Annotated in this window: 42 protein-coding genes and 4 pseudogenes (1 of these 46 running past the window's edge); 19 read left to right on the top strand and 27 right to left on the bottom strand. The window is 44.2% G+C overall.

Going from position 1 to position 57671, the window contains the following annotated elements; all coding sequences use genetic code 11:
- From AACU28_RS00250 to AACU28_RS00215, 8 genes are all read left to right on the top strand, one after another.
- A protein-coding gene (locus AACU28_RS00250; protein WP_121602074.1) for a methyl-accepting chemotaxis protein crosses the window boundary here: on the top strand, nt 1-1666 show its 3' portion. It extends 353 nt beyond the left edge of the window; only the last 1666 of its 2019 coding nucleotides appear in the window; the start codon falls outside the window, past its left edge; it ends in the stop codon at nt 1664-1666.
- Between the two features lie 446 nt (nt 1667-2112).
- Nucleotides 2113-3120, top strand: a complete 1008-nt coding sequence (locus tag AACU28_RS00245) for a LacI family DNA-binding transcriptional regulator (RefSeq protein ID WP_009846150.1) — start codon at nt 2113-2115, stop codon at nt 3118-3120.
- A gap of 18 nt (nt 3121-3138) precedes the next feature.
- Nucleotides 3139-4386, top strand: a complete 1248-nt coding sequence (locus AACU28_RS00240; RefSeq protein ID WP_017083012.1) for an ABC transporter substrate-binding protein — start codon at nt 3139-3141, stop codon at nt 4384-4386.
- Between the two features lie 66 nt (nt 4387-4452).
- Nucleotides 4453-5439, top strand: coding sequence for a carbohydrate ABC transporter permease (locus AACU28_RS00235; RefSeq protein WP_009846152.1), 987 nt, complete (start codon nt 4453-4455; stop codon nt 5437-5439).
- Between the two features lie 46 nt (nt 5440-5485).
- Entirely contained in the window at nt 5486-6334 is an 849-nt protein-coding gene (locus tag AACU28_RS00230; protein WP_017077012.1) for a carbohydrate ABC transporter permease, read from the top strand.
- Between the two features lie 17 nt (nt 6335-6351).
- Entirely contained in the window at nt 6352-7701 is a 1350-nt protein-coding gene (locus tag AACU28_RS00225; RefSeq protein ID WP_121602073.1) for a GH1 family beta-glucosidase, read from the top strand.
- The gene (locus AACU28_RS00220; RefSeq protein ID WP_009846155.1) at nt 7701-8792 is read left to right on the top strand and encodes an ABC transporter ATP-binding protein; all 1092 of its coding nucleotides are present in this window, start codon (nt 7701-7703) and stop codon (nt 8790-8792) included. The genes AACU28_RS00225 and AACU28_RS00220 overlap by 1 nt, the downstream gene beginning before the upstream one ends.
- Nucleotides 8793-8949: 157 nt before the next feature.
- Nucleotides 8950-11364 (top strand): GH36-type glycosyl hydrolase domain-containing protein, encoded by a 2415-nt coding sequence (locus tag AACU28_RS00215; protein ID WP_121602072.1) that lies wholly within the window; start codon nt 8950-8952, stop codon nt 11362-11364.
- A gap of 129 nt (nt 11365-11493) precedes the next feature.
- Here the strand turns inward: AACU28_RS00215 and AACU28_RS00210 are convergent, their stop codons facing one another.
- Nucleotides 11494-12441 carry an aldose 1-epimerase gene (locus AACU28_RS00210; protein ID WP_121602071.1) on the bottom strand — a complete coding sequence of 316 codons (948 nt, stop codon included), beginning with the start codon at nt 12439-12441 and terminating at the stop codon, nt 11494-11496.
- A 64-nt stretch (nt 12442-12505) separates the two neighbouring features.
- On the opposite strand from AACU28_RS00210, the gene AACU28_RS00205 reads away from it, so the two are divergent.
- The 3 genes from AACU28_RS00205 (at nt 12506) to AACU28_RS00195 (ending at nt 17574) form a co-directional block, all read left to right on the top strand.
- Nucleotides 12506-15604, top strand: coding sequence for a GH116 family glycosyl hydrolase (locus AACU28_RS00205; protein WP_121602767.1), 3099 nt, complete (start codon nt 12506-12508; stop codon nt 15602-15604).
- A 96-nt stretch (nt 15605-15700) separates the two neighbouring features.
- A complete protein-coding gene (locus tag AACU28_RS00200; protein ID WP_004732795.1) occupies nt 15701-16714 on the top strand; it encodes a LacI family DNA-binding transcriptional regulator in 1014 nt (337 codons plus the stop codon).
- 389 nt (nt 16715-17103) lie between these two features.
- Nucleotides 17104-17574, top strand: coding sequence for a GNAT family N-acetyltransferase (locus AACU28_RS00195; RefSeq protein WP_121602070.1), 471 nt, complete (start codon nt 17104-17106; stop codon nt 17572-17574).
- Nucleotides 17575-17757: 183 nt separating this feature from the next.
- Here AACU28_RS00195 and AACU28_RS00190 read toward each other — a convergent pair whose 3' ends face one another.
- From AACU28_RS00190 to AACU28_RS00180, 3 genes are all read right to left on the bottom strand, one after another.
- Nucleotides 17758-18129, bottom strand: coding sequence for a hypothetical protein (locus AACU28_RS00190; protein ID WP_121602069.1), 372 nt, complete (start codon nt 18127-18129; stop codon nt 17758-17760).
- Between the two features lie 55 nt (nt 18130-18184).
- The gene (locus AACU28_RS00185) at nt 18185-18859 is read right to left on the bottom strand and encodes a tetratricopeptide repeat protein (protein ID WP_121602068.1); all 675 of its coding nucleotides are present in this window, start codon (nt 18857-18859) and stop codon (nt 18185-18187) included.
- A 243-nt stretch (nt 18860-19102) separates the two neighbouring features.
- Complete coding sequence (locus AACU28_RS00180) at nt 19103-19579, bottom strand: HEPN domain-containing protein (RefSeq protein WP_121602067.1); 477 nt, start codon at nt 19577-19579, stop codon at nt 19103-19105.
- 717 nt (nt 19580-20296) lie between these two features.
- Here AACU28_RS00180 and AACU28_RS00175 point away from each other — a divergent pair.
- Both AACU28_RS00175 and AACU28_RS00170 read left to right on the top strand, forming a co-directional pair.
- Nucleotides 20297-20956: a hypothetical protein gene (locus tag AACU28_RS00175; protein ID WP_121602066.1), complete on the top strand. Its 660-nt coding sequence runs from the start codon at nt 20297-20299 to the stop codon at nt 20954-20956.
- A 99-nt stretch (nt 20957-21055) separates the two neighbouring features.
- Nucleotides 21056-21784: a hypothetical protein gene (locus tag AACU28_RS00170; protein WP_121602065.1), complete on the top strand. Its 729-nt coding sequence runs from the start codon at nt 21056-21058 to the stop codon at nt 21782-21784.
- Between the two features lie 745 nt (nt 21785-22529).
- Here the strand turns inward: AACU28_RS00170 and hxpB are convergent.
- From hxpB to AACU28_RS00155, 3 genes are all read right to left on the bottom strand, one after another.
- Nucleotides 22530-23189, bottom strand: a complete 660-nt coding sequence (gene hxpB, locus AACU28_RS00165; RefSeq protein ID WP_121602064.1) for a hexitol phosphatase HxpB — start codon at nt 23187-23189, stop codon at nt 22530-22532.
- A gap of 683 nt (nt 23190-23872) precedes the next feature.
- Nucleotides 23873-25501 carry an ABC transporter ATP-binding protein gene (locus AACU28_RS00160; RefSeq protein WP_121602063.1) on the bottom strand — a complete coding sequence of 543 codons (1629 nt, stop codon included), beginning with the start codon at nt 25499-25501 and terminating at the stop codon, nt 23873-23875.
- A 12-nt stretch (nt 25502-25513) separates the two neighbouring features.
- Entirely contained in the window at nt 25514-26008 is a 495-nt protein-coding gene (locus AACU28_RS00155) for a hypothetical protein (RefSeq protein ID WP_102569103.1), read from the bottom strand.
- 240 nt (nt 26009-26248) lie between these two features.
- Here AACU28_RS00155 and AACU28_RS00150 point away from each other — a divergent pair, with 240 nt between their 5' ends.
- Entirely contained in the window at nt 26249-28609 is a 2361-nt protein-coding gene (locus AACU28_RS00150) for a Lon protease family protein (protein ID WP_017083022.1), read from the top strand.
- A gap of 186 nt (nt 28610-28795) precedes the next feature.
- Here AACU28_RS00150 and AACU28_RS00145 read toward each other — a convergent pair whose 3' ends face one another.
- A complete protein-coding gene (locus tag AACU28_RS00145; RefSeq protein ID WP_004732802.1) occupies nt 28796-29542 on the bottom strand; it encodes a flagellar brake protein in 747 nt (248 codons plus the stop codon).
- Nucleotides 29543-29816: 274 nt separating this feature from the next.
- On the opposite strand from AACU28_RS00145, the gene AACU28_RS00140 reads away from it, so the two are divergent.
- Together AACU28_RS00140 and AACU28_RS00135 are read left to right on the top strand one after the other, a co-directional pair.
- A complete protein-coding gene (locus AACU28_RS00140) occupies nt 29817-30101 on the top strand; it encodes a GNAT family N-acetyltransferase (RefSeq protein ID WP_065607935.1) in 285 nt (94 codons plus the stop codon).
- 11 nt (nt 30102-30112) lie between these two features.
- A complete protein-coding gene (locus AACU28_RS00135) occupies nt 30113-31273 on the top strand; it encodes a phosphotransferase (protein WP_102450534.1) in 1161 nt (386 codons plus the stop codon).
- Nucleotides 31274-31355: 82 nt separating this feature from the next.
- On the opposite strand, the gene dsbD is transcribed toward AACU28_RS00135, so the two are convergent.
- From dsbD to AACU28_RS24545, 18 genes and pseudogenes are all read right to left on the bottom strand, one after another.
- Entirely contained in the window at nt 31356-33152 is a 1797-nt protein-coding gene (gene dsbD, locus AACU28_RS00130; RefSeq protein WP_121602062.1) for a protein-disulfide reductase DsbD, read from the bottom strand.
- Entirely contained in the window at nt 33149-34072 is a 924-nt protein-coding gene (locus tag AACU28_RS00125) for an FAD:protein FMN transferase (protein WP_121602061.1), read from the bottom strand. The genes dsbD and AACU28_RS00125 overlap by 4 nt, the downstream gene beginning before the upstream one ends.
- The gene (locus AACU28_RS00120) at nt 34062-35288 is read right to left on the bottom strand and encodes a DUF3570 domain-containing protein (protein WP_102500750.1); all 1227 of its coding nucleotides are present in this window, start codon (nt 35286-35288) and stop codon (nt 34062-34064) included. Before AACU28_RS00120 ends, AACU28_RS00125 begins: the two co-directional genes overlap by 11 nt.
- 49 nt (nt 35289-35337) lie before the next feature.
- Nucleotides 35338-35838: a DUF4266 domain-containing protein gene (locus AACU28_RS00115; protein WP_102500749.1), complete on the bottom strand. Its 501-nt coding sequence runs from the start codon at nt 35836-35838 to the stop codon at nt 35338-35340.
- Nucleotides 35838-36302 carry a TlpA family protein disulfide reductase gene (locus AACU28_RS00110; protein WP_102344489.1) on the bottom strand — a complete coding sequence of 155 codons (465 nt, stop codon included), beginning with the start codon at nt 36300-36302 and terminating at the stop codon, nt 35838-35840. Before AACU28_RS00110 ends, AACU28_RS00115 begins: the two co-directional genes overlap by 1 nt.
- An 84-nt stretch (nt 36303-36386) precedes the next feature.
- Complete coding sequence (locus AACU28_RS00105; RefSeq protein WP_102500748.1) at nt 36387-37601, bottom strand: hypothetical protein; 1215 nt, start codon at nt 37599-37601, stop codon at nt 36387-36389.
- Nucleotides 37594-38154 carry a tight adherence pilus pseudopilin TadF gene (tadF, locus tag AACU28_RS00100; protein WP_017083030.1) on the bottom strand — a complete coding sequence of 187 codons (561 nt, stop codon included), beginning with the start codon at nt 38152-38154 and terminating at the stop codon, nt 37594-37596. Before tadF ends, AACU28_RS00105 begins: the two co-directional genes overlap by 8 nt.
- Nucleotides 38141-38587 (bottom strand): TadE/TadG family type IV pilus assembly protein, encoded by a 447-nt coding sequence (locus tag AACU28_RS00095; protein ID WP_102500747.1) that lies wholly within the window; start codon nt 38585-38587, stop codon nt 38141-38143. The genes tadF and AACU28_RS00095 overlap by 14 nt, the downstream gene beginning before the upstream one ends.
- Nucleotides 38587-39327 (bottom strand): tetratricopeptide repeat protein, encoded by a 741-nt coding sequence (locus tag AACU28_RS00090; protein WP_121602060.1) that lies wholly within the window; start codon nt 39325-39327, stop codon nt 38587-38589. Before AACU28_RS00090 ends, AACU28_RS00095 begins: the two co-directional genes overlap by 1 nt.
- Nucleotides 39324-40175 (bottom strand): type II secretion system F family protein, encoded by an 852-nt coding sequence (locus tag AACU28_RS00085; protein WP_076647364.1) that lies wholly within the window; start codon nt 40173-40175, stop codon nt 39324-39326. The genes AACU28_RS00090 and AACU28_RS00085 overlap by 4 nt, the downstream gene beginning before the upstream one ends.
- Nucleotides 40172-41086 carry a type II secretion system F family protein gene (locus tag AACU28_RS00080; RefSeq protein WP_076647360.1) on the bottom strand — a complete coding sequence of 305 codons (915 nt, stop codon included), beginning with the start codon at nt 41084-41086 and terminating at the stop codon, nt 40172-40174. The genes AACU28_RS00085 and AACU28_RS00080 overlap by 4 nt, the downstream gene beginning before the upstream one ends.
- Nucleotides 41086-42429 carry a CpaF family protein gene (locus tag AACU28_RS00075; protein WP_076647357.1) on the bottom strand — a complete coding sequence of 448 codons (1344 nt, stop codon included), beginning with the start codon at nt 42427-42429 and terminating at the stop codon, nt 41086-41088. The genes AACU28_RS00080 and AACU28_RS00075 overlap by 1 nt, the downstream gene beginning before the upstream one ends.
- Nucleotides 42429-43589, bottom strand: a complete 1161-nt coding sequence (locus AACU28_RS00070) for an AAA family ATPase (RefSeq protein ID WP_102548128.1) — start codon at nt 43587-43589, stop codon at nt 42429-42431. The genes AACU28_RS00075 and AACU28_RS00070 overlap by 1 nt, the downstream gene beginning before the upstream one ends.
- The gene (locus tag AACU28_RS00065; protein WP_102534004.1) at nt 43586-44209 is read right to left on the bottom strand and encodes a CpaD family pilus assembly lipoprotein; all 624 of its coding nucleotides are present in this window, start codon (nt 44207-44209) and stop codon (nt 43586-43588) included. Before AACU28_RS00065 ends, AACU28_RS00070 begins: the two co-directional genes overlap by 4 nt.
- Before the next feature lie 7 nt (nt 44210-44216).
- A complete protein-coding gene (locus tag AACU28_RS00060; protein ID WP_121602059.1) occupies nt 44217-45611 on the bottom strand; it encodes a type II and III secretion system protein family protein in 1395 nt (464 codons plus the stop codon).
- Nucleotides 45604-46485, bottom strand: a complete 882-nt coding sequence (gene cpaB / locus AACU28_RS00055) for a Flp pilus assembly protein CpaB (RefSeq protein ID WP_121602058.1) — start codon at nt 46483-46485, stop codon at nt 45604-45606. Before cpaB ends, AACU28_RS00060 begins: the two co-directional genes overlap by 8 nt.
- Before the next feature lie 30 nt (nt 46486-46515).
- On the bottom strand, nt 46516-46695 hold the full coding sequence (locus AACU28_RS00050; RefSeq protein WP_102548127.1) for a Flp family type IVb pilin: 180 nt from the start codon (nt 46693-46695) through the stop codon (nt 46516-46518).
- A 64-nt stretch (nt 46696-46759) separates the two neighbouring features.
- A pseudogene (locus AACU28_RS24545) lies at nt 46760-51612 on the bottom strand (DUF1566 domain-containing protein).
- A gap of 242 nt (nt 51613-51854) precedes the next feature.
- On the opposite strand from AACU28_RS24545, the pseudogene AACU28_RS00020 reads away from it, so the two are divergent.
- From AACU28_RS00020 to AACU28_RS00010, 3 genes and pseudogenes are all read left to right on the top strand, one after another.
- Nucleotides 51855-53893: pseudogene (locus tag AACU28_RS00020) on the top strand (hypothetical protein).
- 1091 nt (nt 53894-54984) lie between these two features.
- A complete protein-coding gene (locus AACU28_RS00015; protein WP_259462515.1) occupies nt 54985-55473 on the top strand; it encodes a hypothetical protein in 489 nt (162 codons plus the stop codon).
- Between the two features lie 367 nt (nt 55474-55840).
- A pseudogene (locus tag AACU28_RS00010) lies at nt 55841-57018 on the top strand (MFS transporter).
- 109 nt (nt 57019-57127) lie between these two features.
- Here AACU28_RS00010 and AACU28_RS00005 read toward each other — a convergent pair.
- A pseudogene (locus tag AACU28_RS00005) lies at nt 57128-57671 on the bottom strand (MATE family efflux transporter); the annotation flags it as partial.

The raw sequence follows: 57671 nt of genomic DNA, 5'->3' as shown, positions 1-57671 counted from the left end.
TGAAACGGGCGTTGCCACCATCGATAAGATAGACCGGACCTTAAACTTATACGTCTCTTATTTGGATAGTAAAGATCTCGGTTCGATGGAGCAGGAACAATTTCAATCTGTGGTAGGACAACTCAATAACACCTTGGTTAATCAATTGGCGAGTACGAGTTCGGGTAACACGCAAAAAGCGGTAGAAGCATTATTGGTTCAATTGAGTTTGATTGATGCAGAAGCGAATGAAGCTTTCTCTCTGCAAACGTCATCGGAGGTTCGTGGTGTTGAGCGTCGTCTACAAAGTCGTAAAGAGCGACTCGAACAAGCTGTATCAGACTTGGATAATCTGGACTCATCTTTGCTACGCCGCAGTAAACAGTCTTTATCACTGCTCGCTTCACATGTATTTTCAGCGCAAGGATCTGTGTCAACGCATATGGAAACCGTGAAGCTACATGAGAGCATTGCTCAGCAAAGAGTGGAGATCGAACAGCTCATTGATGTGCAGTTAAGCCATTTTGATGAGCTTTCTATGTACGCGGAAGACACGGCTAAACGTTTATATAACGAGTCGATGGACTTCTCTCATCAAGCACTCTTGATGCAGGCCATCATTGCTATTGGGTCGGTTTTTATTGCGCTGCTAATCGGGCTGAACATTGCTAAAGGGATTCGCAAGCCAAGTAAATTACTGCAAAGTGCACTAGACCAAGTCGCCAAAAAAGACTTGAGCGTGATGGTTCAGTATCAAGCCAATAATGAATTTGGTTTGGTGAGCGATAAAGTCAATTTGGTGATCAGTCACCTGACCCAAATGATTGACAACATGCGCCACTCCTCAACACGTTTAAAGGAAGCTTCCCTTGAGAACCAAAGCACCAGTCGTTCTCTGAGTGAAGCGATGCAAGAACAAACCAATCAAACGGTGATGGTAGCGACAGCGATGGAACAAATTGAGTGCTCAGTGACGGAAATAACTCAGGCGGCCAACCAAACTCTAACGCTAGTGACCGACGCGGTATCCAGTTCCAGTGATGGGCAAAAGACCATGGATAAAAGCGTCGAATTGATGGGCAGCTTAGAAAATAAGCTGGCGGAATCAACGGCGACCATTGGTCAGCTTGAAAGCGAAAGCGCCAGTATTGGGTCCATTCTGGATGTGATATCTGGGATCTCTGAGCAAACCAATTTACTGGCGTTGAATGCGGCAATAGAAGCCGCGCGAGCTGGAGAACAAGGGCGTGGTTTCTCTGTGGTTGCGGATGAGGTTCGCGTGTTAGCGGCCAAAACTAATGCTTCTACGCAAGAGATACACAACAAGATCGAGCAGTTGCAAACTAGCTCTAAACTGGCGGTTGAACAGATCAATCAGTGCATGGTGGGTATGATTCAATGCGTAGAACAAACTGGCGAAGTGAATCAATCGATATCGACGGTGTCTGATCTTCTCAACGAAGTAGAGCAACGAAGTCATCAAATTGCGACCGCGACGACAGAGCATCAAGTCGTTGCCTCTCAAGTCACTCAAAATATCAGCCAGATACACATCTTGGCTGAAGATAACTCGCAACGTTCCCAAGTGCTTTTTTCCCACGGTCAACAGCTTGAAACTATGTCGCAACAGCAATTCTCATTAACTCAAGAGTTTAAGTTAGCGGAATCATCTAATCACAAAGATTAGAGTCAGTTAATTTCTTCCATGTTTTCACGCCCAGCCTTCCGCTGGGCGTTTTCGTATCTGGTTTTTTGATGAAAAGGCTTTGAGCTAAAAATCACCGTGAAATGTTCTCATACAATTTCGAAAGGCCATTGAAATAACAAGGTCACTTCCCCCGTGTATATTGCCGTCAGCTGCGGATTCATCATCAAATGACGTTTAAAAAAAATGGATTTAGGCGGACTTGTTTGACCTGACGAACAAGTAACCGAGCGCCATCTTGATAATATGAACAATAATCTCATGAAACAGTTTCATGGTGCGAAGTTAATCTGTAAGCGCTTTCATGATTTCCACAACTGGCCTTTTTACCTCCAACTTTAGTGTGATGACACTCACTTCAACCAAGACGCCTTTCTTTAATAATCGTTTTGTAAGCGGTTACAAGCTAATGAAGTATCGAGGTTCGAGTGGCAACAATTAAACACGTATCAGAACATGCAGGTGTGTCTCAGGCGACAGTGTCTAGGGTTATTAATGGCACTAGCAGAGTCAGTCATGACAAGAAATTAAAGGTTGAGAAAGCGATCAAGGAGCTGGGTTATCGCCCGAATTCTATCGCCCAAGCCTTGGCTTCAAGTCGTACTGGTAGTGTGGGTGTTGTTGTTCCAGAACTTGGCGGCTCTTTCTATTCAGGCATTTTGCATTGCATAGAAGAGAACCTACGCCGCTTTGGTTACCACGCTGTGGTTACAGCGGGTTCGAATACTGAGCAAGGGCAACGTGAGTCTGTGGAGTTTCTGTTGGGGCGTCGTGTTGATGCTTTGATTCTTCATACTCAACTGCTCAGTGATGATTATTTAATTGAATTGGAAGAACAGGGGACCCCTGTGGTTTTAATTAACCGCTTCATCCCAGAAATGGCGATGAGTTGCATTGATATTGATAACGAAGTCGGGGGGCTACTCGCTACTCAATATCTTTTGCAAAAGGGACATACAGATATCGCGTGTATTACCGGGCCTTTAGATAAAGCAGATGCTAGGGGGCGTTTGCAGGGGTATCGAAAGGCCTTGGAAGAAGCGGGTGTGCCATACGATGAAGCATTAGTCTCGGAAGCGGGCTTTACTGAAGAGACGGGCATCAGTGCTATGAAGAAGCTGATTAATCGTAAGTGTCATTTCACAGCAGTATTTGCTTCGAATGACCACATGGCATTTGGCGCCTTCGAGGTGCTGCATCAAGAGGGGCTGTCTGTTCCTAAAGATGTATCACTGGTGGGCTTCGATAACACCATCTTCGCGCGCTATCTGACCCCTAGTTTGACCACCATTAATTTCCCTATTGAAGAGATGAGCGTTGAAGCAGTACAGCTCACTCTACAGAAGCTAAAAAAAATAAAACATGACGTGAACTTTAAATTGCTGCCGACGTTGGTCACTAGAAACTCGGTATCGGATTTACCAGTTACCCTATAAAAATATTAAGGATAGAACATGAAATTTAAGACCTTAGCGCTTTCATGCGCGGTTGCTTTAGGATTAGGTACAACAGCTGCAAATGCAGCAGACAAAGAAATTCGTTTCGACGGTTTCCCTGATTTCGATAGCAGCCTGAAGGTATTACTGCCTGATTTCGAAAAGGAAACGGGGATTAAAGTTGATTACCTTATGAACAACCACGGTGACCACCACACGAAACTCACAACGAACCTTGCAACGGGTTCTGGTGCCGGTGATGTGATTGTTGTCGACGTTGAGAAAATTGGTCCATTTGTTGGCTCTGGCGGCCTAGTTAACCTGTCTGAAAACTACGGTGCAGATAAATACGAAGAACGATTCGCACCTTACGCATGGGCACAAGGTAAAGGCGCTGACGGCGACATGTACGGCATTCCTGTCGACCTAGGTCCAGGTGTTATGTACTACCGTACTGACGTATTCGAAAAAGCGGGCATTGATGTAGAAGAAGCAATCAAAGATTGGGATTCATACATTGCTGCTGGTGAAAAACTGAAAGAGCAAAACGTCCAACTTATCGCTTCGGCAGCAGACGTGGCACAAGCGATTATCTTCACAACCGTTCCTGAAGGTGAAGGTCTGTACTTCGATAAAGATGGCAATCCAGTGGTGACATCTGAGCGTTTTGTTCACGCTTTTGAAGTAGCAAAAGAGATTCGCGACAAAGGCTTAGACGGCCGCATTTTGGCTTGGTCTAACGAATGGTACGAAGGCTTCCGCAACGGCACATTTGCAACTCAACTTTCTGGCGCTTGGCTTCTTGGTCACCTAAACAACTGGATTGCACCTGAAACTAAAGGCAAGTGGGCAGTAGAAAACCTACCTGATGGTATCTACGGCAGCTGGGGTGGTTCATTCCTTTCAATTCCAACTCAATCAGACAACCCAGATGAAGCTTGGGCGCTTATTGAATACATGACGACTGACCGTGAAGTACAGCTTAAGCACTTCGAAACGATTGCTGCTTTCCCTGCGAACATCACAACGTATGACGATGAGCTTTTCCAAGAAGAGATGGAGTTCCTAGGCGGACAAAAAGCCCGTCTTCTTTTTGCTGAAGTGGCGCAAAACATCAAACCCGTCTCTCCAGCACAAGGCGACCACGTTGCACGTTCTATTATCTTAGAGAACGCATTGATGGAAGTACTTGATGAAGGTAAAGACATCAAGACTGCGCTTAAAGAGGCAGAGCGTCTAATCAAGCGTCGCACGCGTAATCTTTAATTTGTTTTTACTTTAAGTAAGTGAGGAAGCGTGGATAACGCGCTTCCTTTTTAAGAGGTCGTTACTATGAATCATACAGCGAGCACAACGATAGAACCTGCGGACAAAAGCCTTTTTTCTCGTCTAAATTTGAAAGCGCTTACACCGTATGGATTTCTTCTGCCGTTTCTGATCATTTTTTCTGTATTTGGGATCTTCCCGCTGTTGTTCTCTGTTTACCTGTCGTTCCACGAGTGGAACCCGGTAAGAGGCATGGATGCGATGGAGTTCGTTGGTTTTGAGAACTATCACATTGCTTTAACGGACCCATGGCTATGGCGTTCATTGAAGAACACGCTTTGGCTAGCGATCACTTCGGGCGTGGCTCAGCACTTAGTCGCTATTCCAGTGGCTTACATGTTGGTTTCAATGGGTGACCGTATGCGTCACTGGCTAACATCGGCGTACTTTCTACCGTTCATTACATCAACGGTCGCAGCGTCACTGATTTTCTTCAATATGTACTCTCCTAACTCAGGAATTATTAACCAAACGCTGATGGCTCTGGCCGATAGCACGCTGTTTGGTTGGGCATTCGCTTGGGTTAACGATTTCCAACCCATCCGTTGGTTAGACGATGCCACTATGGTGAAGCCGTCTATCGCAATCATGGTTTTCTGGAAATACACCGGTTTTAACATCGTCCTTTACACCACGGGTTTAATGACGATTCCTAAAGACATCTTAGAAGCTGCTCGTATGGATGGTGCCAATGCCTTCCGCCGCTTCTGGAACATTTCACTACCAATGATTCGTCCATTCATCTTCTTTGCTATCACGATGACCATCATCGGTAACCTGCAGATGTTTGAAGAACCGTTTGTACTCACGCGTGGTACTGGTGGTACTGGCCAATCTGGTTTAACTATCTCGATGTACCTCTACAAAGTGGGTTGGGAATGGCTAGAAATGGGCACAGCATCAGCTATCTCATGGTTACTGTTTGCACTCATCGCGACTTGTACATTGGTTCAATTTTTACTCTTCGGTAAGAAAGGCTTAGGGGAACATTAAGATGTCGACATCAATTAAGACAAATACCTCACCACTAAGTGGACTGATGCCAAGCGAACGCAGCATGTACATTCTGACTAAGATCTTGATGGTCATGCTAGGTATCTTACTGGTTGTTTCAGCGCTAATTACAGTCTTTCCATTTGTATGGTCGGCATTGCTATCAACGCGTGACCGTTCTGAAATTTTCGGTACGGGCATTAGCTTTGCGATTGGCGATAGCTTGGCAATTAACTACGCAAAACTGCTTGAAATCATGCCGTTTTGGAAAGCGATGTTTAACTCGATTTACGTGGCTTTCTTAGGCACCACCATCTCGCTGCTGTTTTGTAGCATGGGTGGTTACGCGTTTGCTGTGTTTAAGTTCCGCGGTAAGAACGTGTTGTTCGGCATGCTGGTTGGCTCAATGGCGATTCCGCCGGTGCTTAGCTTGATCCCTTACTTCATGATCGTGAAATTCTTAGGCTTGCTGGATAACCACATGGCGGTATGGCTACCGTTCACCACCACACCATTTGGTATCTTCTTGATGCGTCAGCACGTGATTGCATCGATTCCAAAAGAGCTGCTTGAAGCAGCGAAATTGGATGGTGCAGGTGAGTTCAGAACGTACTGGAGTGTGGTACTGCCACTGATGAAACCAGCACTAGCAACACTGGCTATCGTTCAGTTCGTTTTCTTCTGGAACATGTTTATGCAGCCTCTCGTGGTGCTTAACAACCCAGATAATTACGTGATTACACAGGCGCTACGAAGCGTTCAAGGCATTCCGAATACGCCATGGGGCGCGGTAATGCTAGGCACCACAATTTCTATTTTACCGCTCGTGATTACTTACCTGTTCGCATCGAAACAGATGATCAGTGGTTTAACGTCCGGCGCAGTCAAAGGTTAGGTTTAAGGGTTATAACAATGAATAAATATCAACTTCCAAGTGATTCAAAGTTACGCAGTAAGGAATTTGTATTCGGTGTCGCGACATCTTCATACCAAATTGAAGGCGGCGTTGAAGAGGGCGGTCGTACACCCTCTATCTGGGATACTTTCTGCAAGACGCCGGGCAAGGTCGATAACGGCGACAATGGTGATGTGGCGTGTGACCACTACCATTTATGGAAACAAGATATCGAGATGATTCAAGGCTTAGGCGTTGATGCTTACCGTCTCTCTATTGCATGGCCGCGCATCCTGCCGCAAGACGGTGTGGTGAATCAGCAAGGCCTAGAGTTTTACGGTCAGATCATCGACGAGTGTCATGCTCGCGGCATGAAAGTGTATGTGACTTTGTACCACTGGGATCTACCGCAATATCTTGAAGATAAAGGCGGCTGGCTTAACCGTGAAACGTCTTACAAATTCGCAGAATACGCAGAAGTGGTGAGCAAATACTTTGGTGACAACATTGACGTGTACACCACGCTCAATGAACCGTTTGTGTCTGCATTGCTAGGCTACCGTTGGGGCGAACACGCGCCAGGTATCAAGGGTGAGAAAGAGGGCTACCTAGCATCTCACCACCTAATGCTGGCACACGGTTTGGCAATGCCTATTCTTCGTAATAATGCGCCTCATGCTAAGCATGGTGTGGTATTCAACGCGACGCCAGCTTACCCGCTGACGCCACAAGACCAAGCGGCAGCAGACTACTGTGAAGCGGAAAACTACCACTGGTTCATCGACCCAGTATTAAAAGGCGAGTACCCACAGCTGGTGGTTGAACGCCAAGCGATGAACATGCCTATGATCCTTGAAGGTGACTTAGACATCATCAGTGCTCCTGTTGATTACATCGGTATCAACTACTACACGCGCAATGTCGCTCGCTTTAATGAGAACGGCGACATTGAATCGGTGAAACAAACCGATGCTGAACACACTTATATTGGCTGGGAAATCAACCCACACGGTTTAACCGATTTATTGGTAAGACTGGATGCTCGCTACGAAAATATGCCACCTATCTACATCACAGAGAATGGTGCTGCAGGTAACGACGAGCGCGTTAACGGACAAGTGATGGATGAGCAACGAGTTCGTTATTTCCAAGGTCATATCGAAGCGGTTCACAACGCCGTTGAAGCGGGCGTGAAAATCGACGGTTACTTCGCTTGGAGCCTGATGGATAACTTTGAGTGGGCATTCGGCTACTGCCAGCGTTTTGGCATTGTCCATGTTGACTACACCACCCAAGAAAGAACATTGAAACAGAGCGCAATTGCGTACCGAAATATGCTGCTAGAGCGCGCTGAGGAGAACAGATAATGGCTAAAGTAGAATTTAAGAACATCAAAAAATCATTCGGTGATGTTGAAGTCGTCAAAGAGTTTGATTTTACGGTTGAAGACGGTGAGTTCGTGGTTTTCCTTGGCCCATCTGGCTGTGGTAAATCGACAACGCTACGCATGCTGGCTGGTCTTGAAAGTATCAGTTCTGGTGACATCGTGGTTGGCGGCAAGCTGATGAATAAAGTCGACGCGAAAGACCGTGACTTAGCGATGGTATTCCAAAGCTACGCACTGTATCCGCACATGACCGTTTACGAGAACATCGCCTTTGCTCTTAAACTGAAGGGCATGCCAAAAGCAGAAATCGACGTAGAAGTGCTAAAAGCGGCGAAAATGCTAGAGCTTGATCCACTACTGAATCGTAAGCCAAAAGAGCTTTCTGGTGGCCAGCGTCAGCGTGTGGCAATGGGCCGTGCGATGGTTCGTACGCCGAAGGTTTTCTTGTTTGATGAGCCGTTATCTAACCTCGATGCAAAACTTCGTGGCGTGATGCGTGAAGAGATCAAACACCTACACCGTGAACTTAAAACCACCACGATCTACGTAACCCACGATCAGATCGAAGCGATGACACTGGCGGATCGTATCGTGATCCTGAAAGACGGTTATGTCGCTCAAGTTGGTACACCAACCGAGGTGTTCCAGCGTCCCGCAAACAAGTTTGTCGCGCAATTCATTGGTAACCCGTCAATGAACATGTTGGAAGCAAAACTGATTGAAAAAGAAGGCGAGTACTTCGTTGAAATTGGCGATGTTCATATCCCACTGCCTGAGCGCTTTAAGTCTCTGGCGTCTAAGAACCTAGCTCTGCATTTTGGTGTTCGTCCAACAGACATTCACCTACGTGCCGAGCAAGTTGACCACGACCGCGTGCTGCCATTCCCTGTGAAAATCAAAGACAAGGAACTACTGGGCGCAAGCATTCTTCTGAAAACAGAAATTGGCGGTCAACCGCTGATGGTTGAAACCCAAGCAGCTGAAGTGGATGTAAAAGATCTGACGCTTTACTTGGATTTGGATGCTTTCCACTTGTTCGATGCATTGAGTGAGAACTCGCTAGCGAGCTGATTTGCAAGAGCTAGTTAATTTGCAAGAGTCAGTTGATTTGCAAGGGCGAGTGATAGAAGCCTGACTCAAACGGCTAAGTCAGTCATTAAGCTGACACCAACCAACTTACGAAAAATTGTTTTGGCTCCTCCTGATTTGGGAGGGGCTAGGGATAGTGATGATGAAATTCGGATATTTTGACGATAAAAACAAAGAATACGTAGCAACCACACCGTGTACACCGATCAAATGGTGTAACTATGTCGGCACATTAGATTTCGGTGGCATTGTAGATAGCAACGGCGGCGTGTTGTTGTGTAAGGGGGATCCTGCACTCAACCGTATCACCAAGTACATTGCACAACTGCCAAATTCAGATTTTAAAGGCTCGACCATGTACCTCAAGGTACGTGATGAAGCCGGCAATGTGGAAATATTCTCACCTTTCTACACGCCAACCTTGAAGCCGTTAGATAAGTTCGAAAACCACACCGGTTTGTCATACACCACTATCATTGCAGAAGCCTTTGGTGTGCGTTGTGAAGCGACGTTCTTTGTACCAAAAGCTGACCAAGTACTGCTACAAGACATCAAAGTCACCAACATTTCAGACAAAGCACTGCACGTTGATGTGGTGCCTGTTTACGAATTCACGCACTTCGATGCGCTTAAACAGCTACTCAATGCGGACTGGGTTCCACAAACCATGACGCTAAAAGCACACCAGCAAGAGTCGGGTCATACCGTGCTTGAGCAGTATGCTTTCATGAAGCGTGACCACGCGGTGAACCTGATGACAGCGGATCGCCCTGCGACGTCTTTTGATGGTGATCGCCAATCGTTCCTAGGTAATTTGGGCTACGGTACATGGGCAGCGCCACAAGCACTAAACAATGATGAATTAGGCAACACCGAGTGTTTGCGTGGCGACAACATTGGCGCACTGAACCTGCGTCTAGGTTGGTTATCTCCAGAGCAGACCGAACGTACGATTGTACAAATCGCGCAAGAACAGAGCCTAGAAGCAGCATTGCCTCTGCTGGCTAAATATCGTGACCATCAAGTGGTCGATTCTGCTTTCGCTGAACTGGCTGAACATTGGGATGGTTACCTACAAGCAGTTCAGGTTGAAACGCCAGATCCTGCAATGAACTCAATGCTTAATGTACATAACCCACGTCAGTGTCACACCACTAAAAACTGGTCTCGTTACCTGTCTCTTTACCAGCTTGGTTATGGGGCTCGAGGTATCGGTTTCCGTGACTCTTCGCAAGATACGTTAGGCGTAATTACTCACATGCCAGAAGAAGCGCGTGAGTTCATTGAGCGTCTGTTATCTGTTCAGAACACCAACGGTTCTGCGATGCACCAGTTCTTCCCATCAACCATGGAAGCGAACGCCGGTGATTCGCGCGAAGAAGAAGATCGCCCGGATTACTACGGTGATGATCACCTGTGGATCATCTATGCGGTGACGCAATATGTGAAAGAAACGGGCAATGCAGACTTCTTGAATAAAGAGATCCCGTTTTATCAAAAAGACAAAGCGGGCAATCCAGTTGAAACGGGAACGGCTTGGAACCACCTGTGCCGCGCGATTGAATTTACTTATACCAATACTGGTGAGCACGGCCTACCACTGCTAGGTTTTGCTGACTGGAACGACACGGTGAACCTGCCAACCGGTGCTGAGTCGATGATGGTGGCTAACATGTACGGTAAGGCATTGCTCGACATGTTGGACTTGTGTGAGCTGCGTGGCGAAGTGCAACTGACAGCTAAGTTTAAAGATCAGTATCAACAGATGCAGAGTACGGTGAATGAGTGCGGTTGGGATGGTGAGTGGTTTGTTCGTTACTTTGATGAGCAAGGTTTACCAATCGGCTCTCATAAAAACGAGCAAGGGCAGATTTACACCAACGGTCAAAGCTGGCCTGTGATCTCTGGTTTCGCGACTCAAGAACGTGCTACTCAAGCACTAGATTCGGTTTACAACAAACTAAACACTACCAATGGCATTAAGCTTTCAACTCCTGGTTACAACGGCTTTGATCCGCAGCTAGGTGGTGTTTCAACTTACCCACCAGGTGCAAAAGAGAACGGTGGTATCTTCCTGCATTCCAACCCTTGGGTGATGATCGCAGAAGCGAAAATGGGCAACGGTGAGCGTGCTTATGAGTACTACCGTCAAATCAACCCTGCTTCTAAGAACGACGACATCGATACCTTCGAATCTGAGCCTTACTGCTACCCACAAAACATTTTGGGTGACGAACATAAGCAATTTGGTTTAGGCCGAAATGCATGGCTTTCTGGTACTTCATCTTGGACATACGTGGCAGGTACGCAATGGATTCTAGGTGTTCGACCGGAAGTGGATGGCTTGCTGGTGGACCCATGTATTCCTGCTGAGTGGCCTGAGTTCAAAGTCCGTCGTCAGTTCCGTGGTGCGACGTATCATATTCATGTCACGAACCCGAATAACGTATGTAAGGGTGTGGTGGAGATGAAGGTGAATGGTGACCTGATTTCAGGTAACAAAGCGCCAGTGTTTACATCGGGTGAGCACACCATCGAGGTGATTTTAGGTTAACAAAGAGAAGGGCGCTTTATGCGCCCTTTATTGCTTCTTTAGTTTGCTTCTTTCGTTGAAGTTGTTTCGTTAGCAATGCGTTCTCTGGGGGCTGATTTCGCATACAGCAGTTGCTTTAGTTTGCTTTCTTTATGTTGGCTGATAGCTGGCTTGGCATTGCCAAGTAAAGGTTTGAGATTGGTTCGGACTAAGCGTCAATAAGCCAATCTGGTTATTGAAGGCATCAGCGGGGCAAGTCATTGGTTCTATTGCAATACTTTGCTCGCTCGTCGGCGTGTACAGCTGAACGAATGGGTAGTTTTCATCTTGTTGGTAGCGAATAGCGGCAGAGGAATCTGAGCGCGTAAACGCAAGTTGATTGGTTGTCTTGGAATCAAATTCAAAGCAGTGATTTAAGCTTTGATTGGTGAGTGAATCGTCCAAAGACAAACGGTCAAAAGCGTGCTTTTCACCATTGGATAGGTCGTTTTCGTGTATGACCTCAGAGCAAGGCGACATAGCGAGTCCGCATTGTGCTAGCTCAGTACCGAGAGAAAAATAAGGGTGCCAAGCATCACCGAAGGGGAAGGCTGAGTCACCCAGATTAGAGACGGTCGTTGAGGAAGTGAGTCTACCCGTGATATCGATAGTGAAGGTGACTTCAAGGTTGAAAGCAAACGGGAAAGCAGGATGCAAAGACGACGTTTGATATTGCAACGTCACACTGGCGGATTCTTCAGTGGCTACGCTGTTTGTGATTGAAAAAGGTTGGTTGTAGAGCAGGCCGTGTACGGCGTGATCAGACCAAGGGAAATTAGCTGGGAGTTGATGGTTTTGGTTATCGAAACTGTAACGACCTAAGTTTAAACGGTTTGGAAAAGGGAATAATTTAGCACTGCGGGAAAAGAACGGATGTTGGTTGATCAGTTCATCATAATTCTGATAACCACAAATAAAAGAGAATGGACTGTTATTTACGATATACTTATTAATAACAGCACCAAATCCATTGATTATTTGAAGTTCTATACCATGTTGGTGGTTTATTAATGTGACAGAGTCAAGATTTCCAAATTTTTCATTTATAATTTTAAACATGTTGATGTCTCCATTTTTAAAAGATATTAACAAGAAGAAAAAAATATTCAATGGCGGTTTTAAAATGAATAATAAAATTCCATATACGAGCTACTCAGGAAATTCAGAGCACTTGTGTAAAAAAGGTGATGCAGTTGAATTTATTCAACCTTGGTACACGCCAATTTCGACCACGCCAGCAAATACCGGTATGGCAGTCGGCGGAATTGGTAACACATTTACACTCACACCAAACGGCAACACGCCGAACTTCAGCTTTATTCCGGGAATATTTGTCGATTGTTCAGAACAAGTTATTAATTTTAATGATTTTTATGCGTCAGTGATGAATGTGCCAACCATCGACTCGCTGCAAGTTCTTAATGAACAAGAGCTAAGCGTTCACCTGAACTTCTATCCTGCTTTGTTTGATGGCAAAAAGATTGAAAGTAGAGAAATGTCGAATGCGATTGGTCTCATTCAAACAGCATTGAAAAATGGTCGATTCTACCAAGAAAATAAAGCTAACTTTACAAAATGGAACGTTGAATTTTCAAATAAGACTCAATTGTTGATTGAAGAAGATTTAGGTTCAACTATTTGTCAATTATATGTAGCCTTAGATTTCTTTAATGGTTTATTAATAAATGATACAACGAGATTATTATCACTCACTGCGGGTGATAATAATGATATGGATAGTATCAGTGGCAGTGATATAGATAGTGTTAATGGCAGAGATATAGAATACCAAGCTTTATATCCACTGGCTGAATATAAATACAGTAGCTTCGACGATATTAATATAAAGCGTAAGGTAGTCTCTCCGATCGTTAAAGAGAACAAACGCCTATGTTCTTTACCGATGCACTGGAATCACTTCGAATTAACCAATAATTCATCGCAACCACGCGTGATTACGCTTGCTCAGCCGCTTCAAAACTTGATTGGCTCAACCTACCAAAAAGGCCGTGATGGTATTCAGGATTCGGCATGTACCTTGTCTCAAAATCCGATTGCTCAGCAGCATGAAGTGGTTAACTTAAAGGGTGAAAGCGGCAGCTTTACGGGTGTTCAATTGTCTAGCCAATCGCCTTATCAAAGCGATATTGAAGGCGAAGTGGTGTTTGGTGTTCAAGCGGATAATCAACTGACTGAATCTGGTAAGGTTTCGATTTCTGTCAAACCAACGCTTTATACCTCTAAGACTGCTCAGCAAACAGAGTTCGCACTGAAAACAGGCCGTACCAACGCGGAATTCCAAACCGGCATTTACACAGGGCGTGAAGCGTTGAGCGCATTGGTGGTGGTTCAGGTTGAATTGGAAGCGGGTGAGTCTGTTGATCTGCGTTTTGCACAGGTGATGGCACACAGCAAAGTCATGCTTAATGGTTGGCACTCAGATAAGGCTTACACGCAATTCTACCCGCAAGTAAAGCCTGCATTACCTATGTTAGAAGACATGTTGCCTAAGCTCGAAACCATTGAGCAGCAGATCATCGCACAACAAACAACTTTCCTAGAGCAAGCTCAAAACAAGATCTCGCAGCCTGAATCGGCACTTCGCTATGCAACGATGGCGATGAACTCATTGTCGTTCTTGGCGGAATCAACGGTATGGGACAAAGAAGATAAGTTCTTAGTCAAAGAGTGTGTCGACTACCCATTCTTTAACTCTCTGGATGTGTACTTCTACGGCTCGTTCTCGTTGCTTTATCTATTGCCTGAGCTTGATGGCTGCGTGATGAAAGAGTTCTCGAAAGCTATTTTGGCCGAAGACTTCACTCAGCGCCGATACTGGGAATACGAAGCGACACCGAATGCTGAATTGATTGATGACAAGTACCAAGGTGTGCGTGCCATTCGAGGTGCGGTAATCCACGACTTAGGCAGCCCATTCGACATTCAGCCCGATGCTTACAGTTGGCACAATGTGAAAGAGTGGAAGGACTTAGCGCCGAAATACATTCTGATGGTGTACCGCCATTATCAAAACACCCAAGATCTCTCTGTGGTTAATGAGTGCTGGCAAGCGGTAACTGAAAGCATCGATTTCTTATCGAATTTGATTGCTGAGGGTGACGATTTACCATTAACCCGAGGCACAGACGATACCTTTGATAACCTCGCTTCTCATGGCATCTCAATTTACTGTGCGAGCCTTTGGGTGGCAGGCCTGCAAGCCGCGAGCGAACTTGCACAATTGATGGGCGAAAGCGAACTAGCTAGCGGTTACTTAACGCGTTCTAAAAAGGCGTTAGCCACGGTTGAGCAAAGCTTGTGGGATGACAAAGAGGGTTACTACCACTTCTTCGTGACGCCAGTTCAAGCCAAGCATTTAACAGGTGAAGGCTATCAAGCTCTGGAAACCTTAGGACTTTCATTGACTGGCGATGCGATTGCTGACAAGAACACGCTCAATACCTATCTCAATGAAACGGATACTTCCATCAGCATCAGTAAGGTATCTCAAAGAGTCTCTAAGAAACGCTTGCTGAGTGAGACGGCGCCACAAGCCTTTACTCAAGAATACTTAGATTTAGTGCCAGATTCTGACAACAGTTTTGGTGATGCCTTGTTGGCCGACAGCTACCTAAAGCTCATCGGCTTAGACGGTATTTTCCCGCAAGAGAACATCCAACGCGCATTGGACTATGTTTATAAGCACAACTTCGAAATTAATAGCCCTAATCTTGGGGTTGCGAATATGACGTTGGCCGATGGTTCGCCGCATGAGGCATTTCAAGCTCAAGATGTGTGGATTGGTGTGCAGTTTAGTGTCGCAACGGCGTTGAGTCTGGCAGGTAAAAACCAGCAAGCAGAAACATTGATGGATACCGTGTATACCGCACTCTATGACTATTCAAAAATTCCATTTGCAGCGCCAGAAGGGTTCAATTGCTCTGTGTCTGTTAATGAGAAAGATCTTATAGAAGCATTTAAATTGACGCAAAATGATGCGAAAAACTGGCTAAGTGTACTTAAATGTCAAAACTGTGTGCTGTCTGACGGTCGGGTTAATCCAACATTGACGAAAGATACTGATAATTTTGTTAAAATGGTGAGCGGTGAAATTCCGTTAGAAAAGCTGGCAGGCTTACACAAATGGTTACTGAGTACTGGCTTGAAATATACGGCTGGTCGCTACTTTAGACCGGGGATGATCTTCGCCTACTTGTATTAACTTAATGACACGATTTTCAGCTAAAGCAGTGGTATGCAGGTTGAAACTGATGGGGAGCTTAAAGCTCCCCGAATGTCACTTGATTAGGGGTTCGAGATGCGCACTAAAACAAAAAAAACAACAGTATACGATGTAGCAAGACTCGCTGGTGTTTCTCCAAGCACGGTTTCTCGTTTTCTTAATCGAACCACTTATGTGTCGGATGATAAAAGCCAGAACATCGAGCAAGCGATTAAAGACACTGGCTACAAACCTAATTTTCAAATGCAAGAAAACACCAACCGACGTTCACTCACCATTGGTGTATTGGTGCAACACCCTGACAGCCCTTATACCAGCCGTATTCTCAATGACATGGAGAAAACACTGATCGCTCAAGGTTATTCGTTAGTAATCGCGACAGGGCATTGGCAGAAAAAGTTAGAAATGCACGCGTTGGAGTATCTCGCAAAAAGTAACGTGGATGGCATGATCATCGTGACAGGAAGCATTACTCAGGAAGAGATTGCCAAGTATGCACAAGACATTCCTATCGTGATGGTTGGCTACGATTTTGTTGAGAATAACGTCCGCTCCATCAACATTGATAACGTGTTGGGCGGCTACATGGCAACCTTACATTTACTGCAACAAGGGCATGTGAATATTGCTCATATTAAGGGGCTTTCAAGTCAACCCGATTCGGGAAATCGCTTTGAAGGCTATAAGAAAGCACTTCAAGAGGCGGGCATTAAAGTGATGCCAAAACTCGTTAAACAGGGTGATTTCAGTAGTGAGTCTGGCTACGAGAAAACGGTAGAGTTGATTGAATCTAAGGTTCACTTCTCCGCCTTGTTTGCTGCAAATGACCAAACGGCTTACGGTGCGATTAAGGCGCTGTCTGACCACGGTTATAAAGTGCCTGAAGATGTGTCTGTGATAGGCTTTGATGACTTGCCGACGTCTAAGTATTTCACGCCAGCCCTGACGACGCTGAGACAGCCTATTGAAGAGATTGGTGAAGTGTGTGCTCAGTCGATCTTGAACTTGTTATCTGGCGAGCGACATGAAGCTCGATTGCCACCCATTGATCTAATCGTCAGAGAGTCGACCAAATCATTGTATCGTTAATTTCAAGAAAAGCATCAGGTGGTGTGCCTGTGATGATTCGTATTGATGTCAATGCGAACCATGGTGCAGGAATGCCGCTGAGTAAAGCTATCGATCTCACTGCTTATATTTGCGCGTTCACATTGTTCAATATGGGGCAGGTGAGCTAAAACATTTCTGCCCCAAAGTTCGTTAGAGCAAATTATCTGCACAATTTAGGGGCGTGCGTTTTGCCCTACGAAAAGTTATCCAAATTCGGTAGCTGTCAAAGTTATGCCACACAGAAAACCTCCCCCATTATCTTTATCACTAACCTATTGATTTATTGTTGAAGCGTAAGAAGAAAGGCTGCATTATGTGATCATAAAATACAAACGCCGCTTAGCAAACGTTAGCAATCAGGAGAAACAATGAGTGTAAATATCAGAAGTGCAAAAATCAGTGATTCGAAGGCAATCAGTGAATTAATCTTACCTTTAGCAAAAAAATATGTTTGTCCTACTTGTGATGCGTCTGTACACGATATTTTGCTCAATTCAATGTCAGAGGAAAATGTAGGAAAGTATTTATCCACCAATTACAACTATGTTATTGCCGTGACTGCGAATGATGAAGTGGTTGGCGTGGCTGGAGTTCGAGACAACTCTCATTTATATCACCTTTTTGTCGATGATAATTTTCAGGGCAATGGGCTTTCCCGCCAATTATGGGAAGCGGTTAAAGAAGAATCAATAAAAAATGGGAACAGCGGTATCTTTACGGTTAACTCAGCGGTAAATGCAGAAAGCGTATACTCACGGTTTGGTTTTAAACGCACCGAGGGCATCAGAAATCGCCAAGGAATGATTGATATTCCAATGCTGTTAGATCTTGAGTACTAACAAGCGTTTTTGGCCAGAGTCTTCATAGATCTGAAGTTTTACTCGCGGCACTTTTATCAAAAGTGCCATGTTATCAAAAGTGCCAGCCAACTCAGATCTGCCCCAAAGCTTGTTAGACGAATAGCAAAAGAGGCTGATGATCAGCCTCTAGTTCTTGTTTCGTACAACGAGTGTTATGAAAATTTATTTTCGCGTATCGACTTTTAGTGAAAACGCATTGTATAAACTTATTTGACTACGCCCTCGATATTCTGAAACAGTACCTTTACCGCAAACTCTGCTATTTACTAACTGTTGCAGTGAACCATGCTCTTGCTTAAAGTCAGCGAGATCATCTTCCCATACAACAAGTGTTAGAGATTGTTTTGGGAAGCGATCATCCATATTCAGGTATAACCCACGTTTGAAACGAGATACTTCTTTTAAAGTACCACAAGCTATTACGTCTTCACCTTCATGGAAAGGAGCATCTTTAGAGTCAATTTTGGTAGCACTGTAGGTGTATGAAGAGAGCAGTAATGATGTAAGCAATGCTATTGGAGTAATAAGTTTCATACAAATTAACCTTAAACGTTTATTTTATAATACTGAATAATCTAGTTAGTATACTCTAACGACACTTAGAAATGTCTTCAATGCAAGAAGGAACATATGCAACATCTACAGCTAACTTTTCTCTATCACTAATTAAGGCTAGATTATTTACAAGATTTTCTGTGGCAGGGATGATTTTACTTAAGTATTCTTTTTGACCATCCCAATCAAACTTACCACTCTTAAGTTTTTCTTTTGAGAAATGTAGAAATACTTTATACCATTTATAACTTTGCTCAATATTAACAGGTGCCGCATCAGCCTCAGAGGAAAAATAAAAATCCGCTAACTTAGACATAGCTTGTAGGTGACCATTTCTTGCAGATTTTGTAGCCCAGTAATAAGCAAGAAGTGAATCTTTATCAACACCTTGCCCTTCCTCGTAAGCTCTTAATAACTCGTATTGAGCCTGCGATATTATGGCTTTATTTCTATTAGTAACCTTATGACTAACTGCTAGTCTATACCAATATACTGATTTTCCTTGATTAAAGTGTCCATAATACTTGCTTCCATACAGAATCCCTAATCGATATTGCTCGAACACTTCCCCCTCTTCAGCAAGAGGTGTAATTAATTCTATAGCCTTACTCCAATCTTCATTTGATATAGCATCATCTATATCAACTATTTTGGCGTTTAAAGTAACACTAAAAAACATACAAATAATTAACCACATGCGATTTTTCATACTTAGCTCCACGTTAAATTATTACTATTTTTCGAGTATTTATTCGATGTATATATCGTAGTAACATCCACTGATTTTCTTGGGTAATTACATGATTGCCTTTTAAAGGAAAGTCTTGTAGATATTTTAATCGGCTACGACCTTCAGAACAAAATTGTCTGTCAACAAGTTCTACGATAGAACCTTTTAGGATTCGTACAACGAGATTTATGTTCAATTAAATTAAATTAAATTAAATGTTTGTTAGCAATCAGCTCCTTCGATGGATAACATTTGATCTTTAATGTTATCAAAATACGACGATTCAAACTTGTAAGAGTAACCACCAGTATTATGATTACTTGGATACCTTAAATGCTGATCCATAAACTCAGGCTTAAATTGTTTAAGGTGTACCTCTGCTAAATCTTTTTCACCCGGATTTAAACTACTCGCTTCATAGTTTGAAAAGTCAAAAGGATGATCGAGCTTATACTTCTCACCGGAGAAATGCTGTTCATATTCTTTTTCCAGCTCTGCAATGTCATGTATCTTTTTGGTGACGCCTTTGCCTAATAACATGTACTTATAAAAAAGCTCGACAGCATGATATAGCTGATAAGCAATAGCATTTTCAAACTCATGTGTATTCATTAACTCAGAGTTACTACTTGCACTTACCTTACCAATTTCAAGATAAGCTAGAGCCATTGAAAAATATTCTTGATTCGATTTACTCACGTATTACTTCCTAATTGCTAACGCTTATTAGGCCGATTCTATCAACCTAATAGAACTAACCAAAATATATCAACATTTCCCTAAATGCCTTTTCTACGCCTAAAATGCGGTGCGTGGTATGCCCATGTATGGTAAATAGTCGACTTAGCACATCAAAACGCCCACCTCACGTACTCAAATAGCTCTAGGAGCGTCTTTAAGAACTTACTCTCACCAGCTTACCCAAAAATCGGGCTGTAACTGTGTAACAGAATAAAGCACTGCTGAGTGCAAAATTTGACCGTATGATATACCATTTGAGGTTTATATGAAAGGATCATTTAAGAGTCTCTTCATTGTTCTAAGAAGCTTTTGTCCAACTCCAATATACAAGTACCAGGCATACAAGTGTCGGAGTACAAAATAGTTTGGTCAGATCCAATAAAAATTGATCAATTTTTGTCATGAGAGGTTGAGGGCTAGATGACTGCCTAGCACACACAACGGTAGCTTTATAAAATAACAAGCTGCGAGCTGAAGAAATATAAAAAATTTTGACAATCAACTATGCATTGGATATCTTATCCAGCGGCTATATGGCAGCCAGCCCACTCCAAAGGCAAACTCCAATATTGGAACCATGAACATATCTATCGTTTTAGCTGATCTTATTTTGATAAGCGGAATGACTGATGATTAGGAGTGAATCTAAAGGTTAATCCGTGTAGGAATAAGACCATGACTAAAATTGCCCGACCATCCATTTCTAAAGTAAAATCTCGTGCTAAAGCTATCAAAAAAGAGAAGAAAATCAGTCACATGAAAACACTTGAAGTTGCCGCTCAAGAGATTGGTTACCCATCTTTCCATGCTTTAGATACCTACCTGAAAAGACTCAAACAAAACGAGTTTAGCGCTACCATCAATCCGTTTAACCCTGACCTGCAAAGTTCCTTACTTGTAGTGTTCAACGGTGATTTGGAGCTTTTTGACTACAAAGAGGTTGAAGGTGATTTCATCACGACTAGAAAGAGCTTCCAAGAGGAATACTTAAACAAAGGCTTCGCTGAACGTATCGGTGCACGTTTGCTCACAGTAGATGAATTACAACAACGTGGTCTAATTGCTCCCGGCGGGTCGGAGAATGGCGACAAAGACTATCTGCATGATTGGGGCTATATCTGCATTGAGTTTGTCAGAGAGAAAGATAACCCGTGGACAATCGAAGATGCTGAGAAGCTTGTGATTGAACAAGTGGAGAGTGAGATTGGGCGCAATTACCGAGAGTTCTTCTATCTAGACGGCAAGCTAATTAACAATCATATTTCCAGAGCGTGGGACGCTGAATGGGATAATTACGTGGACGTTGATTACCATCCTGCAATAGATGGCTATTAAATGAATCGTAACTCCCAAAGATAACAGTCACAGGCCACAAATATGGACAAAATAATTGTGGCTGTTGATGTTCCACCAACACCAGAAATGGAATGAAGTATGAGCACTACCGCTAATAAGTTTGTTTTGGACCCGACACTTCCTATTGATCAGAAGTATTCAGTAAAGGCAAGAAAGTTTCTACAAAGGGAATGCGTTGAAAACCTCAAGAAGATACACATCAAAGAGAAGGGCGAAAAGAATCTCAGAAAGCAGGTAAAGAATCTCTTTCAAGATAAAACAATGTCAGGCTTCTACATCGATGAGAAAAACATCTATGGCATGATTGTCCTGTTCGATGAAAGCTCCCTGAAGTTCGCTGGTGCATACATAGCCAGGGTAAATGGCGTGTTGTCCATCTATGACAGCAATATTAGGTTTTCGGTCCACTCAGTTGAGAGACTAATCCTACGGCTACAAATGAAAAAACCAAGGCTGGGGATTGCTAAAGCCATTCACTCAGTGACAAAGTATCTTTTCTGCCCTGAGAAAGACTTCGCCATCAACATTGAAGAAAAGTGGAGAACTCCAGGATTGAATGAGGTGGACATTGCCAAGCCGTATTTGGGTGATAATGATGAGTTACTTGGCATGTTTTTCCTTACATCCATTAGTAATTTAAACTGTACCAGAGTTGAGGCTGGTGTTGTTAAGACATTTGTTGATACAAACAAACTAAGGGAAGAGCAGTATAGTAAGTGTATGGAAGTTTACGAAGCTCAAAGAAACGCATTTATATCGGGTAAGGCTAATGTTGAGATGAGTAGAATGGACTTGCTTATGAGCTAAATAACGGTGTGATAGGTCGAGGTAGGAGTTTATACTGGTACGTACTGCATACATACTAGAAAATCAAATTTAGCCTGGAGTTAAACATATCGGGTGACAGATTTTTCCAGTTCCGAGCAAATCGACCACCGCAAACAATGGTGGTCTTTGATGTTTTTGGATACGAAAAGTTATCTGAAAGTGGGAGTCTAGCCGATTTAATCTAACTAGCTTCTGTCCAAAACCTTCACAGACTGAATTCCTACCCGTGTGTGGTTTAACAAACTCATCCTACCTGCACTTGCCCCTAAAATGCTGCCCTATTCCCTTGAGATCGAGAGTACCCAAAACTTCGAAATCTATCGCCGTAGTACTTGGTCTCAGCTTAGCTAAATAGCTGACTCGTTTCTGCCCCGAATCATTGTAACGCATTTTCAAACGAGTAAAGTTTGCATTAGATGAGCTAATACAACTAATGTCCAAACAAGAGGTAAGGCGTAACCTCCTCCCAGTAGTAGGGAGGAAGTTTGCTCTATGAGTTATTTTGTTGGTAGCGAACTACTCATCATCGTCTTCATCAAAGTCGATGCCATAAGGGAACAACACTACCTCATCTTCAGGTATTACTGGCTCACATTCCGCAAGCTCATCTGGATCAACAAAAGCCGTAGCCATAACTGGGTAGAACTACATTCTCTGATTAATTGCAACAACCCCGTTTAATTAGAGTATGGGTGTAATATTAATGTGACTTTACTATCAAAATCTAGACCAACAGTGTTTTCAAATGTTTCTCGTCAAACTCAGTAAGACTGCGTAACTTTAAGTCGGAAGTATCAAATTTACCTTGATCGTATAATTCAGCATGGGGTACAACGATAGTTTTTAACTTAGCATTTTTTGCAGCAATTAGCCCTGAAAAGGAGTCTTCAAATGCAATACATTTTTTTGCATCTATATCCAATTTCCGAAGAGTTACTAAATATACATCAGGGGCTGGCTTTCCTTTGAGAACATCATCAGCAGAAGATATAGCGTCAAAATAGTGATGAATACCTAATTTTTTTAAAATTACAGGTACTAGCCGATAAGGTGAATTGGTTGATAGACCTATTTTAAAACCTTTTTCTTTTAAAAAATTAAGCAGGCTGGTGACTCCTGCCAATTCTGCACCACGTTCTAGTATCAATGCTTCAACTTTATCAACTACCGCATATTCAACTTCATCTAAGCTTTTTTCTGTCCAAGGGTATAGTGAAAACCAAAATTCAGTTACCTCACGAGTTGTCATCGTTGCCGTCTTATTTGTTAATTGCTCCGATACTTGGACGCCAACAGACGAAAAAACCTCTTTTTCTGCTTCTTTCCAAAAGGGTTCCGAGTCAATCAGTAACCCATCCATATCGAAGATTGCGGCATAGCCCATAAGAATACTCCATTCTAGATTTTTTAATATTAATTTACTGATCTACACCAGATAGACCGGACACTGTGTTAAACGACATATTGTTTTTCAAAGTTTACTGGATTAGATACCTAAGAGCACTGTGTCTTCTCGTTCGATTATAATCAACCAAAGAGTGCTCGAAGCGGACACATTGAAAAAATCGGTAAACTTACGCACCTTGTCCGTTTAAAAAAGAGAAAGGCTGATAGAACCCTGTTTACTGAACTATCGAAGCGGGTCAAGAGCTTTGTGCTCTGTTGCCAATAGGTAAGTCCGTGTCATTTTCGATATGTAGTGGATGAGTAAAACTAACCACTAGTTCGTAGGTGTTTTGAATAAATCACCTTAGCAATACTTATCCAAGATCTCGCAATCACCACGGATTCGTAACAAGGTTTTGTCCAAAAACGAGTTGAGCGAAGCCGCTCAGCGACTGTGACCCAACTACCAGCTAACCCTGTTTAAAGTCCGTCAATTTTAGCAAACCTTCATAATCACTGAGTTGATTTTTCATATACGCCAGAAACGAAAAATGTCGCATCCATGCGACATTTCTCTTTTGGCGGCCAAACCAGTTTTGCTATATCCATTCTAGATTTCAATCCATTAGGAGATTATTCAGAATGTACTTATAAGACGCTGTTAATGTTGATTAGTTCCCGTTACGCCGCATTTTTTTTCGATTTATTTTCTAAGTCGAATGACGCTGCGATTAACTTCTTGGTGTAGTCATTTTTCGGTGCATTGAAAATCTCTTCTGCAGACCCTTCTTCCATCACTTCACCCTTCTGCATCACCAATACGCGATCTGACAGTGTTTTCACTACAGAGAGGTCGTGGCTGATGAACAGAAAGCCGATATTGTGCTTGGCTTGAATGTCTTTCAGCAGGTCAATCACGGTCAGTTGTACTGAGCGATCGAGTGCTGAAGTCGGTTCATCCAGCAAAATGAAAGAAGGTTCAAGAATCAGCGCGCGAGCAATCGCGATACGTTGTCTTTGTCCGCCAGAGAACTCATGAGGATAACGGTTTATTGAATTCGGCTCTAAGCGAACTTCAATCAATGCTTTGCGCGCTCTTTCTAAACGTTCTTGCTTGGATAGATGAGGTTGATGCACCGTTAAGCCTTCGGTGATGATTTCCCCAACTGTCATGCGTGGTGATAAAGAACCATAAGGATCTTGGAACACCATTTGGACATCTTTCTTGAGCTTGTGACGCTCTTTATCATTTAATAAGCTAACGTCTTGGCCTTTGTAAACAATACGTCCGGTACTTGGCAGCAAGCCGATTAATGCACGTCCAAGGGTCGATTTACCTGACCCTGATTCCCCCACAATGCCTAGCGTTTCGCCTTGTTTAAGATTCAACGAAATGCCTTTTACGGCTTCGAAGTACTGACTTTTACTCTTGATGAAATGTGATTTAACCAAGAACTGAACTCGGATATCGTCAGCAGACAATAGCTCTGGGGCTGACGCCTCAACAGGAACCTTAGCGCCTTTAGGAATCGAGTTAATCAGCATGCGTGTGTAATCGTGTCTTGGATTCTCGAATAAGGCTTGAGTCATCCCTTCTTCAACTAGCTCACCTTTGCACATCACCAAAACACGGTCGGCAAAATGTTTCACGACGCCAAGGTCATGGGTGATGAACAAAATTGCCATGCCCATTTTGTTTTGGATTTCTTTGATAAGAGAAAGCACTTCCGCTTGTACGGTCACATCCAATGCGGTGGTGGGTTCGTCGGCAATCAAAATGTCGGGCTCGTTGATCAAAGCCATCGCAATCATGATGCGCTGTAACTGACCGCCTGAAAACTCATGCGGATACTTGTTGTAAGCCTGTTCTGGCATTGGTAAGTGCACAAGATTGAAGAGCTCTAGCACACGCTGTTTTGCTTTTGATTTCGATACATTGCGATGACACATAATGGCTTCAGCCACTTGTGTGCCCACGCGCAGGTATGGGTTGAGAGAGGTCATCGGTTCCTGAAAGATCATGCCGATTCTGTCGCCACGAATCGACTGCATTTCTCGTTCAGTCTTGCCAAGTATTGATTGCCCCTCAAATTCTATTTCAGATTGAGCATCAATGATGGCGTTATCAGGGAGCAAACGCATGAGTGCGTTAGAAGAGACTGATTTACCTGAACCTGATTCACCAACAATGGCCAAGGTTTCGCTAGAATTAAGGGTAAAGTTAACCTTTTTTACCGCATCAATGATTCCATCATTGGTTGTGAAGCTAACGGAGAGGTTATTTACTTTAAGAATGGCCCGGTCCGACATGATATATCCTTATCAATTTAAGACATTAGGTGAAGATTTCACTTCTGACGTGGTTTTAAGTTGCCCAAAATAGTGATGAGCACGTTGAATTTGTTCTAGTTCGAGCATCCAATACGAACTGCGTTGAGCACTGCAAAAAGCGATCAAATGATTGAGTAGATCTTCACTCTGTTTTTCCAGCAGTGAATAGGTGCGTTGGATCAGTTCTGTGCTTTCGAGAGAGATAAATTGCATCAGTGCGTAAGACTGATTCAAGGTGTCGAAGGCTTGCTGATGATGGCCTAAACGGTTGAAAATCTCTGATTGAGCGACACTTGCGTCTCTAAGCCCTGCAAGTAGACAGGCAAATTGGCAGGGCTTGATGTCGCTTTGGTATGCAGCGTCCTGGATGTGGTGAGGAAGAGACGTTAGAACATCACCATACAGGCGCTGTGCTTCTGGCCAGTGACCTTGTTCCATTAACTGTTCAGCTTTTAGGTAGTGCATCCAGCATCGTTCAATTTCCATATCCACATCCTCAATTTATAATATCTGAAAATGTTAATGATATTTATTATCAAATGCAAATTAAAATCATTCACATGTTAGGTTGGCAAATAAAATGGCCGGTTATTCTTAAAAATGGCTCAAATTGTGCGTTATTTGCTCAGTTGAACAGCGATGTTGCGTAAGTCACTAAATTTATAGGAAATTACATCTACACTGATTTTATCTACACCCAAGTAATGAAGGACTAAGGAGGCGGCGATGGCGATGCAAAGACTCAATACAGAACAGCTGTATAAGGTAGCGGAACTCGATAAGCTACCATGTAAGTCGACCAAAGAACTGGCTCCAATTGACGAAATCGTCGGGCAAGAACGTGCACAAAAGGCCGTTGAGTTCGCGATGTCAATCAAGGAAAAGGGTTACAACATTTATGCGATAGGGCGAAATGGTTTGGGTAAGCGCACCATGATTTTGCGCTATCTAAACCGACACACTCAAGAGGTCCAAGAGCTTTTTGATTGGTGTTATATCGCGAACTTTGAAGATATTCGTACACCGAAGGTACTCAAGTTGCCACGTGGCGTGGGCAGCAGCTTAAAGCAAGACATTGAAAAGCTGATGCGTAAATTGCTTAAAGCCATGCCGCTCGCATTCGACAATGAGATGTACTTTAGCCGTGCAGATAGGCTTAAAAACCAATTGGCCACGAAGCAACAAGCTGCACTCGAAACAATTAGCCAAGAAGCGAAAGACAAGGGCATCAACCTGACGATTACCACTCAGGGGGATTACCAGTTTGTCGCAATGAATGGGGATGATCTTCATACCGAAGAGAGCTTTGATCTGCTTTCGCCGGAAGAGCAAGACCAGTTCGATAAAACCATTGATGGATTGGAAGTGGGTCTACGAACCATTTCTCGCGAACTGACCGAGCTTGAAGAGACGTATACAGAGAAAATTCAAAAGCTTAATGATGATACGGCGCGAGATGTGATCACGCACTTCATCAAGCAATTGAAGCAAGATTACAGCCAATATCCAGATATCAAAAAATACCTGACGGCACTGCGTAAAGACATTGTCGACAACGCAGATATTTTCTTGGAAGAGAGCACAGAGCAAGCAGAAGTTGCGACCGCCTCTTTGGATAAGAAAATGCCACGTCGCTACAAGGTTAACGTGATTGTGAGCCAGAAGGAGGAGACGCTGCCGATCGTGGTTGAAGAGAATCCGAATTATCACTCTCTGTTTGGCTATGTCGAGACGGCAACTTTTAAAGGTACCGTATTTACGGACTTCTCATTGATTCGCGCTGGTAGTTTACATAGAGCCAATGGCGGTGTGTTGTTGATGGATGCGGTTAAAGTCCTCGAACAGCCTTATGTTTGGGAAGGCTTGAAGCGCGCGCTACGTTCGCGTCAATTGAGCTTCACTTCATTAGAAAAAGAGGTCACGTTAACGGGAGCGGTATCGCTTGATCCAGAACCCATTCCATTAGACGTTAAGATCATTTTGTTTGGTGATTACCGTACTTATCAACTATTGCAACATTACGATGCGGAGTTCGGTGAACTGTTCCGTGTCACAGCCGATTTTGAAGATGAGATGAAGCGTACTGCGGATTCTGAAATGCATTATGCACGCTTCATTTCGAGCATCGTGCACGACAACAACATGCTGCATTGTGACCGCAAAGCGATTGCTCGCATCATTGAGCACAGTTCTCGTCAGGCGGGTGACCAAGGTAAGTTGTCGCTGCATTCAGCACACATTGCTAATCTGCTTCGTGAGTCAAACTACGTAGCGAGAGGCTCAAAATCGAACTTGATTCGTGCAACGCACGTCGACCAAGCGTTATCTAACCAACAGATGCGTGTCGGACGACTACAAGACAGCGTAATGGAAACCTTCACTAACGGTACAACGCTAATCCATGTTGATGGTCAGGCGGTTGGGCAGGTCAATGCGCTTTCTGTACTCAGCACAACCGATCATATGTTTGGTGCGCCGAACCGAATCACGGCTACCACAGCTTACGGTGATGGTGAAGTGATTGATATTGAAAGAAACGTAGACCTAGGTGGCAGTATTCACTCGAAAGGGGTGATGATCTTATCGGCTTATCTTTCTTCAGTGTTTGGTAAGACAGCTAAAGTCCCGCTCACCACTAACATCACCTTCGAACAATCGTACGGTGGCGTCGATGGTGACAGTGCGAGTATGGCCGAGTTTTGCGCGGTGGTGTCTGCATTTTCTAAGCAGCCAAACCGCCAAGATATTGCGATTACCGGCTCAATGAACCAGTTCGGTGAGTCTCAGCCTATTGGTGGTGTGAACGAGAAAATTGAAGGTTTCTTTGATGTGTGTGAAATCAAAGGACGTTCAAACGAACAAGGGGTGATAATCCCACGATCGAATGTTCATAACTTAATGCTGCGCGGTGACATCGTGAAAGCAGTTGAAAAAGGCGAGTTCAATATCTGGGCGATTGACCATGTCACAGAGGCGATTGAACTGTTCACAGGCAAAGCCGCAGGTGAGGCAAGTGATGAGGGTAGCTATCCAATTGATACTATCTTTGGTATCGCTCAAGCTAAACTGAACGCACTGCGTAAATAGCTGTATAGCTAGTTAGCTAGTTTATGCCTAAATAAACAGATAAACAGATAAACAGATAAAAACAGCCAAAACGCAAAAGCCATCGATTCTAGAGTCGATGGCTTTTTTATTGGTTGCGACTTTGCTCGTGAGTGAGTTGTATTTGGTCAATTTACGAATTAGACGAGCGCAGCGTGTTAAATGATCTTAACCGTTTCGTAAGCAGAGCTTGGTGCCATCGAACTTCAATTTTGCCAACAAGTGTTTAGCGTTAGCGCGGCCAATATCATCAAATTCCACACCGTATCGAGCGTAGTGCGTCGATTTTTGCAGATTACAGATGATGCCTCTCAATGGAGGGATAAGAGGGCCATTGTAGTTTTCAGGTGTAATCTCGATAGACACTCGATCGGCAATCTGAATTGCACGAGAGGTCGGAGAGGTCACAAAACGACAACCACTTTTCGATAAGTCTCTTATCTCACAGTTTGCTCGTTGGTCGTTGAAGATAATTCTTGAAGCCAAGTTCACTTCATAGCGTGTTTCTTTACGCAGCTGAGTGACTTGCATCGTGCTTGGTGTCGAAAGTACAAGAATAGGGAAGGGTTCACCAATCTTATGGTGAATTTGGCTTCTAAAGTGAATAAGTGCGCCTTCACCTCGTAGAGAATAGGCACGAGCGGTCATCCAAAAACCTTCTTGAAAGAAAAAATTCAGATCTTCATTGGATACCTCGGGAACCTCAACCACAATACAGTTATCACTGTGCGTACCGATAAATTTGGTGGTGGCGAGAAACTTAGTGCCAACCGGAGTCGAGACATTCAATGTCAGCTCACTGCCGTGCTCAATCATGGCCAGTGCATCGGTGCTGTTTATCGTAGAAACGGTGCGGTTACGAGGGTCTTGAAGTGCCTGATTATGCTCCAAAGGCTTCTTCAGTGGTGCGTTCATTATATATTCTCCATGCGCCAACATGCGTCTGTTAGTTATATTGGTAACTTGCTAACAAGGGGTTATTACGTGCTAGATTGAGTAGGCGTACTCACATAGATTTATAGAGTGCCTTTTATCATTGCTGTTTTTATATTAAGCCGATGGCACTGAATTAACTACTTTGTTTGTAAGTACTTAGTTTTATTTATATGCACTTGCGTTAGTCTATTACAAGGAACTCATACTTCAAACTTTTATTGTTTGTCGTATCAATTATTTGCAGGAGTTGAGAATGCAGGCAGTAAAATGGGATCAAGAAGTGAACCAGATCACAGTTGAGCTAGAACCCAACCAGTTCGCGGTCGTTAAGTATCAAAAGGACGGAGATGTACTACATATCACCTCGACACGAATCCCTGATGAACTACAAGGCAAGGGCTTTGGCAAGGTGATGATGGAGTCGATCTTGCTTGAAATTGAACAAGCAGGCTTCAAAATTGTGCCAGTTTGTAGCTATGTCGTTCACTACATGAATAGGCAGCCACAGTGGTCACATCTTCTATCTGATAAAGCATAGCAACGAGTAATATGTCTCAATCAATATCGTCAAATAATCGGGCTCAACCTGAAGCGAGTTCAAGTCAAAATCAGCCAGAGCTTTATCAACAAGAGTTTTATCAAAATGAGCTTTATCAAAAAATAGCGACCTCGTTGGGTTGTCACCAAGGGTTTGATGTTCAAGTGATTCAACGCCTGTGGGGTGGATATGGCGAGTTAGTTCGCTTGGTCTTTTCTCAAGAAGGCCATGCTGAACTGAAAAGTGTGATTGTTAAACATGTCGCGTTGCCAGATAAAGCAGAACACCCAAAGGGTTGGAATACCAAACTCTCTCACCAACGAAAGGTGCACTCTTACCAAGTGGAAACGGCTTGGTATCAGTCGTTTACCCAACAGTGGGATGAGCGTTGCCCTGTACCTGTAGGGTTGCATTGTGAGCAACAAGAGAATGAATGGCTGATTGTGATGCAAGACTTGGCTGAAATCGGCTTTCCGTTGATCTCTCAGTTTGATGTGCTTGCTGCTTCTGACGATCTGGCAACCAAAGAGACTCAGCTTGAACGGGCTTCTGGTTACACACTAGAAGAGCAAAAACAACTCGATGCTTGCCTAAAGTGGCTTGCTAATTTTCATGCGAAGCATATCCATATCGACCAAGAGCAGTCTGCATCATTATGGAAAATAGGTACTTACTGGCATTTAGATACACGCCCTGATGAGTTTAATGCCTTGGCCGACTTACCATTGAAGAACCAAGCCAAGCACATCGACCGTTTACTAAAAGAATGTCCGTATCCAACTTTGGTACATGGCGACGCCAAGCTTGCCAATTTCTGTTTTGATTCAGAAAGCCAAAACGCAGCTGCCGTCGATTTTCAATATGTGGGTCATGGTTGTGCGATGAAAGACGTAGCTCTGTTTATGAGCAGTGCGGTGAGGCCGCAAGATTGCGCAGAGCTTGAATCACAGATGTTAGAGATTTACTTCCGATACTTGGAAGAGGCATTGGCGTACTATCAGCCACAGCTTTCGTTTGATGAAATCAAAGCCGCATGGCGACCAATGTTCTATGTGGCGTGGGCTGATTTTCAACGTTTTGTAAAAGGTTGGAGTCCAGATCATTGGAAGATCAACCCGTATACTGAGCAATTGACTCAAACGGTTATTGAGCAGCTAGAAAGCCCAGAATAAATTGCCTCATATCTGCAAACCAAATAAGAAAAAATCGCCCAATTTATGATTGGGCGATTTTGATTTTATCTAGCGTGTGTTTTTAATTCGTTAGGCTGTCAGCTTCTGTCGTTCGTGTGTAAGCGAGCTTATTGGCAAGTTTGAGTTTGTTATTGAACCCTTCTTTATCAATATCCCCCATGACTCGCGCAGGCTCTATTTCACCGCTGGCGGGTGAGTAAAAGAAAATCGCTGGAGGGCCAAATACATTCTTATCATTGAGCCACGCCATTTGCTCTGGAGAGCTTTCTGTCACATCAAGCTTTATTGTCTTCCACTCTTTAAGTTTTTGGCTCACTTGTTGGTCGTTGAACACGTTGGTTTCAATCACTTTACAAGACACACACCAATCTGCGTAAAGGTCGACAAGCACCTTTTGGTCGCTGCTCGCTGCGGTTTGCAACTGTTGTTCTAGCTGAACAATAGAGTCTGTTTTTTCAAAGGGAGTGACGGCAATAGATTGGACTGAGTCCCTGTTTTCAAGTGGGTTCAGAGGGTCTGTATTACCTAAGAAAAATCCGAAAAACAAAATTAAACCATAGCTCAATGGTAGCAAAGCAGAGAACTTACGAGTACGCGCCCAACCCGGTTGTGCGGCTTCTAAAGCACCGAAATGTACACCAGAACCGATGGCGAGCAGCGCCCATAAGATCATAATGACCGATGGAGCGATAAAGCGGCTTAATAGCACGATAGCAACAGCCAATAGCAGCACGCCAAACACTTGCTTAACTGAAACCATCCACGCGCCACTTCTTAATAACAGACGCCCGCCACTTGCGCCGATCGCGATAAGCGGTATGCCCATACCAAGCGCCATAACGAACAGAGTCGCTCCGCCAAACACCCAATCTTGAGTTGTTGAGACGTACAGCAACGCACCAGCCAATGGAGCACTGACACAAGGTGACACAACCAAGGCTGATATTGCGCCCATGGCAAAGACACTGGCGATCTTACCGCCGCCAAGCTTGTCTGAGCCGCTGTTGAGCTTTTGCTGCAGGGCGGCAGGCAGTTGGAGTTCATAGAATCCGAACATTGCTAATGCGAGCAGAACAAAAACCGCTGCAAAGCTAGTTAACAACCAAGGCTGTTGCATCGCGGCTTGCAGGTTGACGCCTTTTGCCAAGGTGGTGACTAAGATCCCCGTCATGGCATAGCTGGTCGCCATACCCAGAACATAGGAACTGGAGAGTGCCGCACCTTTCTTGCCTGTCATCGCTTTTTCGCCACCGATGATGCTAGCCAAAATCGGAATCATCGGCAGTACACATGGGGTCAGTGATAAACCTAGTCCAAGTAGGAAGAATACTAGGAGTGCTTGTAACTTGCCCGCTTGGGATAGGAACGAAGATAAGCTATTGGTATCTTCACTGATCTCACCTAGGGTTTGATATAGAGAGTTTGATGGATCCTCAACTAGGGCTTCAGCTACGGTTTCGAGCATCGGTAAATCGAGCACTAACTTTTGCGGCAGGTAGCAAAGTCCTTTGTCTGCGCAGCCTTGATAACGCACGGTGAGTTTCCCACTTCCTGAGTAAGGAACCGTAACGGTAACGGGCTCGTGAAACACGATGACGTTACCAAAGTTAGGATCCTCTTTCTCTTCACCTGGCAGCGAATAACTCGGTTCTAACGTTGATAATGACGACTCCCCTTTGAACGAAAATCGAGATTGATACAGGTAGTAACCCTTGTGGGTATCAAAGCTGATGACCGCGCCTTGGTCTGTGGCTTCCCATGTGACGGGGAAGGCCTCTTCAACGGGAAGAAACTCGTTTTCTTGAGCATGTAACAATCCGCTAAACAATAAAATTAACGTAAGTAGGTAGCACTTCATGGATGAAGGAACTCCGTGTTTTGGTGAATGTGTAATTGATCGTCGATGTAGATAACAGCGCTATCTTCAGGTACTGATATGTTGGGATTCAATGTCAGTGAAGTACTGAGCACGCCTGCTTCCAATGTGGACGACGAGATAGCGGTAACAGAAAGGATCTTCTGCTCGACATCTTGCTTTGACAAAATATGAGAAGTGGTCTTGTCACCAAATTGCACTTGGCGTTCACTGTGAGCCGAAGTCGTGAGCGCCGCGTCCGTTAACGGAACGGCGAAAAATGGGGTCTTGTTGTCTCTTGGATCCAATACAGCAATGTTAAATGCCGAGCCGTCCGGTTTGGTTCCCAACGCATAGATGTCACCACCAAAATTCACTAACATCGACGTCGCGCCGAGCTGTTTTCCGATCGCTACGGCTTGGTCGACGGCGTACTCTTTGATGACGCCGCCAAAATCGAAACGAGTACGGGAATCAGGGACGTGTAGCCTTGTCTTTTGTAGATCGACAGTCCCTTTCAGCTCCCACGCTTGCTTACCCAAAGCAGAAGACAGGGCTTGGAAAGCATGACTGTGCAACATCTTCGGCTTTTGTTTTAAAAGATGTTTGATGCTGCCAACCGTAGTATCAAAGGTATCGAAGGTCAGTTGACTTAATCGGTCGAGATGTTGAAAAACCTCGGCAGATTCGGAATCGAGTTCGACATCACATGATGCTCGCTGATTAATGCATTGTGTTAGCCATGATTCGTCGCAGTAGAAGTTATATTTGTCTTCCAATCGGTGTGTGTTTTGCTCTATCTCAGTCGCTATTTCTGTTGCGCTTGCCTCTGGAAAGTTAGCCAAATTCATCGACAAAATTTGCACTTCACACGGTACGGTCATGGCATGAAAGCGATGTACAAAGGGCAGGTTAGAACTCATAGGTTGCTCCAACAGCCCACCACTGTGCTTCAAAACCGTTGCTTTGTTCGTAGTACGCAGCAAGCGCATTTAAGCGTAACTTCTTATGTACCTTGATACTCGCCCCTAGTTCATAGGCATTGGCCGTGAAGTTGCCTAAGCGAAGGTCTGAAGTTGCGTAGCCTGACGATGCAAAAGAAGGATCGGTACTACTTGGATCGCGATAGAAATCGGCTGCATCTTGCGTGTACCAGAAATAGCCCGGTGCCAAGGTTAACCATTCACTCACTCGCCAAGATAATTTGCCGCCTAACTGGTGAGACATTACGCCCCAATCATCCATGAACCATTTGTATCTTGGTCGGATTTTTAGACTGTCGGACAATGAGTAAAAAGCTTGGATATTAATACCGCCAGAGAGTCGCGTATCCGGTCGAGAATCTTGTCCCAAGAACACTTCATCATCATCGATCTTTCCGTCGTCGTTGATATCGACTTCACGCAGAACCGTTAAATAGTGATTGCTCAAATAGCCACTACGGTAACCCGTGTAAGCAGTAAAAATGCTGTATAGATTCGGCGTGAAGGTTTGTGATAATCCGGCTTCTAAACTGCCCGTGAAAATGTCTTCCCAGCTCTGGCTGTTTGATGAAGCCAACGAGTATTTGCCGAACGCTTGAGTCTGATCGAAAAGGGCAGAGCCACCTAGACTGTAAGAGCGGTTTTTAGTGCTATCGGCATAGACCAAACCTTTGGCGTTAATGCCAAGGCTTTCATAATCTTCTTCTTGAGATGCGTTGCCACCTAAGGTCCATTCATTACGTAAGGTGTCGCGATAGGTCGCGCTTAAGCTGATGGATTTTCTGGTGTCTTCAAGGCCTACTTTTTGGATTTCATAGCCACTGCGATGAGGGTCGTAGCCTGCACGAATAACCTCGTCGGTTTTATTCTGTGCCTGTTGAGTTTTTAGGGCGCGATTTATCTGGTCGGCATTCGAAGCAAGAGGTGTCGTTGGTCCCCACGCTGGTGAGGCGCCAGAAACACTGTCGTAGCTTATTTCTGCGTTGAGTGTCCAATCTAAGCCGATACTTTTTTCAATCGAAACCATGGTGTCATTGGCTGATACTCTGTCATCGTATTCCTCATAGCTAAGGTAATGAACAGAGATATGATCTTCAGCTAATGCCACGTTAGCCACTGCCGCTGCACTCAGCAGCGTAATTGGTAATTTTTTCATTTTTTTCTTATTTTGTTTTTAAATACTGATTTTTTCGTTGATGGATCGGTTAGTTACAACCACAGCCACCGCCACCAACACCACTGCCGCCGACGGAACCTTGTTTGTAAGCGAACACCTTTTCAGAAAAGACGTCGAATTCAGGCACAGTGCCACCGGGTTTCATCTCTTTTTGAGCCAATGTGCCTTTTTCCCAAGGCTTTACAGGTTCAATACCAAGGAACTCATCAACGAAAGCCAAAGCAGAAGGTTTGTTACTCTCTTCTGGTGCTTTCTGTTCGATAACCAGTTGCTTTGCCTTGGGTTTCACCATTTCAATGTTTCGTCTGGTTGCACGTTTCGCTTCTGGGTTTGAATAATCACCGCCACTTGAATAAACGGTGTTGGAGATGATCTCCTCTTCAACGATAGGACCTTCGTTTTTTGCGCTACTATTACTTGTTTGCTGTTCAGCGGGCTTTTTGCCCAGACCGCTGAGGTCGAGTTCTAGCGTGGCATTAGCCATCATTGGAATAGCGAGTAGCCCAACAAGGGTGACTTTGATTAGCATTACAGTTGCACTCCCATCTTGGTGAGGTCGTCAGTAATGACGTCACTAATGTGGTTAATGGCACCAAAACGAATCTTGATAACCTTTCCTTGATAGATGTAGTAAAGCGCTGGCATGCCGATAGGTTTAAACTCGGCAATCAATGCTTGTTCAGGGTCGTTAACAACAGGGAATTCCAGTCCGAGCTGTTTTTGAAACGCCAAGCCAACCTCAACATCTTCATCAACGTCCACGCCTTTAAATGTGACGCCTGTGCCTTTGAGTTCGGTGTAGAGTTGATTGACTTCGGGTAGCTCTTCTCGGCAAGACACGCACCACTCTGCAAAGAAGTCGACAATGGTCAGCTCATCCTTGTTGAGTTGAAGTTTTTCGATGACGTCTGGTGATAAAGAATCGCCTTCTTGATAAGCCAATGCAGGTAAAGAAAGGCACAGCGCCAATAGCGCTAGGGCTCGTGTAAACATGTTTTTCTCCATATTGTTTTTAACTTGTTTGTTTTTAATTCAATGCTTAAATTCAGGTGTTTCGAATCAAACGCTTTGTTTGGATTAGCGAGTGAGTTTGATGGTTGCCGAATATTCAACCGCTAAAATGTCGGAAAAATACTCGTTGAGCTGAGCGGTGTTCGTGGCACTAAACACGCGTGATTGATTCCCGGCACAGCGCTCGAATTGAGCGATTCGAGACGAACTGACGCCATAGCCGATGAAGTTCATTTCGATGCCATATTGATTGATTGCGGTAGTACAGAACCCTGCGTTAACCAGTTGGTCAAACGTGTCTCCTTCGTCAGCACCGTCGGTGAAGAGCACTAGCTTTCTTCTGGTTTCAGGTACTGTGCTGACGTTGATTCCCCATGCTTGTTGCCAGCTAGGGATCAGTTGTCTCACTCCCCATAACAAGCCGTGAAAAGAGCGAGTACCGCCATTTGCTGTTAGGTTGTTTATCGAGTTTTGGACGCGGGAAAACACGCTGGTCAATGGCAGCATTGGTGAATCTTGATTGCAGTCGCTTAACCACTTACTCGGTGGTGTAAATTTCACTGGTCGCTCTGAGTGAAGCGTCGCGAGGTTATCGACGGTCAGTGCCGCAGAGAAATCGCCATTACGATAGCTAAGCCCATCGATACAGTAGATTCCGGCTGCTTCTTTGGATAACCAAGGTGGGCGCTGCGCTGCAACGCCAGAGTCGAAGGGAACGATTGAAATGCTTACAGAATCTAAATCGTTGGCGTTCTTACTCTGAGATTGAATCGTATTCAAGGCGTTGGATAAAATGGATTTCAACGACTGGATGTTTGAACCCATCGATCCAGACACATCAAGCACTAAAACCAGCTCCGTTGGAATCGACGATTGCTTGCTTTCAACCTCGCCTTTATAACCACCACCCGTCGCCGTTACCTTGTTTGCGTAGCTCTCATATTTGAAGTTGGGCAGTAATGGTGACAATGAATAACCTAGGCTAATACGGCAGCTTGAGCCTATGATTTCTGGTTTTAAGCCACTCACCCCTTTTAGGGTTGGCTGATAGTAATCTTGGTAAGCCATCATCATTGGGAGAGTGGCTGTGTCAGCAAAAGCACACGCTAATGCGGCCGAATCGGCGGCTTGCGCAGCTCGGTTTGAAACCATCACTTGTGCTGAGATCATTAGGGTGCCAACGGCGATAAAAAGCGCGGGAAACAGTAACGCCAAGAATGAAATGGTCATGGAGCCTTGCTGTTTTTTAAGCGTAATGCTGCCGAATATTGGTTTAACCATAATGCTTTCCTATCACGGCTGATGAACTTGAGAGTGTTTTAGGAAGATTGAGTCGCTTGTAGTCAAACGGTGTATTCACACATAAAGTGAGTTGAACCAAGGTGGATGGTCTTCCAACTAACGCAGGGTCGCCGCTACCCTCAACGATAAGTGCCTTTATTTGTTCTCTAGGTGTGTCGTTTTGACAGGTGATCCCGGCATAGATGTATTTGTATTCCCATTTCGCAGCGGCTGTATCAAATACACGGCTCTCAAGTAGCAACCCAATATCGTTACGTTCAATGTCTTGCGGTAGATAACGCTCGGCGAGAACTAAAAGTTGATTCTTTAACGTATTAGGCAATCCGTTTGGACCTTGCTCTGGTTTTAGTTGCGTCAGGGAGACGGCATTCACTAAGTTATATGTCACGTTGTCGAGTTGAGTCTGTAGGTTGAATAAGCGGTAGGTAGCAACAAGCCCCCACAAAATGATCATGAGTGCGAGTACAACGAAGGGGAATTCAATCGCTGCTGAACCCGCTTGTTTTTTTCGAGGTGTTTTATTTGTTGTCATAACTAACCAGTACCTTTCTTTTCAAGGTTGTCATGTTGCCGATAGACTCAGAAAACTGAGTTGATAGATTAGGTAATAAGGCAAATGAAAATGAGTAAGACACCTTGTACTCGCCTAACACTGCTCTGCTTTTGGATACCGGTTTTTCATTAACTAAATCTGAGAAGTTTTCGGCGTATAGCGGTGAAGATAAGCTGATTTTATCCTTACTTATCAATGGGAACTTTGCGATAGTCTCGGCAAAAGCTTGGTCTGAAATAGGACTAATCGGCCGTGTCTTGGCCTCACGAACACCCGCATTAACGGCTACATCAAGGATGATGTTGACCAACAGCAGACGGCAGATCTCAAAGAAACCAATGATGAGTATCAGAAACGGTATCACCAACATTGCAAACTCGACGCTCTGCGCCCCTTTTTGACGAGAGAGCATCACAGTTCTCCTTGCTCAGTTTTAGCAGCAAGTTCTTGGTAATACAGACTATTGTTGGCAAACTCAGGTTGAGATAGATGTGCACGAGCGATACTTTTTGCGGACGCACTGTCTCCAGAAAGCGCATAAGCCAGTGCTAGGTTGAGTTGCAGTTTTACACTCGCTTCACCTCGGACAAAGATCGGGTGCAGAATGCGGATCCCTTGTTCTGGTTTACCATCGAGTATCCAAGCCATGGCTAAGTTGTTGCGATACTCATTACTGGATGGCATCAAGCTGAGGGCATGAGAGTAAGATTCACGCGCTTTTGAATACTGCTTATTGAGCGAGTAACTTACGCCTAAACTGTTGTGGGCGACATCATCAGTTGTAACTAATCTGACAGATTCTTCGAGTGCTGATGTGGCTTGTTCAAGCTCACCAAGCGCCAACCACGCGCGGCCAAGTTCTCTGTAAATCGCGCTCGATTGATTAAGCTCGATACCGTGCTTTAGATAATGCAGTGCCTCATCATAACGACTGGCTTGATTCGCAGCGGACCCCATTAGCAAGAGTAGCTGCGGATCATCAGGCTTCGATATCAGCATCTTTCGGTACAGATCCATGGCACTTTCTGGTTTGCCATTCATCAGTGCAACCTCGGCGACTTTCATGTCTTCAGAAGTCTCTTTTTCAATGCTATTCGTTGATTGACAGCCGACTAAAATTAGCGCTAAACCCAAGAGAACGATCTTGTTCATAAGCCCCCCAGAGTTTGTTTAAGGGATAACATGATTGGCACGACAATAATGCCCACAACAGGTAGCATGATGAAGACCACTAAAGGGAATGACATCTTGGCTGGTATTTTTCCTACCCACTCTTCAAGCTCTAAGAAGTGATATTGGCGGCTATCAGAGGCAATCAGCTTTAACGCTTCAGCGAGAGGCGTGCCGTATTGAAGCGCTTGATTCATGGTGGTCACAATATTGTTGATGTCAGGAAGCTGGACTCGTTTGTCCAGGTTTGAAAGTGCCGTTTGTGGTGAATCAAGAACCGATATCTCTGTCGCAGTGAGTAGCCATTCACGTGATAATGCTGGAGAGATAGCACGCATCTCTTCACCGACACAGCGAAATACCGCTTCGAGTGTTAGACCTGATGCGACACATACCACCATCAGATCGACTGCATCAGGAATAACGCGGCTAATTTGCATTCGGACTTGGTTCACGCGCCAATCTAGAATGCGGTCGAACAGGATGCCAACCACAATGGCGATTGCGATACATTCGGCCACAGAGTTCATGTTAAGCACTTGGATTCGAGTGACATACCAAGCAATAGATCCCGTCACCATCGTCAGTAGTCTTAAGCCAAGAAAATAGATCTCTGCATTAGGACTCAACCAGCCAATGAGGATTAACTTCTGGCGTCGTGGTTTTGCACCTTGGAAGCGCCATTTGCTAGAAGCGGTCGTGTACTTAGAGGAGTAGCTCGATACGTGAGTCAGTCGCTCAGCGACAACATCTCGTTTGAAAGAAGACAAGTGTGCGACAACTGTCAGTAGTAATGCGCATCCCAACAGAAGCAAGGCAACATACATCATGATGAGAACCTTTTGTTACGAGTCAGAGCGTTCAAAATGAGTGTGCCTGAGCTAATACTAATGATGGCGTAGGTCAGTACACGCTGTCCCGATTCTGTGTTGAACAATTGGATTATCATGGTGGGTTCCATCAAATAGATACCACCCAATAACCCCAAGGGTAAGATAGAAAGAAAGAGGGCTGTCATACGAGGCTCCGAGGTTAAGCTCTTGACCTTTTTTCTCATCGCTCGATTGTCATGCATGGTTCTGCTTAAGCTTTGAAGAATGTCGCGCAGTTGGCCACCATTCGATTGATTCAGGATTAACGCGACCGAGAAGTAGCGGAAACTGCTGTAAGGAAGGCGAACGCATGCATCATCGAGGCTTTGGCGAAGGCTTAAACCGAGCGTTAAGTTATCGCGAATATAGGAGAACTCACGTCCTAATAGCCCTGGTTGGGTTTCTGACACTTGTTCAATCGCTTGTGGGACTGAGAGCCCCGCAGCCACCGCTCTAGAAATTAAGCCAAGTACATTGATGATGCCTTGTTCGAACTCTTCTACCTGCATTTTTCGGCGGTACATCGCCAAGGCACATGTGCATACAAACCAAAGTCCAACAGCGGCGAAAAGTTGATGATGCATTGCCAGCTGGGGAAATAACATGTGGCCTGATGCTGGGAAACCGATAGCTGATAAGGCAATAAAGTACTTATCCCAAACTGGCAGCAATGCATTCATTCGTAAAAAGAAAGCATGCAGTTTGTTGCTGCGCTGGTGGTTGGTTTTTTTGATTGAAACGTCAGCTGTAAGCGAGCGTTGACTGCCGCTTACCAATAACAGCCGTTTATTGACGATGGCTTGCTTTGAGCTCAACCTGATTAACCCGATCGCGATAAATAAAACGAAAACAGTGAGAACTAAGATCATCAGGCTTCAAGCTCCATCGCTACTCTTAGTTGAGCATCGAGTTGGTGGTATTTGGCTTTTTCATTGAAGCTTGGTACGCACTTAGCACTCTTGTATTCGCCAATCAGGTTGCCTTGTTGATCCTCTGATAACGGCTTGAATTTGAACAAGTCTTGAGTGATGTATTGTTCTCCTTCTAACCCTTGCACCTCGGTGATCGAAACAATGCGTCTTTTGCCATCACGCATTCTTTCGACTTGTATAACGACATCGATGGTGTCTGCGATTTGGCGGCGCAATGAGAACAGAGGCAGAGTCGCTTGGCTCATCATCAACATGTTTTCCATGCGAACTAGTGCATCAGTCGCTGAGTTTGCGTGCAATGTACACAGTGAACCATCATGGCCGGTGTTCATTGCCTGCATCATCTCAAAGGCTTCATCACCACGAACTTCGCCTAAAATGATTCGATCTGGTCGCATACGTAGAGAATTTCGCACCAACTCTCGCTGGGTGATCGGCGTTAAGCCCTCGGCATTGGCTGGGCGTGTTTCTGCACGTACAACATGAGGTTGCTGTAGACGCAGTTCTGCGGTGTCTTCGATGGTAATGATGCGTTCTTGAGGTGAAATGCTAAAAGACATCGCATTGAGCAGTGTGGTTTTACCTGCACCAGTGCCTCCCGCAACAAGCACATTAAGGCGTGAGCGAACAATAATATCGATAAGCTTAACCATCGATTTCGACATTGCGCCAAACTGAGCCAATTGGCTGAGTGTTAGCTTATTCTCATTGAATTTTCGGATGGAAATGTAGGTTCCATCAAGCGCTAGCGGTGGGATCATCACATTGACACGGCTACCATCATCCAATCGAGCATCGACTAATGGATTCGATTCATCGATTCTTCGCCCGACCTTGCTGACGATGCGTCGCGCTAGGTTGAGAAGTTGTTCTTCATTGCGAAATTGAACGGCCGTTTTTTGCAATTTTCCTGAGCGTTCTACGTAGACTTCACGGTACCCATTGACCATGATGTCGGTAATGCCTTGGTCTTCAATCAAGGGCTGCAGTGGGCCTAATCCTAGAAACTCATTGAGCAATTGTTCCACTGAATGAGCGACATCTTTGTGACCAAGCGGTAACTGCTTAGAGACCACGATATCTGACACCATTTCGGCAATTCTAGCTTCAAGATCGGGTGCGCTTAAGCTCACTACAACCGATGGGTCGATCGCCTTGATGACCTCTTCATGAATCACATGATAATGCTCACGAACTGAGGGTGTTGATGAGAGGGCTTCATGAGACCGAGCTCTATTCGTTACAATCGGATCTATGGCTTGTGTGTTCTGACCAAACATTATGCGCCTCGCTTCCAAAAACGGCGGCTGCCTTGTTGCGGCTCACCAGTGACTAGTTCAAGTAGAGAGTTAAACGCGAGCTTCACTTTCCTATTGCCTTTATGGGCAGGCTGACCAAGCGATGACTTGCTCAAGAAATGGTTAGGCAAAAATGGAATCATGACGTCTACGGATGTACCGAGTGATTTCTTCACATCATTGACCGAAATAAGGGATGCGGAATCGGACTTACAATGGTTCAACACCACAATGGTTTGTGAAGCTGCTTGGTTTTGAAGTCGTTTGATTATCTGGCCTGCATTGCGAATGGAGCTGAGTGTAGGCTCGACCACAATGATTCGGATATCGGCACTTTTAAGCGCTTCAAAGCCAACCTGGTCACGCAATGAATAGGTCGGAATGTCGATCAGTAAGTAGTCTGAACTTTGCAGGCAGAACTTTGTAAACTGATCGAATGCACTCTTTTGTGGCCAAAATGGTGTGGTGTCTAAAGGTAGATAACCGGTAAAGAGCGTGTGCTCGGGTGACACACTGATCCCACTGCGCTCAAACACGAGAGGTTCTAATCTTTCTGGGTATTGTAAAAGCTCTACCAACGCCGTGTTGCCTTCGACATTGAGTAGCAAATCCAAATCACCCATCGAAAAATCGAGGTCCATACAAGTTACTCGTTTTTCGAGTTCGGCAAGCTGCTGCGATAACGTCGCGATAATGGTGCTGCTTCCTGAGCCGCCTTTTGCACTGACAATGGAAACGATTTTTTCATTTCGTTTTTCATTGTTGAGTTGTAATGCAGCAAAGGAGACGTGTTCAAGATCTTGTGGTGTCACAGGGTTGACTAAATAGTCACTGGCACCGGATGCGAGCATTCCACGGTAAGCAAAAATTTCAGTTGAATGACCAATCGCGATAACTTGGCACCCAGTACGTTGTATTAAACGCTGCACAACCTGTTTCGATTCTGGCAATTCGCTATTCAGTACATCGAGGAAGATGGTTTTAACATCGTTCTTAAGTACCTGTCTCACCACGTCATCTTCTTGATTCGAAGAGGTTGTGATGTTGTTGATACCGAAATCATTCAGTGTGTATGTGAGCGCTAATGTATCGAGTTGCTCCGATGCCGCGATCAGTACCGTTAAGTTGTGTACTTGATTCATTGCGAACCTCCTAGCGTGGTATTCGAAGAGCCAGAGTTTGTCTGTTGGTTTTGTGCTGGTGGCGCAAAGTAGTTATCGATGCTAGACACCGCTTTTTGTCCTTGTGCACTGTCGATGGGCTGACCAACTATCAGGTCTTTTGGATTTGCGACCATTTGCGCCAGTGCATTGGCATTCGCACAGCCGAAATTGCGCTGAGTACGATAAGCGTTGAGTGTGGTTCTTGGTGTTTTACCCGCGTCACATGCAGTTACTTTGGCACGATAAGATTCAACAAAAATCGTGATGTCGCCTTTACCTTGCGCCGCAGTGTCTGACACTGAAATTTGCGAAGGGTAGAGGCCTGACTCGATCAGATGAAGCCTAACTTTTTCACTTTGGCTTTCTCCTTTCTGAGTCGTATTTTCAATCTTGACCATTAAGTTGGATAGCGTGCCTCGGCGAGCAATAAAGTCAGAGATATCAGCTTTCTCTTGAGCCGATAACGTTTTACCCGACAGTGTTAAAGTCAGCTTGTTTGTCACGGACACCACATCCACAGAAGGTTGTTGGGTTGTAGGCGTTGGCGCGCAACCCGCAAGCGCAAAGAGAGCGGGCAGTAATAAGGATAATTTGTTCATGATGTCCTCAGTAGTAGAACCCGTTGTCACCCAGTAAGCGAGGCTTCTGGTTGTCGGTATAAGTCGCTTTATTATTTGATGTTTTTTGTTGCTCTCTTGGCCATGCCAGTAAACGTTCAACATCGCTCAATGGGATTAAGCCATCGGTTGGTAGTGGCATTGAGTCTGAACGAGTCGGTTGAACTAGGTAAGCCGTTACAATGATGATCAGCTCTGTTTCTCTACGAGTGAATTCAGTCGAGCGGAACAGGCTACCAAGGACTGGTATTTCACCGATGAGCGGTACTTTTTGTAGTTGTTCGATGTCTTCCGATTTCAATAGCCCACCTAAAGCAAAGCTCTGCCCACTTGCCAATTCAATGGTGGTGGAGGCGCTACGAGTGGTAAAAGAAGGGAAGTTAGTTCCGTTTATCACTTGTTGGCTCTCGATTGAGATGTTACTGACCTCGGGATTTACTTTTAAGCTGATACGGTTTTGACTGAGCACGGTTGGGGTGAAGTTCAGTTTTACACCGAAATCCTTGTATTCGATTTGAGTGGTGTCAGCCGTAATCAGTGGCAGCGGTACTTGCCCACCAACCAAAAACTCCGCATCTTCGCCTGACATCGCGGTCAAGTTAGGTTCAGCAAGCACAGACATCATGCCGTTGGTTGCTAGCGCATCAATCAGAGCAGTAATGCTCGGCTTGCCCCAACTACTGACATTAGGCAGCTTTGAAAACGAAAATTGCCCCACACCGCCAGCGATTGAACCCCATTTGATGCCCAACTTATTGGATACATTTCTTGAGACTTCAGCGATTTTTACACGAATGTTGACCTGATTTGGCATGGTGACAACCAATTGATTGATCAGCTCATCATTGGGTTGAGTCTGCTGATTTTGATTGGTTGAATTACTGCTGTTGTTACTGTTTCCCTGTGAATTCGAGCTCTCTTGTTGTTCGGTAGAACCGACAATAGGGGATAAATAGCCTTTCGCGAGCGACACGATATTGTGTGCCATCATCGGAGAGGGAACACGACCTTTAAGCCATAACTTTCCGCCCAGAGATTCCGCGTTGACTGACGCTTCTGGGAACTTGTTTTTAACCAGTTCATTGAACTCACGGCTGTTATGCGTGACGCGAATCTTGTTGGTATAAATCACGCGTTCTTGTTCATTCAAAACGGTGATCGTAGCGCTGCCAGCTTGCTTACCGAATATCATCACCTTGGTATTGGTTAAGGTTTGGTAATTAGCGATATGGGTGTTAGAGATGAAAATGGATTTCGCTTTTTCGGGTAAGCGAATCATTCTCGCCTCATTGATCGTGACATCAAATGTTGATGCTGCAGATGCAAAAGAGACACATAGGCTTGATAGCAGGAGAACACCCCACCAACGACAGATGTTAGCCATTGTTATCAGCTCCAGTTTTATTATTGACGATTTTATTTTCGGCTCTAAATTCCACCAAACCCACGTCAGGCAATACCTGAGTTGTGTCTGGAGAAATGACTTTCAGCGTCACGGCATTTGCGCGTTGAGGTTGATCTTGAGCCTCGTTTTGCCCGCGTAATACAAGCGTTAATTTTCCTAATTGCTTCGCAAGTACCACTTGGTTTGCTTGCTCGGGTGTCACTTCTAAAGAGACACTGCTGTCTTCAGGGATACCATTTTCGAAACCATTCGATTCCCTAGCCTTTTGATAAGATTCTGCCGTTTGCTTGTTATTAAATGCCAAGACTCTTGCATCATGCACTATCGTTGTGACGTACAATCCTTGAGATGAATTGCCATAACGAAGTAGCTCACCATCTTGTGAACCGAGTAGGAGAATATCCACTCTGTCGCCCGGCTCAATGAAGCCTGAATTAGACGTGACTTGATCGACAGGGACTGAAATCGCGCGATAGCCTGGTTGCAACTTCAATGAAAGCGAGTAGCCACCTTCCGGCTCGGTAATGTCTGCTTTCGACAATATTGAGTCTTTGATGAGTTTGGTGCGTGCAAGCCCCGACATCGTGTGGTCGGCTGAAATATCTTCCGGTGTCACGTGGTCGATGTAGTTCTCCAACTCTTGCTGTGGAACTTCTTTCCATCGGAACGAGTTTGGTGTGTAGGCTTGACCTATCTCTATCGTGCGAGTTGGAACCAACACTTTGACCGTTTGCTTAACGGCTTGTTTAGAAGAGGTGCTCGCAGACTCGTTATTGGTTTGGCTCAACAGTAAAACGGATATTCCGAGCACCGAGCAAAATAACGACAGCAACATGAGTCGCTTGGCAGTCATAACTATTCCTTTAATTTACGGTAAACGGGCTTATTCTGATTTTTGAGCGTCTTTGAGCTGATCGACGACAGTTTGGTAAGCGCCAGTAATGGCTTCGGTTAGATCACCATTTTCGCCGCCTACAAAATTAAGCAAGACCACAGACATTGCTGCTGCGAGAATTGCGTATTCGATAGCGGCCGCGCCGCGCTGTTTTTTCTTGTTAAACATGTTGTTATTTCCTAGATGAAAGCAGCCTCAGCTGAGGCTGCTGTGGTCATTAATAAAGGTGTCGTTAGTCTGCAACTAATCGATATAGATAAGCTGATGAATAGCTCGCGGTAGACACATCAGTCTCCGCCATCGTCGTCATATTCAACCCTTTGAAGCGGCCATAAGGTGCTGGGTCGCTGGTGATGTAGTAGCCATAGCTACCACCAGTTGCTTCGTTGAACTCAAACACTTCGTTGTTAAGTGGCAATAAGCTATAGAGTTCAGCTTTTGTCGGGTAACGCCAATTAGCTTTGCCACAAATACTCTTGGTATTTTGTGCTGTGATAAGAGGGGCAATATCTACGTATTTCTTGAAACGGCTACTATCACCTCGAGAGAAGAGTTGCCAAACCAAGTTGCTGTCTGTGTCTTGAGCACACACTGCATTTTGTCGGTTGGTTACTACCGTTCCTTGCGCATTTAGATACTGATAATTAGCAGACTTTTCTCTGAATAATCGAGCTAAGACGACTTTGTCTTCAGAACCATCGGTACGAGCTTTATCTAAGGTTTGGCTACTTTCTTTAGTGTCGTAACTTGTGATGTATTGTTGATCACCGCTTGCTGCACTCGACCAGTAATAAAACGTGGTTCCATTATCGAAATAAGATTTGTCGTATTCTGGCTTGAGTCCCAAGTAATTTGGAAATACGTCTGTATCCAAGGTCATTTTCGAATTTGAACCTTCGACAGCCTTGGTATTAATCGACAGCAGCTGTGCTAAGTGCGGAACTTCCCAGTCACTAAAACCACACAGCTTGTTGTTATTAGTGCTCGCGAGTAGTTCGTTGCTGCCTAGTATGCTGGCGTATCCGGTCGCTGAAGCATCATAGGCAAGATCGTCAGCACCATGCGGTAGCCCATCTTTGAGCAGTGCCCATACTCGACGTTTTCCTGTAATTTTCGTGTCTTCAACACAGCGCCAACCTTGTTGATAGGTTGTGTCGCTTGGCAGATAGTTTCCTAGTTCATCCAACTTGGCGAAGCGATTACTTACCATTGCGTTGGCTTGAGAAACACTAAATCCATTGTCTGCTGCTTGTTTTAGTCCATCTTTTGCTAACACCTTAGATTGAGCGAGATCGTGGAGTGTGGCTGTTGTGCTCATCTCTTTGATAAGTGTTTGATATAGAGTGATGAGCGAATCAAACTCAGAGCCAATCCCGTTGGTTGCGGTATTCAGTTGGTTAATGAAGTCAGTGACTTGCGCATATTGGCTCTCTAATACTGAAATGGCACTGTAGAGGTCCAAACTTGCTTGATGCAGCTCTGAAGCCAATGAGGCTGAGCCTATTGCACTTGTGGCATCGGTTAGCATTACCGAGTTTTTCTGGATGAATGCCATTTTTTGAGCAAACTTAGCACCTTCAACTAGTGCATTTAACCCGTTCGAGTTTTGCTGTAGTTTCGCTGCTTTTTCTTTGTAAGCTTTTACTTTGGTAATGAACTCAAGGCTCTCCGCATCAGTACGGCTTTGAGCAACCGACACCTGAAAGTCGTAAATAGTGAGCTTCGTGGTCACTGCACTCAATTCGTCAAGCCATGGTTTAGTAAAGGCCGCCAGTTCAACAGCTTTAGCTTGTGCTTGGGTTTCTAAAGCCGCGTAGCTTTGCGCTTTTTTCTGATTGTTCGCTAGCCATGTTGTTAGGTAAGCCTCAGCCGCCTTTACTATTGAACTTTGTGTATTGAGTAGGGTTTCAACAGCAGTTGTTGAAGCATCAATGTGACTGACTAGCTGCGGCCCAGACGGTAATTCCCACTTAGCGTATGCGTATTTACTGTAATACTGCTCAACAGATTCCTGGCCTTTGTTGATAGTGACAGCGACGCCATTTTTATCCGCTAATATATTCATTGACTGATTCGATACCAAGTAACCACCACTTCTTAGATTTGATGGCAGTGTTGCAGGATCTCGTTGCGATAGCGTAATCACTTCATTGGTGTCTGGAAGCGTCCAACCAGCGATATCACAATCATCCAGTTGTGCGACTTTATCGAAGACGGTATCGGTTTCTGAAGAGAATCGCTTCGTCCAAAACGTCGGCTCCCCTTGTCCTTTGTCATCGTATTCAGCAATACAATTTAGGGAGTAGGAATTCCATGAGCCACCGTAACTAAAATCAGCGGCCTGCGAACGGGTTTTCATCGGTACGAATTTTAATGCAGTGAAGCGACTACTAGCATCTGTAGCCCAAAGGGTGTCACTGACTGAATTGGAAACGCCTTCTTTTGCTTGTTTCTTTAGTCGAACTCCGACATTGGCTTTGTCATACGCTTCTGGGCCAATAAATTGAGGTTTTGAAACAACAGGGTGCCAAGTGAGGCCTTGGTCATTGGTGAACTCATAGTATTTGGCTTGATCAAAGCGAACAGATTGGCCATCAACGTTGGCAGTTAAGTAGTCCCACTCAAAACCATTGGTCTTGATTTGGTTTGAGCCAGTGAAAGTGTTAGTAATCTCAGGCGATGTTGGTGATGGAATTTCAAACACTTTGGTGAAGGCTTGTGTTGTTAATGCTGACGCGCCGTGAGGCATGCCATTGTTAGGGTTTGCACTTACTCGTAATTGCACTTCAGCGATGTTCTTATCTACATTACCAATCACTACAGGCTTAACGGTTACTTTTGTCCAAGTTGAACCGGAGTCGAGTGTGACTTCGAAGTGCTCGGGCTGAGTGAATTCGCCGAAGTATGTCCAATCGAGAGTATTGTTTGTGTCGTTAACCACCAGACCAATCGGGGCGTTGGGTACTGACGGACGAACAGTAAACGCGACATCGTTGGTTAACTCTGAACCGCTAGGGCGACCCGTAATCGGATCTCGTTTAACGCGTACTTGGATTGAATCGATAGCGTAAGCTTGGTCATTTAGCTGATATGGTTTTGTGGTAACCACTGCCCAGCCGGTGTTGAGTGTATTGATCTCGTAATCCGTTACCTCTGAAAACCCGGTAACAAAAGTCCAGTCAAATGTATCTAATCCGTCATGAGAGATTGGTGATGTCGGTGCGACAGGCATACTAGGAGTAACAGAGTAGCCCTTGTCTGAACACAGCACTTCGCCAGGATCATGTTGAGGATCTGTACCTGCTTTTACTCTTACACAGATTTGCCCTTTGGCAAACGTCTCATCTGGATAGCCTGTGGGTTGCTAGTTACAGGGGTAAAAGTAATGCCTCTATCGAGAGAGTATTCGTAGAAATCACTTCCCGTAAATCCTTCAACGTCTGTCCATGCGAATGTGTTTTCTGCATCGTCAACAATCGGTGAGGTTGGTGCTATAGGTTGATTTTCTGAGCGAGTGAATACAGAGCTGATAGCCAACGGAACTCCCGCGGGGCGGGCATCCAGTGCATTTGACTTAACGCGAACCGAAATCGTGTTTGCAGGAAGTGAAACATTGCCAACAAGATACGGCAGTGCGGTTACGCCCTGCCAACCATTACCTAGATTAATCTCGTAGAAAGACGGATCCTTGTATCCATTAACCCAAAGCCAATTGATTTGATTGGTGCTGTCGTTAGCAAAATCGAGTACTGGTTGCGCGGGTTGGATTGGGGTTACCGTCATCGATTGTTCTGATGCTGAACTTAATCCTGTTGGGTGACCTAGCGAGTCATCTTTGGCTACACGAACTTTTAGATGTCCAACTGAATATCTAGATCTGGAATGTCTTGAGGTTTTTCAGTCACTTGCGTCCAGCTTGAGCCGTTATCTAATGAATATTCATACAAACCTAGTTCATTAAACGAGTCGACAAATGCCCAATCAAATTGATTGATCGCGTTATTCACACTAATCCAAGCTGGAGCAGCAGGCACTGTCGTTAGCGTAAACGCTTTGTCTGAAAGCATGGGCTTTCCGGCAGGGGTATTACGAACGTTAGACGCAGCAACTCGAACTTGAACGGCTCCTTTGTCGAACGCCAGTTTCCTACAACAATCGGCTTACGAATTACCGTTGTCCAAGTCTTCCCTGAATCCAATGAATATTCGTAATCTGTGTTGTGAGTGAAGCCACGCACAAGCTGCCAATCGAAGGTGTCTGAGGCATCATTGACTTGACCGTGCTTAGGCGCTGGCGGTCTAGTGATGATTTTTATTGCCATCGATGTCTTCTTGGGAAACTTTGAGTTGGTCTCGGTATTCCTTACCAAGTTGTTTCAATGCGCTATCGGTTCCTGATGCGCCATGAGACAGCAAATCGGTCTTGGCTTTAAATTCTGCTAAATCAAGCCTCTGCCAGCTTGTACATAGATCCTTTTCGAGCATTTACTTGGTCGACACCTGCATCAACAGAAGCCATTTGTGCTTCCTGAAGTACGCGAGTAACACCGCGCGCAAACATGTGTACTTCACGGCTTTTGGTTGAGTTTGATGCGGAATAATCACCAACAGCCAGTTGTTTATCGATGCCTAAGTCGCTGGCTACAAGCTGGGTTGCTTCATCAAAACTGATTCCACTGGTTCTCGATACACTTGCAATGAGAGACGTCACGGGGCTAATCACGTCCGAATTGCTACTCGGTACTTCTAGCGTAAATCCGGATTCAATAGGCTGATTCGGTGAATCCATATCGATAGTTATACCGGCAACCGCTTCGACCAATATTGGGGTATTGGGCGACATCAGTTGTCGACGTCTAGTTGGAATCGTCCTTCGGCGTCCGTAGTGGCAATTTCTCATCCAGCAGAGAATCACACATGGCATTGCTGTTTCTGTCTAAACAAACTTCGCGTTGCGTAAATAACCATCCAAAGCTATGCCCGAAATATTCTGAGAACTTGGCTTAGTTTGTGACTGTTTGAGCTTCGGATCTGACTCTGCTCCGCCACAAGCAATAAGCATTGTGGAAATGAGTGAAACACTCATTAATTTGTATGGATTCCTTACCACCTGAACTCAAAATAATTTTATAAATTACCCATAGGAAAGGCGGAGGATATTAATTTAAATGATAGTAATTATCAATATCATTTGATCTTTTATTTCGTTAAGTGATTTAATAGCAAAATAAATACTATCAATCAAATCATAAACTAGGCGAATCGGTCGAAAAAATGCACAATAAATTATTAATATGCAAATTGTCACTAGCAATATCTAGTGTCTTAATGGTCTCTGGATGTGGAGGTAGTTCTGATAGCGAAAACCCAGTTGGGTCTACGGCTTCAGGCTATGCATTTCTAGATTCATTAGTATGCGACTGATGCAGATCTGAATGGCGTATGCAGTGATCAAGAGAAACAGATTGCTGATGTTTCTGGGTACGCACAGCAAAGGCAATATGATGGTGGCAATTTTGACTGCTTCTCCTGGTATGAAAGTGGTGACGCTTTCACAACTTTAATTCATAGTGAGATGATGTTTAACCCAACGGTAAGTAAACGATGTAGAGCAAGCAAAGGCATCGCTTCAAAGTAAGTTAGGCGATCATGTTGGCATCAATTTTAGTGTGCTGGATTCAACTCATGGGTCTAAAGATCTATCAAATCTGTTGTTAAAATCGCTGAAAATGGCGCAAAGTGACGGTAAGCAGTCTTCTTATACCAATATTGCCCATGCTCTTGATTTGATGATAGAACATAAAACTTTAGACTTATCTAATATTGACGTTGCTGGTACGGTTTCTCGGCATTACAAATTGAAGATTCTTTGGTTGTTCGCGGTTCACAATCGGTACCGCATTGTCTGGTGCGAAGTCGATAGCTCTGATCCAGCGAGCAGTCAGATTGTGTTTTTAACGGCTAATGATGTGGTTATGCAAATTGATAGCTCTTCACGCAATAAGCCGGTGACAATCAATGGTGACCCTGCATCTCAAGCGGTTTCTGGTCTGGTTAGTATCCGTTCGCACGACGACGATGATTACGACGACCATGATGACGATGACGACGATGACCATGGAGGTGGTACTGGTACTGGTACTGGCGGCGGAGAAATACCGGTAGACTCGAGTGAAATCATTCAGTTAGTTCCTGCGCTAAATGGTGTTCAGGCATACAAGGTTTATAAACCGACCGCTTACGTCTCACCCACATCGAGTGATATTTGTAATAGCCAAGGCGCTAATGGTGTTTTCCTTACGAGCCTCAATGGTTCGAATAACAACAATGTTGGCGTGAAGGCTTTTGCGATTGATACGTACAGCAGTCGCAGTGGAGGTACGCTTCCACCCATTCCAAAACCTAATCCAGCCGTGCCGCCTAAATCGAGTGAGTCGTGCATCAATGATAACTTCGCGGCAGTGGTTCCTCTGTTACAAAGTGGCTCGTTACTGGCGATTAAAATACCGGAAGCTCGATATACTCACAGCAAGAACTCAAATTGCTAAGTGCTAACAAGCTTGATATGAAAAGATGGAGTCACGCATTGAAAGCTTCCTCACCGCAAGTCATGTCATCTTACGACGAAAGTGAAGCATTAATTGTTTATAAGAATTACTTTTCAAACAGTAATTTAGCAGCAGAAGTTATCGACACCTCTAACCTATCCACTAAGATGACGATTGATAAGTTAAACCTTAAAACAGCCAATATTGTCGTGAATCAACAGATATTGTTGGGGTTGGATAGCAATAAGGTTGAGTGGGTGTCTAACTCGATACAACAAACCGTACTTGGGGAGCTGACCGTTGATTCTGCTATTAGCAAGATAGCGACATCGCGAGACGGAAAAACCAGTGCGATTACCACAGAAAGTTCTCTTTATATCGTTGATAACATGACGAAAACCTTACTTGTAACAGAGTCTCTGAGTAACAATGCTATCAAGTCTTTGTATGTGTTAGAAGATAAGGTGATTGCGTTAACTTCTTCGGGTGCGGACTATTATCAGTTTCCGAAATATCAGCGGCCCGGCTCTCAAGGTTGGCAGCCAGTTGGTGACCAAAGAACTCCTCAAAAAGTGGGAAGACAGCGGCAATTCAAGTTGGAGTTCAACGAACTTGGGCTACATTCTTTCTCAAACGGGTACGGAAAGTGAAATCTCCGATCAATTCAAAAACGTAAACCTCTCGTTTTCTCCGACCAATGCGACAACGTCAAGTGGCATCTCTGGTGTGCACGTCAGTGGCTTAGAACGAGGTGAATGGCTAAATTTTTATAAGGCTGTAAGCCTAATAGTTCAATGGAAGGGGAACATTTTTTGTTGAGCTAGGTCAACTTATGTGTTTGGTTGACTTTTTTCCTTGCTACTAGTTCTATCTGAAATTAAAAGCGTGGTATTACTTAAGTGTTGTATTGCGCTTTTCTGTTTTAGATATTGCCTTTTTTGGTGTTCTTTGAACCTATTTACCTTATCGGAATTCAAGGTAAGTTGTTGTGTGAAATTTCCTCCTGATCTTTACTCCTCCCAAAGTTCTACTACATCCAATATGGTGTCTATATCATTATTATTTTTGTCCTCTTTATTCTCCAAAATGACGTATAAAGATGATGATATCTTATCCATGTTAGAAGTTTTGTCCGAAGAGAATACGAGGTTTTCCTCTTTATCGTACTGGAAGCTAGTATTTTCTATCGAATGCTTACAAACGATACTAGAACAACTTCTATCTAGGGGGCGGTAATTTTCATTATCAGCATAGGCTGTATTTATCCATAACATGAAAATACAGCTAGTAGTAATGACCGATATTCGAGTGAGCATGGCTAAAACCTTGGATTTTGTTGGCGTTGAATTTTTTATTGTACTATTCATTATCGATTAAATGAAACTGTGACTAAAAATAAATATCGAAAATAGTACTTCTTACGTCATTCAATTTGATGTTAATAATTGGTTCTCTCACCATTGATAGTTCAACGTTGTAGGTGGATTCTTTGATTTCTTCATTAAATATATAATTTAATGAAAGTGAATTTAATAAATTTTATATTCAGTTGAATTCTATCTAATATTTACTGGTCGCACATCTTACCAGTGTCTGTTAACTTTCTTGAATAAATAGAATTAAGTCTAGTCATGAGTGGTTATTAACAGGATTGACGTGTTGTTAGGGTATATTTTAAATTGTGATGAGTTGTTAATAAGATTTAATGTGAATACATACAAAATATCATTGAATACACCCTAACTAAGTTGTACCTTAGCCTTGATTTATAAAATGTATATCTGGATGTATAATGAAAAAATAAGTAAAATAATCATTGCGTTACCTATCATGTTTTCTAGTTTTGCGCATGCTGAGCAGAATTACTTTAATAGTTTCAGTTTTGGCCTTCAAGGTGGGCAAATGAAGGTTTGGACCAATATTTAGGATCCAAATTTTCAGAGAAAGAAGAGCAAGACCTTGTGGGCGCATATGCTTCACTATCTTTCTCATTGACTAACAATGTATTCGTGGAAACTGAATTCTCTGGGATGAGCACCGGAAAAACTCAGTTTAGAGATCATTATGCTGGATTAGGGTTTAACAGTAACTATGTCAATGGAGTCGTGCCTTTTTTATCTGTTGGCGTAAATCGTATCGATGCAGAGCGACGCGAACTTGAGTTTAGTGAATATGCTCCTTCTGCGCATGTTGGTTTCAAATATACTCCAATTAGCTTTCTGACTTTTACTCCTAGTTATCGTTACTCTTACGTTGATAAAAATACGATGAATAAATACTCGCTAATGGGCGAGATAAACTTTACTGATTTTTTTGCGATTGAGTTAGGTGCAAGCTATAAAACTTATAAAGAATCTGAACAATGGTCTGGGGTAACAGGTTTAAAGTTCTACTTTTGATTTAAAAGTAAACCTGATTCCTTCCAAGGTTGCTACTTTGTAAGTTTAGAAAACAGATCCTCATAGAATTGTTCTATGAGGATTTTTTCGTTTTTGTTGCTTATCTACAATACCCATTCGGTCTTCAGTCATTGTAGAGATATGAGGATGTATTATGTACACCGAATGAATACTACTCAATCACCTATTAAGGTCGATTTGGTGTAATTCATATCTTTTCGACATTTAAAGCCTCCTCGTTTACCGCCACAGTCTAATTTTACTATCAAAGGCTTCGTTGCTCACCTTGTAAATGCCGAGTTAATCATTTGTTGATTCTAATGAAACGAGAGTATGATGTTGGATTAATGATAAGGAAATTCTACTCATGAGTGAACCTGTTACGAATTGGAAAACGCCACAAAACTTCTTATTACTGATTTCGATTGTTGTCCCTATTGCGTTTTCGAGCTGGATGGCTTTGCTTAATAACTTCGTGATTGAGAAAGCGAACTTTGATGGTGCCGATATTGGCTTGTTGCAAAGTGTTCGTGAGATCCCTGGCTTCTTAGCGTTTACTGTGGTGTTTGTGTTGGCATTCATTCGTGAGCAACGCTTTATGTTGATATCGCTGGCGATGTTAACCGTAGGCACGGCGATTACCGGTTTATTCCCTTCACTTACTGGCTTGTTGCTGACTACGATTTTGATGTCGACGGGCTTTCACTATTTTGAAACGCTGAAGCAGTCTCTGTCACTGCAATGGCTGAGTAAAGAAGAAGCGCCAGAGATGTTAGGTAAAATGATCTCTGTTGGCGTTGGCCTCGTTAATCACTTATGGCTCAATTTGGGTGATGCTAGAGCAGCTCAAGCTTGATTTTGCATGGGTGTATGGCATCACTGGGGGCATCGGTTTCGTTTTAGTATTGGTGATGACTTTTGGTTTCCCTGAATTTCAAACCAAGACTCAGCAAAATAAAAAGTTGGTATTGAGAAAGCGTTACTGGCTCTACTACGCGCTAACGTTTATGAGTGGTGCAAGAAGACAAATCTTCACGGTGTTTGCAGGCTTTTTGATGGTAGAGAAGTTCGGTTACTCGGCTGCTGACATCACGCTACTGTTCTTAATCAACTATCTGTTTAACTTCTTGTTCGCAAAACGCATTGGTAAATTTATGGTGTAGTGGGTGAGCGTAAGGCGCTGATCTTTGAGTATGTGGGTTTGATTGGTGTGTTTGTTGGTTATGGCTTGGTGCAAAGCGCTGAGTGGGCGGCAGCACTTTACGTGGTCGATCATCTGTTCTTTGCGTTGGCATTGGCGATCAAAACCTACTTCCAGAAAATTGCGGATCCTGCTGACATGGCCTCAACCGCGGGTGTCTCTTTCACCATCAACCATATTGCAGCTGTTGTTATTCCAGTCGCGTTTGGTGTGATTTGGTTATCGTCTCCTGCAACGGTTTTCTACATTGGTGCAGTGATGGCGGCGGTTTCTTTGGCGCTGTCTTTAAACATTCCTAAGAAGCCTGAAGGGGTAACGAAGTCCGGATGTTTAGCTGGCGCTAAGTTGGTTTCAATCTGATGAGATAGAAAAAAAGCTCCAATAGCGATATTGGAGCTTTTTTGTATGTGTTATTTGGTAGTCAAAGGCGTGACATTCTAAACGGATTACTTCCTATGCCGCCTGTTTTTCTAATGAGCCAGAAAAGCGCTTCTTGTAGCTGCGTAACATACTCAGGCTGAATATGGCTGTTACGGTTTCCGCGAACAGGATACTCGCCCAAATCCCTTGCTCTGGGAATAGCTTTGGTAAAATCATGATGCCCAAGGCGACGAACACAAAGCCGCGGCCAAGAGATATATCAGTGTCGCTTGTTTTGGTTTAGCTGTTGCCTGAAACAGGTTGGCGATCACTAAGTTGATGCCCATCAGTGGTACAGCAAAGAAGAAGAACGTCAATGCAGTAGCTGACAGTGCAATCAAATCACTTGAATCACCCAAATAGAGGGCTGCGATTTGAGGCGCAAGCAGGTACACAATAACCATAAACACCAAGCCGCTACCAATTGCACATTTTAAACCTAAGCGAAAAATCGCTTCGATTCGGTTTGGCTGGTTGGCACCATGATTAAAGCTGATAATTGGCTGGCAGGCTTGAGCGATTCCGACCATCACAAACAAAGCGAATACCCCGATATTTGCCGTTAAGCCATAGGCGA

Source organism: Vibrio sp. SBT000027, assembly GCF_963894355.1.
Lineage (GTDB): Bacteria > Pseudomonadota > Gammaproteobacteria > Enterobacterales > Vibrionaceae > Vibrio > Vibrio splendidus.
This window is presented reverse-complemented; position numbering and strand designations above follow the sequence as displayed.

Bases quoted from the DNA above. Each gene is read 5' to 3' on its own strand.
- AACU28_RS00240 (WP_017083012.1), top strand. From the start codon at position 3,139: ATGAAATTTAAGACCTTAGCGCTTTCATGCGCGGTTGCTTTAGGATTA.
- AACU28_RS00235 (WP_009846152.1), top strand. From the start codon at position 4,453: ATGAATCATACAGCGAGCACAACGATAGAACCTGCGGACAAAAGCCTT.
- AACU28_RS00230 (WP_017077012.1), top strand. From the start codon at position 5,486: ATGCCAAGCGAACGCAGCATGTACATTCTGACTAAGATCTTGATGGTC.
- AACU28_RS00225 (WP_121602073.1), top strand. From the start codon at position 6,352: ATGAATAAATATCAACTTCCAAGTGATTCAAAGTTACGCAGTAAGGAA.
- AACU28_RS00220 (WP_009846155.1), top strand. From the start codon at position 7,701: ATGGCTAAAGTAGAATTTAAGAACATCAAAAAATCATTCGGTGATGTT.
- AACU28_RS00215 (WP_121602072.1), top strand. From the start codon at position 8,950: ATGATGAAATTCGGATATTTTGACGATAAAAACAAAGAATACGTAGCA.
- AACU28_RS00210 (WP_121602071.1), bottom strand. From the start codon at position 12,441: ATGTTTAAAATTATAAATGAAAAATTTGGAAATCTTGACTCTGTCACA.
- AACU28_RS00205 (WP_121602767.1), top strand. From the start codon at position 12,506: ATGAATAATAAAATTCCATATACGAGCTACTCAGGAAATTCAGAGCAC.
- AACU28_RS00200 (WP_004732795.1), top strand. From the start codon at position 15,701: ATGCGCACTAAAACAAAAAAAACAACAGTATACGATGTAGCAAGACTC.
- AACU28_RS00195 (WP_121602070.1), top strand. From the start codon at position 17,104: ATGAGTGTAAATATCAGAAGTGCAAAAATCAGTGATTCGAAGGCAATC.
- AACU28_RS00190 (WP_121602069.1), bottom strand. From the start codon at position 18,129: ATGAAACTTATTACTCCAATAGCATTGCTTACATCATTACTGCTCTCT.
- AACU28_RS00185 (WP_121602068.1), bottom strand. From the start codon at position 18,859: ATGAAAAATCGCATGTGGTTAATTATTTGTATGTTTTTTAGTGTTACT.
- AACU28_RS00175 (WP_121602066.1), top strand. From the start codon at position 20,297: ATGACTAAAATTGCCCGACCATCCATTTCTAAAGTAAAATCTCGTGCT.
- AACU28_RS00170 (WP_121602065.1), top strand. From the start codon at position 21,056: ATGAGCACTACCGCTAATAAGTTTGTTTTGGACCCGACACTTCCTATT.
- hxpB (WP_121602064.1), bottom strand. From the start codon at position 23,189: ATGGGCTATGCCGCAATCTTCGATATGGATGGGTTACTGATTGACTCG.
- AACU28_RS00160 (WP_121602063.1), bottom strand. From the start codon at position 25,501: ATGTCGGACCGGGCCATTCTTAAAGTAAATAACCTCTCCGTTAGCTTC.
- AACU28_RS00155 (WP_102569103.1), bottom strand. From the start codon at position 26,008: ATGGAAATTGAACGATGCTGGATGCACTACCTAAAAGCTGAACAGTTA.
- AACU28_RS00150 (WP_017083022.1), top strand. From the start codon at position 26,249: ATGGCGATGCAAAGACTCAATACAGAACAGCTGTATAAGGTAGCGGAA.
- AACU28_RS00145 (WP_004732802.1), bottom strand. From the start codon at position 29,542: ATGAACGCACCACTGAAGAAGCCTTTGGAGCATAATCAGGCACTTCAA.
- AACU28_RS00140 (WP_065607935.1), top strand. From the start codon at position 29,817: ATGCAGGCAGTAAAATGGGATCAAGAAGTGAACCAGATCACAGTTGAG.
- AACU28_RS00135 (WP_102450534.1), top strand. From the start codon at position 30,113: ATGTCTCAATCAATATCGTCAAATAATCGGGCTCAACCTGAAGCGAGT.
- dsbD (WP_121602062.1), bottom strand. From the start codon at position 33,152: ATGAAGTGCTACCTACTTACGTTAATTTTATTGTTTAGCGGATTGTTA.
- AACU28_RS00125 (WP_121602061.1), bottom strand. From the start codon at position 34,072: ATGAGTTCTAACCTGCCCTTTGTACATCGCTTTCATGCCATGACCGTA.
- AACU28_RS00120 (WP_102500750.1), bottom strand. From the start codon at position 35,288: ATGAAAAAATTACCAATTACGCTGCTGAGTGCAGCGGCAGTGGCTAAC.
- AACU28_RS00115 (WP_102500749.1), bottom strand. From the start codon at position 35,838: ATGCTAATCAAAGTCACCCTTGTTGGGCTACTCGCTATTCCAATGATG.
- AACU28_RS00110 (WP_102344489.1), bottom strand. From the start codon at position 36,302: ATGTTTACACGAGCCCTAGCGCTATTGGCGCTGTGCCTTTCTTTACCT.
- AACU28_RS00105 (WP_102500748.1), bottom strand. From the start codon at position 37,601: ATGGTTAAACCAATATTCGGCAGCATTACGCTTAAAAAACAGCAAGGC.
- tadF (WP_017083030.1), bottom strand. From the start codon at position 38,154: ATGACAACAAATAAAACACCTCGAAAAAAACAAGCGGGTTCAGCAGCG.
- AACU28_RS00095 (WP_102500747.1), bottom strand. From the start codon at position 38,587: ATGCTCTCTCGTCAAAAAGGGGCGCAGAGCGTCGAGTTTGCAATGTTG.
- AACU28_RS00090 (WP_121602060.1), bottom strand. From the start codon at position 39,327: ATGAACAAGATCGTTCTCTTGGGTTTAGCGCTAATTTTAGTCGGCTGT.
- AACU28_RS00085 (WP_076647364.1), bottom strand. From the start codon at position 40,175: ATGATGTATGTTGCCTTGCTTCTGTTGGGATGCGCATTACTACTGACA.
- AACU28_RS00080 (WP_076647360.1), bottom strand. From the start codon at position 41,086: ATGATCTTAGTTCTCACTGTTTTCGTTTTATTTATCGCGATCGGGTTA.
- AACU28_RS00075 (WP_076647357.1), bottom strand. From the start codon at position 42,429: ATGTTTGGTCAGAACACACAAGCCATAGATCCGATTGTAACGAATAGA.
- AACU28_RS00070 (WP_102548128.1), bottom strand. From the start codon at position 43,589: ATGAATCAAGTACACAACTTAACGGTACTGATCGCGGCATCGGAGCAA.
- AACU28_RS00065 (WP_102534004.1), bottom strand. From the start codon at position 44,209: ATGAACAAATTATCCTTATTACTGCCCGCTCTCTTTGCGCTTGCGGGT.
- AACU28_RS00060 (WP_121602059.1), bottom strand. From the start codon at position 45,611: ATGGCTAACATCTGTCGTTGGTGGGGTGTTCTCCTGCTATCAAGCCTA.
- cpaB (WP_121602058.1), bottom strand. From the start codon at position 46,485: ATGACTGCCAAGCGACTCATGTTGCTGTCGTTATTTTGCTCGGTGCTC.
- AACU28_RS00050 (WP_102548127.1), bottom strand. From the start codon at position 46,695: ATGTTTAACAAGAAAAAACAGCGCGGCGCGGCCGCTATCGAATACGCA.